Here is a 57,671-nt window from a genome sequence, read left to right as displayed (position 1 = left end):
GGCTCTGGTCGGCAGACAGACTGTCGCGACTGCTCGTGATTGACTGCCAGGATAGAACGATCGACTTCCACGAATCATCCATCCCTTCCAACGCCTTCTGCTGCTGCAGCGCAGTGATCGCAGTGATTGACGCATCAATCTCCTTCGTGAGGCTCTCCTGCTTCTCTCGCAAGCTCTCATTGCCCGCCAGCAACTGCTGAGACACCCCTTGAAGCTTCTGGACATCCAGAATCAGCGGCACAGTCTCCTTCAGATACTCGGTTCCAACATGCTCTCGTTCAGAAACCTGAATCCGGTTATTGACATCCATCAGCCAGATGGTAAACAGGAATACAAGCGGAATACAAAACAGCACGCTCACCAGAATAAACTTCTGGGCATAACGAAGGCGGGAAATCACTGCTGTGAATGGGGCTAATAGTTTGGTACCCATGCCTATACATCATCCTATCTGCATTTCAGAATTGAACAGCTTCTCTATGCCGGCCCTGCCTATAACCTCGCCCTCCCTCCGGCCGTTTCTCATCTGTTTTTTTATACTATAACTATCGGTATATCACCCTATATTTTTTAGGGCAAATACTCGGCTTCCCCCGTAAATTCAAGGAAAAGGCGTACTCCGGGAATGTTAACCGGAATACGCCTTTTTCTTATTTTCCAATAATCGATTAAATTTCCTTGAATGTGTCGATGGACTCCAGATAGGTTGCACGTTTCTCATCCATGCGGTTTTGCAGCGTCCAGAACAAGACCTGATTGAAGCTATTGCTTGTTTCAACGAGAGTGATCACATAGGCAATTTTGATCTTCTCAATCTCGCCCTGCAATTCGAACTGTATCCCCTGTCGGCCATTCACAGTAACCTCCTTCGGCTCCCCGAATGTCCCGTTCTGAATCGTCCCCTTCATATTCTCTGTCACTCGCTCATAGTATTCCTTCAACGTGAAATCTCCGGAGAAGGTATCCTTCGGCTCCGACACTACCATCGCATAGTCCTCGCTCTCCAGCTTCCCCGCCTGGATGGTGGCAACCGGACTTAGCTGTAGCTCCGCCCACTCCTTAGGTACCGAAAGGCTCAGGCTCCCCTCCTCATTAACGAGGGTGTGCCAGTCTCCCTGTGCAGGCTGCTCTGTCTTCGCTTCTTCTTCCGCAGGCTTCTCTTCCTTCTCCTCCTGCTTTGGGGACGCTGTATTCGATTCGGTATTCTGTTGCTCAGCCTGACCGGTCTTTGACCCGTTATTTGCCGCAGCGCCCTGGGTGTCCTCTGCCTTGCCGCTGCAGCCCGCAATCAACAGCATCGCCGCTATAATCACTGCCAATGTTCTCAATAGGTTTGGTTTGGTTTTGTTCACAGTCTTAGTCCTCTCTATCTCTAGCGTAATGTAATATAGCGGAGTGCCAAGGTTTCCACGCCCGCTCCTCCTACTTTTAACCGAAATCAAGCAAATTTCAACACTTTTTATTGAAAACGGTATTCAGGCACTACGCCCTTCCTTTAAATTTGATTACATGGCCCTACACTTATCCGTAAACACCTGTATTTCAAGCAGCCTGCCACACCACTGAGCTTGAGGCCCTATATCAGTTCATCCCCAGAGCGCAGTTCCATAAAAAAACAAACACGCCCTATGCTGCATATCATGGTCTCCAAACCATATCTACAGCACATCGCGTGTTTACGTTTCGTTATCCTGCTCGCCAAGCTCTCATCGGCTGCCGTACTCATGCCTCATGCTTGTAGCTTACATCCAGCAACAACCCTCATCAACGGGCTTTGCCCTGAAATAGCAGCAGTCAGCGCATATGAGCTTCCTGAGAGTCATGCTGCCGGCTCAGTAGAATCCGAGCCGCTGATCCGACTTGAGCCAGGCTCCCTTGCGGCCCTTGTCCAGCTCTTCCTTCATCTCATGCACGAGCTGATCCACCTGAACCGGCTCACCCTCATGCCATTCCAGCGCCGCTGATACATACAGCTCGCTAAGCTGGGCCAGGCTGAAGTCGCGAGTCAACTGCGCCGCCTCGGCAAGCCCCTCCTCGCCTGCGAATTGTCCGAAGCCGCGCTGACGCAGATACTGCTCCCGCAGCTCCTGATCCGGCAGCCCGATCTCATACGCGCGATCGAAGCGGCCAGCACGGTTCATTAACCCCGGATCGATCTTCTCCGGGTAGTTGGTCGTGCCGATCAGGAAGATGCCCTCCTTCGAGGTGGCTCCATCCAGTGTGTTGAGGAAGTAGGAGCGCACCTCCTGCGGCATCGAGTCGATGTCCTCAATGACCAGCACCATCGGCGCCAGCCGCACCGCCGACTTGAACACTTCCTCCACGGACTCGCTGCTCGTATGCTCCGTAATCTGCCAATAAGCGACCGGTCCCGGCACGCTGCCTGCGATCGATTTGACGAGCGTCGTCTTGCCATTGCCCGGCTGCCCATAGAGCAGAATGCCCCGCTTGTACGGAATATCATACGTGCGGTAGAAGCTGCGATCCGCCGCAAAAAACTGATCCAGCGAACGGAAGATTTCCTTCTTCAGCTCACTCTTCAGGACGACCTCGTCCCGCCCGACTCCCCGCGTAATCGGCTCAAGATCGGTCGAGATGCCATGCCGAGTGTCCGTGAACACCGTGACCTGGCGCATATTCTGCTCCCGCTGCCGTACCCGCACGTTGGCGAGGAAGTCCCGCAGCTTGTCGTCCGACACGGCGAACACATAGTCATCGCTGCCAATGCCATGCTCGCGGAAGACAGGGACGCGCGCCAGCGCTACCCCCCACTTCGGATAGACGAATACATTATTGTGGACAGCACGGTGGACGCTGTACTGCGGCTCAGTGCGATCGTCCTCGTACTCGAAGGTTTTTTCCTCCAGCATATCGAAGATGCGGGCCACATGCTCCACGCCGCTGTCTTGCCTGCGCACATCCTCCTCCAGCAGCTTCCAGTATTCCATATTGGGATCGCCGCTCGAATACAGCTCATATCGCACACCGCAATGCCGCAGCAGCGTCTGCGAGATCCCCTCAATCACCCGCGCCACCAGCTCATACCTGTCGATCCGATGAGCCTCTTGCTGCTCATAGCGGTAGATAACCGGCGCCGCTCCCGGCCGGTTCCCTCCCTCTACAGCCTCAGCATGCTTTCGCTCGCGCCGAGACTCTCCTAAGCGCTCCGGCTCCTGCACGGCAGTATGCTGTTCATGCCCAGTGCGAGTTCTCCCCTCCTGCTCCAGCCCCTCGCCTTGCTCCGTCCCTACTGCTGCTGTCCTGACGATCTTCTGCTGAGCCTGCTCCATCGCTATCTTCACTTCGTTAACTGCCTTGTTCTCCAAAATATTATCTGGCTCCTTTCACTGCGGCAAGCGGCTTGCACTGGGCAACCACATCCGCCAGCCCTGCTCCCGTAACACTCTCAATAATATCATCCACGTTCTTATAGGCTTGCGGCGACTCATCGATAATCGAGGCCAGTGACCGCTGATTCACGACAATTTCGTCCGCGCTGCCTACCTTCAGAGCCCGTTCAAACTCCTGTACGCTCACCAGTTGCTTCGTCGCCGAGCGCGACCGGATGCGGCCTGCTCCATGGCAGATTGAGTAATAATTGTCCTCGCCCTGGGGGCGCCCGACCATCAGATAGGAGGACGTGCCCATCGAGCCGGGAATCAGCGCCGGATGACCGGTCGCCATATAGGGCTTCGGATTATCCGGGTGGCCGGGTGGTAGCGCCCTGGTCGCTCCCTTGCGATGGACAAACACTCTTCCGCCTCGGGTGCGCTCTTCCCATGCATAGTTATGCATCAGATCATACAGCGTCCGCATCTCACAGCCTGTGCCCAGCACACTGCGGAACGCTTCACGCACCGCATAGCCGATCAGGTGGCGATTGACGACCGCATAATTCAGCGCCGAGTACATCAGATTCACATATCGCTCTCCGTCAGGATGGTCAAGCGGCGCGAACACCAGCTTCGGGTCAGCCGTCCCCAGCCCGAGCCGTCCCATCGTCCGTCTCATCGGCTCGGTGCACTGCTGGTTGACCGCCGCTCCCCAGGCGCGCGAGCCCGAATGAATCATGACGGCGATCTGACCATCATACAGTCCCCACGCCTCAGCTATCGACCGCTGCGGCTCAGCAATCTCAATTGCCTGAATTTCTACGAAATGATTGCCCCCGCCCAACGTTCCCAACTGACGGTGAGCGCGGTGGATCGCCTGCTCAGGCATCGTACTCAATACCGATTCATCGAAGGCAAACCGGCTGGATTCCACATGAGTGAGCGAGGTCGACCTTTTCGGCGTGTAGCTGTCCGGGATGTATTTGCCTGGCAGGCCATGCAGCCCCTTCGTTACCACATGCTCCAGGCGAATATCCGAGAAATGCCCGCGCGGATGCGACTCCATCGGCAGCAGCTTCTCGATCGCCCGCACCAGCTTGCGCCGCACGTTGACGTCCTGCAGGTCGCGGCTATGCAGATTCGTCAGTTGAACACGCATGCCGCATCCGATGTCGCTGCCGACGATCGATGGCGACACATAGCCATCCTCGCAGCTCCATACCGCTGTCGTGCCGATGCAGGTTCCTACGCCTACATGGACATCCGGTGTATAGCTCATAAATTGAATGTTCGGAATTTGCAGATTGTTATTGGCCATCTCGAAAATCTTATAATCTAAGGATTGAAACAGCTTCGCGCCTGCATAGACCTGCAAGTCACCAGCCGGAAGCTTCACCTCATGAATGTAATTCATAGACATCAATATATCGTTCCTTCCTCGTTAAGCAAGCCAGACGTCTATATACGTCTGAGCTGGCTATTACCTTATTTCGCATAGATAGGACTAAAATCAAAAAAAGCCATAGACTCATCGTCCATGGCATGACCTCCCGCGGTCTTTCGTAAACCGCGGCGTTGCGTAATACACAACTATATCAGCCTCGACTCATAGAGTCTCAGCCTCGATTGATCATGTCGCCCGCTCGGGGCCGATGATTGCTAGGATACAGTATGAAGTTAGATTCAGCGTCATATAACGTGCCAGCATATCGTTCAGCCCCCTCTCATTCATGTTACCCCCATATTAAGGGGAAGCAAGAAAATTTGTCAAGCATTTTCTGGTGATGATAGGGAATGAATGCTAACATATTCCGTCTATTCAGCCGATAAAAGAAGTAAAGATTGACTATGGAAGGAGGAATTATCTATGAAAATCCAACCCATCTCACCGGTCAGCCCTAGTGCACCGTCCGGCGGGCAATCCGGTCAGCATTCTGCGCTGGAGCGACAGATACTGGAGCTGCAAAAGCAGATTGCCAATGTCAAGGAGAGCAAGAAGGAGGCTAAGGCCAAGGCAGAGAAGATCAAGGAGCTGGAGGCTCAAATCTCCGAGCTGCAGACACAGTTGAGCCAGCAGGCCATGAAGGAGCGCCAGAAGGAGCTGGAGGAAGCGCAGCGCAAGATGGCAGAGAAGCTGGAGCGTGAAGCGCGAGAACATGCCGAGCCAGAGCAGGTGCAATTTTCGATGCAAGCGAAAAATTTGATGAAAGCCACCCAATCGTTGAGCGAGGCCGAGACATTGCGCGGCGTTCAATCCCGATTGCCGACACAAGAGGAGCGCGATGCCTTCGCCCCTAAAGTTGCCGCCAAGGCGTATGAGGCTCAGAAGGAGCTCGCCAAGGCCACCGAGGAGCAGAACCGGCATGCGGCTGAAGGGCATAAGCGGGCCGCGGCAGCAGCCGAATCAGAAGACGATGCCGCTAGCACAGGAGCCAGCCGTGGAGACAGCTTGGTCAGCCTCTCTCACGGGGATGCCAGCGCTCCAGTCAATGCCGTAGAGTCCGAGATGACGACCACGCCAGAGGGCAGCATGCTCACGCATGGCGTTCCTGTGCCAGGCGAAGGCTCAGAACTGACCCCTGCCTCACTCCAACAACAGGAGGCCGATGGGCAGACCAAGCCTCCACTGCCCAACAGCTCTCCTTCCATCGACATCAAGGCCTGATCAGGATCGCCAGAGAGTCCCGGCCGGCCTGATCAGGCCGGCTCCCCGGCTGTCTTCTATGCCATGGCCATCATCCCTCCTGCCCCTGCTGATCTGGACAGAGCCGAATCCTCGTTACTTTGTCTCCCCCTCATCCGTTACTGCTACTGCTCGCTGTTGCAGTCCTGCAAGCCTATAGAGGAATTTGAAGTAGAATGTCGAACTATGTACGCATGAATTCACAACGATTACTCTCCCACTATAAAACCTGGATGTTCCTTGCGCTGTTTATCATCGTTTTGTTTGGCCTGCGCGTTGTATGGTATATGGACAATGCGGTAGGAGACCAGCCTATAGCCGAGAATGGCGTTCTGGATGTGCGCCACTGGAAATTCGATAATCAAAATACAATCTACCTCAATGGTCAATGGGAATTCTATCCTAGCCAGTTGCTCGACCGGGACAGCATCCGTGCGGGACAAGGGGGCGAGCCGGTACTGATCAGCGTACCGGGAACCTGGAAGGAAGCGTTGCCTGCTGGCTCAACGGATCATTACGGCTATGGCACCTACAGACTGCGGATATTGCTGGGCGAGCCGATTCATCCAGCCTACCGCATCTGGGTACAACGGATCGAAGCGGCTTCAGTGCTCGAGATCAACGGAGTGACCATGTCACCGATTGGCCGCATCACTGCGGACGAGCAGAGCTATATGCCGGATAACCGCTCCTATACGGATCGCTTTGATTCTGAGGGTGCAGAAGAGGTGGAGCTGATTATTCGCGTAGCCAACTTCGATTCCCCTACCAAGGGCGGTATTATTGAATCGATTCGCTTTGGCACCGAGGCGGCCGTCGATTTTGAACGCATGTACTCGATCGGTTTTCAGATGATTGCCTATGTCATTTTGATGCTCCACGCCCTGTATGCCGGCATTTTATATTTGCTTAATTCGCGAAATAAAGTGTTTCTGGTCTTTTTTCTGCTGCTGTTTTTCGCGGGGCTAACCATCGTATCCGATGATGATTCCTTGCTGCGCCTCTGGCTGTCGCTCAACTATACATGGAGCCTCAAGTTCCGCTTTTTAGCGTACTTGTGGGTAGCTTTCTTCATGGTGCTGTTGACCCGGAGCTTCTCCGCGACGAGAACCACCGGCATCGGCTTTCGGATGTACGCCGCTGCGCTCTGTCTCTATACGTTGTTCCTGTTGGCTAGCCCGATTAATGCTGTGATGTACGCCAATGATACCTTCCGACCTCTGCTGCTGCTGTACCTGCTGCCTACGCTGTGGGTTCTCTATCGCATCGCTTCCATGCTGCGGAGCAATCGGGAGGATGTCATCTTCCTGCTGATCGCCTCAACCAGCATCGTGTCGAGCATTTCTTGGGGGGTTATTACCGGCATCCTTAAACTCTATCCCACCTACTATCCGCTCGACATCATTGGAGCGCTCATCGGTTTCTCCTCCTACTGGTTCAAACGCTACTTCCGCAACACAGAGGAGAACGCCAAGCTCACCGAGCAACTGCAGCAGGCAGATAAGCTGAAGGATCAATTCCTCGCCAACACATCGCATGAATTGCGCACGCCGCTGCATGGGATGCTCAGCATCGCGCAGACGATCGCCGCCAACGAGCAGCAGACCTTGAGCAAGAAGAGCGCTCAGGACCTTGATCTGCTGCTGACCATTGGCCGCAGAATGTCGCATCTGGTGAATGATCTGCTTGACATGGTACTCTTGAAGGATCAACAGATCGTATTGCAACGCGAGCCGCTGCAACTGCAATCCATCGCCTCCGGCGTCGTCGATATGCTGCAGTTCATGGTACGCAGCAAGTCAGTGCGGCTGCAGTTGAACCTATCCGACAAGATGCCGCCTGTCTATGCGGATGAGAAGCGGCTGATGCAAATCTTAATTAATCTGGTACATAATGCGATCAAATTCACGGAGCAAGGCACCATCACCATCGCGGCGGAGATTCAGATGGGGCAGGCGATCATCACTGTCACCGATACAGGGACGGGGATGGATGAGGAAACACAACGCAGAATATTTACTCCGTATGAGCAAGGGGATGAGCATCTGGGCAATAGCAGCGGCATCGGGCTGGGTCTAAGCATATGCAAGCAGTTAGTGGAGCTGCATGGCGGGAGCATCGGCGTCATCTCCAAGCCTGGAGAAGGCTCCTCCTTCTCGTTCCAGTTGCCGCTCTACGATCCCTCCCGTTCGGATGCGCCCAATAGGACAGATACGGTTGCTGCAATTGCCAAGTCGTCTGCGCAGAGCCTCACGAATTCACGGGATACGGGGAGTCACTCGGAGGTATGGCAGCCGATGGCCCATTCCAAGCCGATGATTGCCGCGGGCAACGTGCATATTCTGGCTGTGGACGATGATGCGGTTAACCTGCAGGTACTCGCCAGCATTCTATCTGGCCCCCAGTATTCTATCCATACCGTGCTCTCGGGCAAGGAAGCGCTGGAGCTGCTGCATACAAGACGCTGGGACTTGCTGATCTCCGATGTGATGATGCCGTATATGTCGGGTTATGAGCTGACTAGACAGGTACGGGAGCACTATACGTTATCCGAGTTGCCCGTGCTGCTGCTGACCGCTCGCAGCGCTCCCGAAGACATCTATACCGGTTTCCTTGCCGGGGCCAATGATTACGTCGCCAAGCCTGTCGATGCACTGGAGCTGAAATACCGGGTCTGGGCGCTGACCTCGCTGAAGCAGTCGGTCAGCGACAGTCTCCGTATGGAGGCTGCTTACCTGCAGGCTCAGATACAGCCGCATTTTTTGTTTAATACGTTGAACGCACTCCTCGCTCTAAGCGACCTGGACCCAGAGAGGATGCGATCCCTGGGCGAAGCACTGATTGCCTATCTGCGCATTAGCTTTGATTTTCTGAACTCCGAGCAGCTCGTGCCGCTCTCGCATGAGCTGGAGCTGGTGGAAGCGTACCTGTATATCGAGCAAGAGCGGTTCGAGGATCGGCTCAGCGTCATCTGGCAGGTGGAGCCGGACCTTGAGCTGATGCTTCCGCCGCTCTGCATTCAGCCATTGGTGGAGAATGCCGTCAAGCACGGTCTGCTGCAGCAGGCTCGCGGCGGTACCGTGGTGATCAAGATGACGAGGACGGAGGAAGGAGTACGCGTTGAGGTGCGGGATAACGGCAAGGGCATGGAGCCGGAGTATGCGTTGCATCTGCTGGACCCATCCCAGCGGGGAGCAGGCGGGATTGGCCTGCTCAATACGAACCGAAGGCTGACTCAGCTATACGGCCGGGGGTTGGCCATTCAGAGCAAGCCTGGGGAAGGAACCTCCGTAACGTTCGTCATTCCTCGCACGGAAGCTCCAGCCTAGCGATCAGCCCGCCTCCGCTGCGGGGCAACAGCTCCAGCCTTCCCTGATGCGCCCAGGCGATGCGGGCAACCATCGGAAGTCCCAGTCCATGCCCGCCCGCGGCCAGACGACGGCGCGCCGAGGAGTAGGGCAGGTCGAGCAGCTTGGGCAGCTCCTCCTCCGGGACCCCCCGGCCGCTATCCTCCACAATCAGCTCACAGCGGCCAGGAAGGTCCTGCTTCTTGCAGACAGTAAGAAACAGCTCGCAGCCCTGCGGGTTGTGGCGGATGCTGTTATTCAGCAGATTGGAGATCGCCCGCAGCAGCAGCCGTTCATCTCCCTGGACACGGACACGCTCGTCCATCTCCCGAAGTGAAAGTGAAAAGCGGGCGTCCAGCCCATGATTCAGCAGGTCGGATGCCGCCAGACGTGCCAGGGCAGACAGTCGCAGCGTCTTGATATGGAGCGGCTGCATCTCATACTCCAGCATCGAGACGAGATTGAGGTCACTGACCAGATGACGAAGCTTCTCGCCTTGCTGGCGAATAATCCCGGCCTGCTGACGCTGCTCAGCAGGCACTTCGTCATGCTCCTCCAGCTCGCTTGCATAGCCGAGCACCATCGACAGCGGTGTGCGAATGTCATGCGAGATGCCTGCGATCCAGTTGGACCTTGCTTCATCCCGCTGCTTCAGCGCCAGGCTGCTGGCCTGCAGCTTCTCTGATACGCTGTTGATGCTCTGCGCCAGGTCGCCAAGCACGCCCTTAGGCTCCACATGTACAGGCTCCTCCCTCGATAACGCAAGGATGCCGCGAGCGAGCGGGCGAATCGCCTTGAGCATGCGCATGCCGATCAGCAGCGCCAGCAGCAACCCGATCAGCACATTGCTAAGTAGCAGCAGCAACGCCCGCTGCGGCAGCGTGCTGACCCATTCCACAGGCAGAGCAAGCTGGTACTTTGCCACGCTCGTCTTAGGATAACCGACTATGGTCAGCAGCTCGCCACGCTGCCAGCTAGACACAGGGTAATCCAGCAGATAATGGCGGGAGAAACGGACAGCATCCAGCACACCGTAGCTGCGCGGAATGTCATCCGGCAGTTCATAGTTCGCCACAACCTGCCCGTCGCTGCCCAGCAGCATCATCCACGCCCCATGCTCCTCCAGCAGCCGCTTCCCCTTCGCTCCTAGCCAGTAGAGGGAAGCCGTCGCTGCCTTTTCCCCGGCTTGGCTGCCCTCCTGTTTCTCTCCTATCGCCGTCAAATCCTCTGTTATAGAGCCGCATTTCATGTTCTCGTCTGCCTCATTGCAAATATCCGCTGCCACACGGCGCACCACTTCGTCCTGCGACGGCCTTTGATTCATATTCTTAAAGATCAACCCTGCCAGCAGAGCGATATTCACCACCAGCAGCAGAGCGAACATGAGCAGCGTCATGCTCATAAAGCGCCTCAAGATACGGACAACACCCTCCATTACGATGTCTCCTTCACAATCAGCTTGTAGCCCAGGCCGCGCACGGTCAGCAGATGCTGCGGGCTGGACGCGTCCCGCTCGATCTTCTCGCGAATGCGACGAATATGCACCATCAGTGTATTCTCATAGCTATATGCATCATCGCCCCATACAGCCTGGCACAGCGCATCGGTGGTCACAATCCTGCCCCGATTCTCATAGAGCTTCAACAGCAGGCCCCGCTCCTTGGGTGTGAGCGAGAGCTCGCTTCCTTCCCGCTGGATGGTTGCCTGCTCCAGATCGACGCTGCATGCCCCCAATATAAAACTCGGCAGGCTCTCCGCAACGACTGGAGCATAGACCCGCTTCATGATCGCCATTACACGCAGGAGCAATTCCCTGGGCAAGAAGGGCTTGACCATGTAATCATCCGCCCCCAGGCCAAGCCCCAGAAGGCGATCCTCATCCTCTCCCCTGGCTGACAGGTACAGCACCGGCACGCTGGAGAAGCGGCGAATTGCCGCCAACAGCTCGAAGCCGTCCATGTCTGGAAGCATCACATCCAGAATAACCAGCTCCGGCTTGTCCGTCCGTATGCAAGCCAGAGCCGACGCCCCATCCTGAGCCATATAGATGCGATAGAATCCTTCCTTGCGCAACAAGGCATCCAGCATCTGGCGAAGAGGCGGCTCATCATCGACAACGAGTATTTTTTTGTCCTTTAACATGTCCATATCCATCACCTGTCCCCTATTATACATGAGCAATGCCCACTCCAACTCGCACAGTGGCAGCCAAGCGCCAATTTAAGGTTGGTGTAAGCTAGGCTTCAGCCTCCAGCAAGCTTGAGTCTCTATACTGCATTCATGCAGCTCTCGAAATCGATCCCAGGGCGCTGCCCTTCCGCCTGCCAAGCGGGAGCTGCGAATGAAAGGAGTGAGCTTTCGTGGGGAATGACACCATCGTATCCACCGCCCGGTTGACCAAAGCAGCGACAGGCGGCTATCGGGTGCGCGACCTGAATCTGCGGGTTGGAGAAGGAGAAATCTACGGGTTTCTGGGACCCAATGGAGCTGGCAAATCGACCACGCTCAAAATGCTGCTCGGCCTCGCCAAGCCCACCAGCGGCCAGATTACAATCTTTGGCCAGGAGCTGGCGAAGCATCGCCAACCGATTCTGAGCCGCATTGGTTCTCTGATCGAGTCGCCCTCCTACTACGGACATTTGACCGGACTGGAAAATATGCGGGTGATGCAGCGGCTGCGCGGGGTAGCTGCCAAGCAGATCAGCGAAGCGCTGCGCACCGTTCGCCTGGAGCAGCATCAGCACAAGCGGGTTGACCATTATTCGCTCGGCATGAAGCAGCGGCTCGGTATCGCCATGGCACTGCTTGCCGCGCCGAAGCTGCTTATCCTCGATGAACCGACGAACGGGCTCGACCCCGCAGGAATCGGAGAGATTCGGGAGCTGATCAAGTCGCTCCCTGGTCGCTATGGCATGACCGTGCTCCTATCGAGCCATCTGCTATCGGAGATCGAACAGATCGCTACCTCTGTCGGCATTATTCACCATGGGGAGCTGTTATTTCAGGGCAGCATGGAGGAGCTGCGCGCGATGGGCCAGCCACAGCTCTCGATCAAGACAGAGCATCTGAATGCTGCCTACCGATTGCTCCAATCCAAGGGGATATTCCCGGAGATACGGAACGGACGCTTGTACATCAAGCTGCTCGCCGACGATCTGGCTGCCGGGCTGAACCGGATGCTGGTAGAGAACGGCTTCCCTGTCATCCGCCTTGAGGAGCATGGGCGTAGCCTGGAGGAGCTGTTCCTTGAGCTGACCGGAGGGGAGCGCTCATTATGATGAAGCTGTTGGGGCTCGAGGCCTATAAGCTTCGCCGCAAGCGAATCCTGCTGATGCTGCTCCTGTTCATGGGGGCAGAGCTGGCCTGGATGTTTCTCTCCATGAGCATCTACATGGCGCGCCATGGCGACAGCGCACCCTGGGACAATCTACTCGTCCTGGCCGCCTCCCTGAACGGGCTGTTCCTGCCTATTCTGTGCGCTGTCGTCGTCTCTCGTCTGTGCGATATGGAGCATAAGGGGAATACATGGAGCCTTCTCGCTGCGGCCTCCGTCAAGAGCAGCTCCCTCTATCTGGCCAAATTCATCTGCGCCAATCTTCTCCTGCTGGTCTATACGGTGCTGCAGGCGGCAGCACTTGCTGTCTTCGGCATCGTGAGCCGGCTAGATGGACCGCCGCCCGTCGCGCTGCTGACCGCTCTGGCCGGGGGCACGGCTCTCACCCAGCTTGCAGTCACAGCGGCCCAGCTATGGCTCTCCACCCGGCTTCCCAATCAGTCGTTCGCCTTATGCTTAGGCATGCTGGGCGGCTTTGCCGGCATGACAGCCGGCTTCTTCCCGGCAGCCATTCGCCGCATTCTACCTTGGGCCTACTATACCGAGCTGTCGCCAATCAAGACGGTGTATGACAGCGGCAGCGTTATCTATGAGCTGCAGACTGCCGGGGTCGCGTTGCCCGCAGTTGTACTGCTGATGGCGATCATTATCTATCTAGCCGGGAGCCGCCACGCTTCCCGCCAGGAATATTAAGGAGGGAATCCACTTGCTCCTATCATGTATTGCCGCCGAATGGCTGAAGCTGCGCCGCTCCGGGCTATGGCTGGTGCTGGCAGCCTTGCCGCTGTTCAGCCTGCTGATTGGCTGCGCCAATTATTATTTTAACCGCACGGTGCTCACTAATGGCTGGTACAGCCTCTGGACGCAGGTCAGCCTGTTCTATGGTGAATTTTTCCTGCCGCTGCTTATTGCTATCTGCTGCGCCTATCTGTGCAGGCTGGAGCATATGAATCGCAACTGGAATAGGATGCTGACCGTACCCGTGTCGATTACTGTTCTGTTCATGGCCAAGCTGGTTGTCATCAGCCTGCTGGCTGCTGCCGTACAAGCGCTCATGGCACTGCTCTATCTCGCAGCGGGCCTGGCCTTCGGCCTTAGCTTGCCCCCGCCGCCGGAGCTCTTCGGCTGGATCATGCGCGGATGGATGGCGTCGGTCGTCATCGGAGCTGCCCAATTGATGCTCTCTCTGCGTATTCGCAGCTTTGCTGTGCCGGTGGGCATCGCGCTATGCGCTGTTTTAGCTGGGCTAGGCTTCTACATCGCCAAGGTGGGTCTGCTCTTTCCCTATTCGCTCCTGACGATCGGGATGGGTGTCTTGAATCAGCAAAGCTTGAGCATGGCAGAGCTGAGCGGCTTCACCGTGATGGCCAGCCTGTTCACTCTGTTGTTCTCCTTCCTGGCCATACGGCGGTTGAAACAAACGGACGCGATCTAACACTAATCGACAGCCGGCATGGCTCTTGGGTTCATAGTCAAAGGTCGATCTATCCATCTTATTGTCGAAGAGGTGAATGGAAGCTGGGACATATGCGACTTTAGTTCCATTTGTTGTTTACGTATATGTATATATATGGTATCTTTATCGTGTGTTTGCGTCCCGATCTATACTATACATTAAAGCCGACATTTGGAAGGATGATCACCATGAATCATGCTGGAACGCTGTTCCGTCGCAATCGCTTGCTTGTCATTATAATCTGGGGGATGCTGCTGCTCGGTATCGGCGTAGGCTTTATGACCGGCGCTGAAACCGATGCCATTATTATTCTTGCCCTCGTCGGCTTATTTTGCTGTGCCGGCCCGACCTTTATGATGTACCGCCGTTCTCTGGAAGGGTATGTCATGTATTTTATACCGATTGTCATTACCGTCCTGACGGTGCTATTGATCGTCACGGCGCCGATCATTACGACCTACTTTCTCGTATTTGTCAATCTGGCCATTATGACGCTCTATCATCATTATAGGGCACAATTGTTCGCGACCTTGATTGGTACTGCATTGACGTTGTATTTATTTGTAAGTCCCTATAACGAGGCGGTTTTTGGCAACAACAGTCCGATTACCATTATGCTGTACTTGATGATGATCGCAGCGCCGCTGCTCACCGCCTCCAGATTCAGCCAGCATCTGCAGATGGAGGCTGCCCAGGAGCAGGCCAAGGCGATCAGCGAGAATAGCCGCGCCCAGGACATCATCAGCCGGATTACACAATCGCTCCGTTCACTGAATGATTTCAGCAGCCGCCTCAAGGCCAATGTGACCTCTACCAGCGCTATATCTCAAGAGGTTACTGCTGCTTTCGAGGAGATCTCGACAAGCATCGAGACCCAGACGGACAGCATCTCGGATATTGGCGGGTCGATTCAGGTCGTCGAGCACGCCGTCCATCATCTGGCTACCCGCTCGACAGAGATGAGAGACTTAGCTGACAACGCTGTTCTTCTGACGGGTAGCGGCAATCGCGAGGTGGAGGAACTCACCGCCAAGATGAATTCCGCTCAGCGCATGATTGAGCAATCTGCAGAGCTGATGAAGCAACTGAACGAGGAGAATCAGCACATACGCGACATTGTGATTGCCATTCAGGAAATTACAGCACAGACACAGTTGCTTGCGCTGAATGCTGCGATCGAAGCGGCTCGCGCAGGCGAGCAGGGGGCCGGGTTCGCTGTCGTATCGGGCGAAATCCGCAAGCTGGCAGATTCCTCTCAGAAGTCAACCGAGCAAATTACCCGTATATTGGAGAGCATCCGCATGAAGACCGATCTGGCTGCCGAGCAGGTCATCCAGGGGCGAGGAACGATTCTGGAGAGCCGCGATGCGGCGCAGAAGGTGACGGTTGCTATGCAGACCTTATCCGGCAATGCCAGCCAGATGGACGCGCAGTCTATTCAAGTCGAGACCGCGGCCAATGATCTTCAGCACCAATATGTGCGAATTTCTGAGGAGATGCAGTCGCTTTCCTTACGAACAGAACAAAACATGGCAGCCGTCGAGGAGATGGTCGCCAGCATGACGACCCAGGATGAGCGGATCAATGAGATTAAGGACAGCTTCCTGGAGCTGGACAAGCTGGCAACAGACCTGAATCTCATGACAGAGAAATAGAGAGTGCTAGGGTGTGTCTTACACTCGCTCAGGGGCATCTTTCACCACCTTTTCGCCCCCTGCTGCACAGAAGCCCAAGCGAGCAAGCCCGCCATTCATCGCGAATAGGCGGGCTTGCTGTAAGTCCGAACGCCATCACGCAGCGAGGCACCGCGCGCTGGAGCTTGCGCGGTGCTCCGCTGCGTGATGGAGCTATGGGTATGCCGATGCTTAGAAGCCGGGATAAAATGGCGAGGGTGCGTGGTGAGAATAACCTGCCGTCGACTCTCCTGTTGGAGACGGGCCTGAGCCATAGACATAGGGCGAACCGGCCTGCAATGGCTGTCCGTTCCCATAGCCGGCGCCCGGTATTGCCCCCTGGCCTGGTCGTTGCACCGGATACGGGTAACCATGCGGGATATAACCAGCCTGCGCCATCGTCTGCTGCGGTTGCATGCCTGGAGGGTATACGCCTCCTGCATAGCCCGCCTGGGCATAGTCCCATCCGTAAGGCTCTCGCGGCATATTCGGCTCCTTGTTGGCCGCCTTATTCGCTGTATTCTCCTCCTTGGCCATTAGCTGGCAGCCTGGAGGCGGCCCCAGCAGCAGCGCTTCCTTGATCGGCGCCACCGCCTTCGCATAATCCTCCGCGTCGATGCAATAGGCGCGCTGTGCGACCTCCTTGGGCATAAAGCTCAGGAAATCCGCACCCAGCACCACATCGGGCGTCGGCACATCGAAGATGGTCAGCATATGCGCATCATCCGTATCCGCAATAATCCAGTGAAACCAGCCCTTAGGCAGCAGCGATACTTGACCTGGCTTGAGCTTATAGACCATCAGCTTGCGCGTGAAGGGATTAAATACCGCACTGGTTGCCTCGCCGCTAATCATGTAGACCATCTCATTCGCATTGGGATGCCAATGCGGGACGATCATAATGCCCTTGGACATATGCACATTGAAAAAACCATTGAAGATCGCTGGCAGTTGCGCCGCAAACAGTTGGGTCACCACATTGTTAGGATCTCTCTTGTAGGCAACCTTCTTGGTTGAATCTCCTGCGAGCACCACATTCGGGTCCATCAATACGTCATTGCTCATTGCACTTCTCCTCCTTACAGCCGGGTCATTAGTCTATCCACTGTATGCAAGAAGTGGGCAAATGACACTATTCCCGAGTAAAGTCCCATTCCATGGCGAAGCACAACATGATCCGATGCGGCCACAGCCTTGCCAGCGCACCGGGCACATGCAAACAGGACGCCTGATATGGCGTCCTGTTTGCCTCTCTATTCATGTAAGCGAGCCTAGGCCTCAACGAGTATCTTAACCTGATTCTTCTCCTTCAGCAGCGCCTCGAAGCCCTGCTCCACAACATCCTCCAGCCTGATCCGCTTCGTCACCAGCTTGTCTGCGGCAAATACACCCTTCTCCATCAGGCTGATCACCGACGGGAATACGTTGCGGTAGCCGATAATGCCGTTAATGGTGCGTTCCTTGGTTACGATCAGGTTCGGCTTGATCGATGCTTCCTTCTCAAAGATGCTGACAATCATCATCTCGCCGCCTACCTTGGTCGAGTCGATCGCCTGCTGCAGCACCTGAGGCACACCTGTCACCTCGTAGGAAACGTCAGTGCCGCCATCCGTTCTGGCCATCAGTTCCTTCACCACATCGACCTGCGAGGGATCAAGAATGATCGCTCCCAGCTCCTCCGCCTTCTGCTTGCGCTCCGGCGACAGCTCGACGGCATAGATGTCCGCAGCCCCCGCTGCCTTGAGCGCCTCGATAACGAGCAGTCCGATCGGGCCGGCGCCGAACACGGCCGCCTTGTCGCCCACCTTGAAGCTGCTCTGGCGAACCGCATACAACGCCACAGCAGACGGTTCCACAAGCGCGCCCTGCTCATAGGACATCGTCGCTGGAATTTTATGAACCATGTGTTCAGCCACGACTGTATATTCGGAGAAGCCGCCGCCACCGCCAGCCAGACCATAGAAGCCCATCGTGCTGCACAGGTTGTATTTGCCGGAACGACACGCAGCACATGCTCCGCAATTGAAGATCGGCTCGACCACCGCTTTGTCGCCCACCTTGAAGCGGGTTACACCCTCCCCAATCTCCACAACCTCTCCGGAAAATTCATGCCCCATGACAATCGGCGCCTGCTCGCCCGTAATGGGGTGCGGCGCTGCGCCAGGGATAAAGATGGGCCCTGCTGTATATTCATGAAGGTCGCTGCCACAGATGCCGCACCACTTGACTTTTAGCTTCACTGTGCCCGGTTTAACCGCTGGCTCCTCGATGTCATCCAGTCTCAAGTCCTTCACACCATGCCATCTCAACGCTTTCAACGTATTCATCTCCCTAATTGTGCCTACCAAGCATATTGTGATAAAATGCAGAAAATTGCCAAGCCCAAGCGGCTGCCGCCGTCTTGAGGCGGGGCAACCGGATTTCGCATGATTTTCATCGATTAACAGGAAACGTTTCCGAATAAAAGTATGACACATTATCGACTTATTTGTCAAATTGTCATAATTTTCTGTTCATATCGGAAACATTTCCGTTCTGCAGAGAGGATGTCACAGAACATGACGGAGCACAAGAAAATAACCATTGAAGATGTGGCCAGACATGCGGGCGTCGGGATTGCCACTGTATCCCGCGCCATGAATAACTCACCTGGCATCAGTGAACGCACCAAGCAAAAAATTATGGGTGTAATTGAGGAGCTAGGCTTTGTTCCTAACTCCTCTGCTCAAAGTCTCAAGGTAAGACAGACACGCCAGATCGCGCTGGCCGTGCCGGATATTCGCAATGCCTTCATCCCCGAGATTGCCTGGTCCGTGGAGCAGGTCGCCCGCCAGCATGGCTATCAGGTCGTTCAGATTAACACCTCTGCCCAAGCAAAGCTGGAGCTAGACAGCATCCGCCACTTGAAGAAGCTGCATGTCGATGGCCTGATCATTTTACCCTTAGCCTATCCCAAGGCTCTCCATGACGTGATCGCCAAAAGCAGCCTTCCCATCTCCATCATTAATTATGGCAAGAGGCTTGATGATGGCATTCAAGCCGATCTGGTTAGCCTCGCTACCCAAGAAGGCATGCTCGTGATGGAGCATCTGATCCGCATCGGCCGGACGCGCATCGCTTATGCAGGCGCTGCCAAGGATGTGATCGAGGAGCGCTACTTCGCCTACGAACGGTCGGTTGATCATGTGGACCCTGCGCTCGTCTTCTTCGGCGAGGACTTCTCGATTCAGACCGGCAAGCAGGCCGCCAACTACTTCTGCGGCCTGGAGCATATGCCGGACGCCATCTACGCGGGCAATGATATGATCGCGATCGGCTTAGTGAATCAGTTGACCGCCCTTGGCATCCGCATTCCTGAACAAATCGCCGTAGTCGGAATTGATGACATCTTGTGGTGCACCATTACCGCACCTAAGATCAGTTCGGTCAGCATCATGGGTACCGAGGTAGCTCGCGCAGCGACCGAGCTGCTGCTCAAGCGGATCAAGGAACGCACGAGGGGCTCATACGAGCGTGTCAAATTCCAGCCGCGGCTGATCGTGCGCGAATCCAGCGTTGTGATGGAACGTTAGTCATGCAATAGAACGGTGAATGGTACATTGAACCGCTAGAGTTGCTGATCCGGTACGGGAGTCAGGGTCTCGGCATCCTCTGCTCCGCCTCGAGCTAAAGACACGATCCAGCACACGGCTATAATCGCACCACTCGACGGTAATGCATATGATCGAGCTTGTCCTCCCATGTCAGCTCCTCCGCATACGGATCGCGGTAGTAGACTGCAACCGGCAGATAGCCAAGCGCGACTCCAAGCCCGCCGCAGATGCTGCTGCCGCCATCTCCCCCCTTGCAGATGACCACGCCGTCGGCAGTCGCGGTCAGCTCGGTCTGGTATGGATCGCCCAGAAAATACAGCCCGAATGCGTTCGGCTGCTCCAGATCATACGGGCGGTCTTCCCCTTGCGGACGCTCCTGCAGATCGGAGAGGTCTGAGGAGCCTGAGCCACCCCCCTGTTCCAGGCTCCGACTGTCTTCACTGGACTTCCCCTCATCCACCTGCCGATCCAGCTCGCCAAAATGCCGCACCTTCATCGAATAATCGAAGCTATCTCCCCAGGGGAACAGCGTTCGGCAGCCACCCCCATATACATATTCCCACTCCTCCTCCGTCAGTATGCCGAAGCCCTCCTCCAGTTCACTGGCCGCCCACTCCTCATAGCTGTCGCTGCTGTCGAACAACTCTACTCGTATACTCTCTCCCGCCCGGAGCAGGCGAAATGACTGGTACTGCTCATAAGTGCTATACGTTGTCTGCTTGAAGCTCTCCAGCTCCTCGAGCACATCGTCATCCTCCTCCGGGTCCAGCTCCTCCAGTGTAACCTCGTACCAGCCCGCTGGCCTGGTGCGGCGTTCGATGAGCAGCGGACGAATCTCCACCTCCCGAACAGGCGACATCTGCTCACGCAGCAGCTTCGCCAGCTCCTCCGGCACCCTACCAGCCTCCTCCATTCCCTCCTGCATATCCATAAGCGTTGCATCATCTGGCCCTGCGCTCCAGTCCGCCCACCCGAGTGTTACCTGGTCGCCAGGAATGAAGACGAACTCGCAGCCCTTATATTCAAATATTCCCGTCTCCACGATGCGCCCATAACGCTCGAACCGTTCCATCCGCAGGAAGGCGAACCCTGCAGGCAGCCTGTCTTGCAGCGCTCGCAGTGCTTGTTCCTTATCCGTCCATCCTAACCGTTCCCACTCCTGTCGCCCCCACTGCTTCATCCGTCTCTACCCCTCTCCAGTTTGCACCAGTGTGTTTGCTTCTTCGCCCGTAATCTGCTTCCCAACCCTCCACTGTCTGGCGCCTTTCATCCAGTGTAGCTCCCGGATGCTAACGGCTCAATGAGGCGTGAGTCCTTATGTGCAGATAGGAAAAGGCGGCTAGCCATGAACTGGACAGCCGCGGATTAGCAGATGGGGAAGGTGGATGCTTACTTATCTACAGGAATTGATATTTTCTTATTGTACGCTTTAATATACTGGTAACCGTCCACCAGCAGGAATTCCGGCTTGTCCGTCGTGTCAAATGAATAGGTCTGCTCCCACATTATATTCCCGTTCTTCAGGTCCCATGGGCGTTCTTTGGAAATTGAAGATACAGGTACGATATTGCCGCCTGCCTGTACGGATAAATGATCCGTGTCCAGGAAAGTAAACTTTTTTCTGGCAATGACGACATCATAGCCTGTTTCACTTTTTGTAACGCTCCGAATCCATAACTTCTCATCACCGACTTTAATGGATCGATCGGAAGGTGACGCAAGCGAGATCGGCTCGTTGATTTTGTGGTATCCTTCAGAGTTTTTAAACACAAGCTCAATGGACTGAATAGGGTTCGTTGGGAACGGCTCATATTTAATGACAAAGCCGGTGCCACTCCACACAGAACTTGTCATTGCCACCTCTACCCCGTTCACATAAAGCATGGTTTTACCAGGGAATCTCGGCGTCTCCTCAAGTTCATAACGCCCCTTCACCACGGTTGAGGTCGGCGAAGCCGTCATGGAGTCAAAGTGAATCCTTCCTTTATCGACCGTGATGAATTGTGAAATGTCTTGCTTCACGATGCTCTTCATTGCGATGCTCGCATCAAAATGAAAGGAGATTGAACAGGCTATCTTCTCTCCATGATCTGGATAATCCACGAAAGAAAGGGTCAAGGTGCGAGAGAAAGGACTAACCGATTCAAATTCAGCAACTCCCACATACTGATCCTTTTTATTGCTGTCCTCGCGGTACCCTCCAAGCCATTTGGAATCGGTCAAGATTCCCTTCACTCGTTCAAAATGATAACTTCTATACTCAGTGACCGCAGGTCGATTATCAATCGTGTAATAGATGCGAAACACATTATCATCTGCTATTACACCATTAATGGTAAATACGGCTCCATCCTGAAGCGTTATACTTTTGTTGATCTTTTGTCCAAGCCCCTGCTCCATGACTTCAGAGAAGCTAAGAGAGTTTATACTGAGTTTGTTCAAGTAATAAGCAAAGGCAGGATACTCATACACGCCGATCATTAGAATGAGTGCTGCAGCCGTCGATAATATCCATGCCGCCGCCTTATTCGTTCTTTTGTTCAAGGGAGCACGCTGCAGCGCATCCCGAAGTCTGCCTTCAAGCTCTAACGGAGCCTGTATTCGGTTTGACACTTGTTTATACTCCTCCAGTTTCTCCTCGATCGTTTTCATAACGATCACCTCCGATCATGGTCTTCAGTTTTTGTATGCCCTGAGAAATTCTTGATTTAATCGTTCCGAGCGGCGCACCGGTCATCTCCGCAATCGTCTGATAGGCAAGATCGTGAACATATCGAAGCTCGATTGCTTCCCTCTGCTGTGCGTTCAGATGGGATAGCAGCACCTGCATGTTGATCTCAGATTCTGTATCACGATAGGGATTATCATCTGTACATGCAGAGGGTTCCCGCTCGTCCTCCAGTGGAAGAAATCGCTTCTTTTTGCGGAGCATGGCCTTACAGCGATTGACGAGAATGGTTTTGCTCCAACTGTAAAATGCTTCGCCCTTCTGCAATTGATGAATCTTTTCGTACAGCGTGACAATCATGTCTTCCATCGCATCCATGGCATCATGCTCGTTCCCCATGTAGGCGTAGGCCAGGCGATAATAAGCGTCTTGATCGGTCATGATGAGTTGCAATAATGCTTCCTTGTTGCCTTTTTTGGCTTGCTTGACCAACTGGCTTACGTTCATGTTCTCTCCCCTTTTCATAGATAAGAGATCGCAGAGACTATAATAGTTCATTTTGTACAAAAAAAGTTTGTTGAACCAACTCCAATTTATCTGTTGCCAAAATCAATCGCCTTTGCTATGATGAAAAAAATGAAATGTAAGCGCATTAATTTACGGTAAAATTACAACGTTGTAATTTTAAGTCCCCGTGCTTGAGTAATCTACATCCTTCTTCCCAATCTTTTTATATTGCGGTTATGATCAAGTCTTACCCTTCTATATTGATCAACGGAACACTGTTCTTCACCCAAAATTTCAAACGTTGTAAATTATATTTCATAAGGAGTCGATATGAAGTGAAGCATCGATTGTCAACACTCTCCAGACTGATTCGACGGGATAAATATTTGCTGCTCATGTTCGCCCCGATTTTTGTGTACTACGTCGTATTTCTGTATGTCCCCATGCCGGGCATGCTGCTTGCCTTCCGCGATTTCATGCCGGGCCAGGGTGTGTTCAGCGGTGAATGGGTAGGGCTGCAATGGTTTGATCAGTTTGTGAACTCAATCTATTTCTGGCGGCTGCTGCGCAATACGTTCCTGCTCGCGTTCCTCCCGCTGCTGTTCGGCTTCTCTATTCCGATCCTGTTCGCGATCTGCATCGTCGAGATCAAGAACAGCGTGTTCAAGCGCTTTGCCCAGACCGTCACCTATCTGCCGCACTTCATCTCGACCGTCGTCGTGGCAGGCATGATCGTGAACTTCCTCTCTCCGACAGACGGCATCGTCAATACGCTGCTGGCGAAGCTGGGCATGAATCCTGTCAACTTCATGATGGAGCCGGGCTGGTTTCGCACGATCTTCACCAGCTCCGACATCTGGCAAAGCTTCGGCTTCAACTCCATCATCTACATCGCCGCTATTATGGCGATCGACACCGAGATGTACGATTCGGGCAAGATTGACGGCGTGAACAAGTTTCAGGAGCTATGGCATCTGACGCTGCCAAGCATCAAGCCGACGATCGTCATCCTGCTGCTGCTCTCGCTAGGCGGCATTATGAATGTCGGCTTCGAGAAGGTCTACCTGCTCTACAATCCGGCAACCTACGACACGGCCGATGTGCTCTCGACCTATGTGTACCGGATGGGGATTATCGGGCAGAACTACGGCTTTGCTACCGCCGTCGGACTATTCAACTCCGTGGTCACCTTTATCCTTGTACTCACAGCGAATACATTAACGCGGCGGCTTACGAAGATGTCCTTGTGGTAAGCGCCCCCATCCCATTTTGCTCTATCATCCAGCCAAAGGAGAGCTGCTCGTTATGAAGACTTCCACAAGCGATCGTTCCTTTTACTTGCTTGTTCACCTGTTCACCCTGATCGCTGTACTGGTCACCCTCTACCCCTTCCTGTACGTCGTCAGTGTGTCGTTCAGCTCGGTGGACGCCATCGAGAAGCAGAGAGTATTTTTCTATCCGGTCGAATTCACATTATCAGGGTACAAGATGGTGCTGCAATACCGCGAGCTATGGGTGTCCTTCTACAATACAGCCTGGTACACCATCGTCGGCACACTGCTTAATATTGTAGCAACCTGCATGGCGGCCTTCCCGCTCTCGCGTGCACAATTTTTTCTGCGGAGGAAGCTGAACTTCTTCATTGCCTTCACCATGTACTTCTCCGGCGGCCTCATCCCGGCTTACATGCTCATTACCTCGCTCGGGCTGTACAACAGCCGCTGGGTCATGGTGCTGCCGATCCTGGTCATTACCTTTAACGTCATGATCTGCCGCTCGGCCTTTGAGAGCATTCCGAATGAAATCTTCGAGAGCGCGAGCATCGATGGCGCCAACGAGCTGACGATGCTGTATCGTCTTGCCGTCCCGATTATTAAGCCGACACTAGCTGTTCTGACGCTCTACTATGCCGTCTACCACTGGAACAATTTCTTTACCGCCCTGCTCTATCTGGGCAAGCAGGATCTGCAGCCGCTCCAGATGTTTCTGCGACGAGTGCTCATTATGGCCTCGCCGGAGGTCATGCAGAAGATGGGCGGCGCCATGACCAGCAATGCGCTAGCCGTATCCTCGTTGCAGGTTCGGTATGTATCGATCGTCGTCAGTATCCTGCCGATCATCACCATTTACCCTTTTATCCAACGGTACTTCGTCAAGGGCATTACCCTCGGAGCCGTGAAAGGATAGATTGCACGACCAACTGTTCATAACTAAGGGAGGAACAAACTGATGAAGATTACAGGGGCAAGCAAGATCGCATTGACCGCATGGCTCGCCGTGAGCCTGGCCGGGTGCTCCGGCGGAGCAGGAACGACAGCAGGCAACGGCAACAGTGCCGCGCCGGAAGGCGAATCGCAATCGACCTACACCTATACAGGCTCGGGGCCGGTTACCGATCAGAAGGACGCGAGGCTGTCCATCCTGGCGACCAACGCCTGGACAACTAACGTCGATCTGTCCACCGCTGCCATCGTCAAGCAGGTCGAGAGCAATGCCGGCGTGAGTGTGGATTGGGACTTGATCCCGCCGCAGAACTATGCCGATGCAGTCAGCCCGCGGCTCGCTGCCGGGATGGATCTGCCGGACATCGTGTACTTGCCGGATCAGGATCAACTGATGAAATATATTAAAAGCGGCTTGTTCCTGTCTCTCGACGAGTTGTATGATAAGTATGGAGTCAATCTGAAGAAAATCTATGAGAAATCTCCAGCGATCAAGGCAAGTCTGACGACACCGGACGGCAAAATGTATTACGTGCCGCAGCAGACGCTTACCCGCAACTATATGCCATTATTTATGATCAATCAGCGCTGGCTCAGCAAGCTGAAGCTGCAGGAGCCGACCACTCTGGACGAATTCACCGAGATGCTGCGCAAATTCAAGTCAGAGGACCCGAACGGCAATGGCAAGGCCGACGAAATCCCGCTGTCCATGGAAGCCAAGTTCGTCCCGATGGCGTTCGGCCCGGCATTTGGTCTGGATCTGTCCAATAACTTCTATGCCGATGATCAGGGCAAGGTGCATTTCAGCTATTATGAGCCAGCATACAAGGACTATCTCACTTACTTGAACGGGCTGTACAAGGAAGGGCTGCTGACTGTTGACTACGCGAGCACCACGGCAGACCAGGTGACCTCTCGCATCTCGCAGGATGTAACCGGAGCCACCTTTAATTTTAGCTGGTACCAATCGATGGTCTACAGCCCGCTGTTCGCCGACTATGATCCGAGCGAGCCGATCTTCAAGGGCATTCCGCCGCTCAAGGGGCCTTACGGTGACGCATTCTACATTGGCCGGACACCGGTCAGCGGCATCTTCGGCATCTCCAAGAATAGCAAAAATCCGGAGCTCGCCTTCAAGTTTCTCGATTACGGGGTAAGCGAGGAGGCGCAGACCTTGTACACCTGGGGTATTAAGGACGACACCTACACCGAGCAGAACGGCGTGAAGACATTTACAGAGAACGGCAAGAACAATGAATATATTCAGAAGCTGGGCATTGGCCCGGTCAATCTGCCGAACATTCAATCGACAGATGCGGCCGATGCTACTGTAGCGCCTTGGCACGCCAAGCTGGACAAGGAATTCGAGCAATACGTGCGCGAGCCATTCCCGTTCGTATACGCGCTGTCGGATGAGGCATCCATCGAGAGCACCACGATGCCAGACGTAACCACGTATGTGCAAGAGATGAACTTCAAGTTCATTAGCGGCGAGGCGCCGCTCGACAAGTTCGACAGCTATATTCAGACGCTGAAGAGCATGAACATCGAACAGGTCATCGCCGGAAGACAAGCGCAGTATGACCGGTACATGGCCGCACAAAAATAAGCTTGCTGTGAGGGGTTAATGACGCTTGATAACCATTAAAGACATTGCCAAATTGGCCGGGGTCAGCTACAGCACCGTATCCAAGGCGCTGAACGGCGACCCCCGCATCAAACACGAGACGAGGCAGAAGGTGCTGCAGATTGCAGAGAAGCATCAGTACCGCAAAAACATTCTGGCCAGCCAGCTCTCGACAGGCCGCAGCAATATTATCGGGTTCGTGCTGGATGAGCTGAGCAATCCACTGTTCGCCACCATCTCGGGTAACTTGCACGCAGAATTGAAAAAGCGCGGCTACCAGATGATACTCGTTGTCGCAGATGATGGTCTGGACGTCTTCAGCCAGTTGCGTGTGGATGGGTGCATTCTGTGGGATTACGCGCTCGATAACCGTGAGGCATTCTGGAAGCGATATTCCACCCTGAGTATGCCCTGCTTCGTGCTCGGTACAGATGAGACGCCTAACTCGCCCTATATTAAGATCGACCGCAAGGAAGGCATCTATATGGCCGTAAAGCATCTTCAGGAGCAGGGTCATCAGCGAATCGGCTTCATCGGCAACTCGCAGCTTGTGAAGCTGGAGGGCTACCGCGAGGCGCTACAGCGGACAGGGCTGGCGTTCAATCCGGCTCACGTGCTGCCCGCGCACTCCTCCTGGGAGGATGGCTACTTCGCCATCCGCAATTACAGCTTTGATGCCGATTCGCCGACCGCATTCATCGGCTTGAACAACCTCGTCACCCGCGGAGCGCTGCGAGCCTTGCTTGAGGCCGGACAGCTTGTGCCGCAGGATATCTCGCTGATCGGCTACGATGATCTCCCGGACATGCAATATGCGGAGGTAGCGCTGACGACCATCGGCCCTCCGCTAGACGAATTGGCTGCTCAGGCAGCCGAGCTGATTGTGGCGCTCATTCGGGATGAGGAAGTCGACTATCCGGTTGTCATCCAGCCCAAGCTGTACCACCGCAGCTCTGTCGGATTATGCCGCGGGTGAGCTGGCTGGGTAATGCTTGATGGCGATGAACAGCACTCCTATACAGGTGCGTTCAGCCTGCAAAGTATTGAATAGAAACAGTTAGCAGCAGTTAGCAGCAGCTAGCACATCCAGTAGAATCAAGCAGCATCCGTGCTGCCAGGAGCAATCGACCACAGGGATATGTTTTCTATAGAGATTGGAGCGAACTTAACGATGAGCAAGCAAGCAGAGAGGACATGCCGGTTGACTGTGGCATGGGACGGAAGCGGGGATTACCGGACGATTCAGGCCGCACTGGATGCGATTCCTGCGGATACGGATCAGCGGTTCACGATCGCAATTCGAGCTGGCGTGTATGAGGAGAAGCTGACGATTGACAAGCAAGGGGTGCGGCTCGTAGGCGAAGGCGCGGACAAGACCGTCATTACGTATCACGACCATGCCTTGAAAACCTTCCCTAATGGCGAGCTATATCATACCTTCCATTCCTACACCGCCATCATTGTGGCAGACGATGTGACGGCAGAGGATCTCTCCTTCGTCAATACAGCGGGCCCTGGAGCACAGGTTGGACAGGCGCTCGCCATGTATGCGGACGGAGACCGCACTGTCTTTCGGCGTTGCCGCTTCGTCGGCCATCAGGATACGATCTTCACCGGCCCCCTCCCCGAGCGCCCCATCGACCGCAGCTACTTCGGCGGCCCGCGCGACGGTCTGGAGCGCCGCAAGCTGCGCCAGTATTACGAGGATTGCTATATTGAGGGAGACGTTGATTTTATATTCGGCTCGGCGACGGCTGTCTTTCACCGTTGCGAGATCTACTCCAAGAATAGGCTGTCCGGTGACGAGGCGGCCGCCGGAGCGGTTAACGGCTGGATGACCGCAGCCTCCACTCCCCCGGATGTGCGGTTCGGCTATGTGTTCATCCAATGCAGGCTGACCGGCGATGCTCCGCCCGGGTCAGTATATCTTGGCAGACCTTGGCGCAATGATGCGAAGGTATGCTTCCTTCATTGCTGGATGGATGCCCATGTGCACGCTGAGGGCTGGCACAACTGGGACAAGAAGGAGGCGGAGGCAACCGCCGTATTTGCCGAATACAATAGCTCCGGCCCCGGACAACCGCAAGGCGAGCGCCGTGTGGCTTGGGCCAGAGCGCTGAGTGCCAAGGAGGCTGCTGAGTACGAGCCGAATCGTGTGCTGTCGGGCAGTGATGGCTGGGCGCCGCATGTCCCTGTCCCTGGAAGCAACCATATATGACCCCCTGACCTTAACGACGAATAGGGCAGCCAAGCGGCTGCCCTATTCTGTCCTTCAATCGCCGTGCTCCCCATCTCCCTGACGCTCTCCAATCCGTCACCCCAGCGGACACATGACTGGATAAGATGATACCACTCGTCGGCTGTTCGTTGCTGCGGGTGACTCTCCATAAGGCGGCTTCACTCCATATGCTCCATATGCTCCATATGCCTACGCTACACTGCCAGCTATATAGGCTGTCTGGAATCCGCCGCTAGCACGCGATACTGCTTCGCCTCGCCAGATGAGCCGCAGCCGCCGATCTCCACCGTCTTCCAGGTCTGGACAATAGCGTTATACTGCTGCAGCTTCTGCTCCCCGGCCGGGGCATATTCAATCCGCACTCGTACCTCGTCCGCTTCGCCCATCTCCTGACTCGCCTGCTTCACATAGCGATCCCATTCCCAGCCGAAGGAGGCGAGCAGCTCGCGCTCCGCCACCTGCTCCACGCCCTGTATCATGCTCCAGCCGCGGTAATGACGGTACAGCTCGGCAGCCGGCTTATGACGCTGCACCAGAATATCCAGTTGCTCCTGCTGCATATTGGCCCAGTATCGGCCCGCCGGGAACTCGATGAGCGTCGGGGCATAGCGATGCCCTCCGAAGTGGGTCGTGCACCAGACCCGCACATCGTCCCGCTGTCCATACTGCTGCTGTACATATTCATAGGCAGGATAGCCGAAGCGCCCGCAGCAGGCATCATGCTCGCCATGCGCGCAGACGAACAGCTCGCGGCGTCCCGCTACCGGCACTTCCAGCCATTGGGAATACGCGTCCAGCCTTCCAGGATTCACCTCAGAGCCGATAAGGGCGTCCGCCAGGCTCTCAACCTGGTTATATGGCACCACATAGCTTGCCAGCTCGAAGCCAGAGCACGGGTAACCCGGATGCTGCATGTAGAACAGACGCACCATCCCTTCCGGGGAGCGCTTCTGCGGGCAATACATCGCCAGCGGCTTCGCCACCCTCCCCTCCTTGGCATGATGCTTGATGATCTGCATCAGCCCCTCAGGATACCGGGCATTCAGCTCTGCCGCAGCAGGCCACGGCATCGGCAGCTCGATGAACAGATAGCGCTTGTGCATTGTACCCGAACCGATCGGGTCCTCTCCTTGAGCCTGAGAGATAAGCGAGCAGAGCTGCGCGTTGTCTTCCATGTCATTCATACTCTTCTTCCTCCATTGATGTATGTCGGTCATCGTTCCAGCCTGCTTGCGTTCACACTGTCCTTCTCCAGCTATTATAGCACGTGAACGCACCCATCCGCCCCCCTGTTTCCGCCACTTTGCCAGACTGTCGAGGCAATTGGAACAGTTGAGCCTGGCTGCACACCCCTCTATCCTGCCTCCGCTTCAGGATGTCAGCACATGGCTGGAACGCTGGCACACATAAAACAGGCAGCGAGCCTGTTGCTCGCTGCCTGATCCATCGCAGCCGCACCGATGTCATCAGTGCTGCCGATGACCTGCGGTCTATTTCGCCGTATATCCTCCATCCACCGGAATGCCGGCGCCCGTAATGGCGCTGGACTCGTCCGAGGCGAGGAACAACGCCGCATGGGCGATCTCGACTGGCATGATTGTGCGCCCGATCGGATGAATGTCATCGATCGACTTGAGCACCTCCTCCCGCCCGCCGAACAGCTCGGCATGGCGGTCGTTGAAGGCGGTGTCCACCCAGCCCGGACAGATGCAATTGACCCGAATGCGGTCGACGGCGCAATCGAGCGCCATCGCCTTGGTCAGCATCAGAATCGCCCCCTTCGAGGACACATAAGCGGCCAGGCGCGGCTCGGCGACGTAGCTATTGGCCGAGCCCATATTGATGATGGCGCCCCCGCCCTTTTCTCTCATCCCCGGAATGACCGCCCGTGAGAGCAGAAACATCGACTTCACATTGACTGCATATGTGCGATCCCATATGTCCTCAGTCAGTTCGAGGATGGAGCCAGGGATGTTGATTGCAGCATTGTTGACCAGAATATCGGGCGCTCCGAACTGAGCGGCAGCGAACTGCGCAAGCCGCTGCACCGAGGCGCTATCCGATACATCGGTCTGGCAGAATAGCGCTCGGCCGCCGGCTAACGCTAGCTGCTCGGCCGCTGCTTCCCCGTGAGAATCAATATCGGCCAGCACAACAGCGGCTCCTTCCTCTGTAAACCGTTTGGCGATCTGATAGCCGATGCCGCCTGCGGCGCCGGTTACAATTGCAATTTTGCCTGCTAATCTCATTGTAATGCCTCCTTCTAGATTTCTCCGAGTGCCGGCGGCACTTCCTTGTAGCCCTTCGAGCGAATCGCACCCAATACGACGCCGATGGCCATCCAGGCAAAGCCGATCAGATACGTCGTCGAATCAAAGCCGCTCCAGATGAAGGCAATAACGCCAAAGCCGATCAGCGGGCAGAGCAGATAGCGAATGAAGCCTTTCAGATCGCGGTGCTTTTTGCGCCAGAAGAAGTGGGTGACCACGGACAGGTTGAGCAGCATATAGGTGGTCATCGCGCCGAAATTAACCAGCTTGGCAAGCAGATCCAGCGACATGAACAAGGCGACAAGCACCGATGCAGAGCCGACGAAGATCGTTGCGTTGGCTGGGGTTTTATATTTCGGATGCACCTTGGAGAGCAGGCTGGAGCCGGGCAGCAGCTTGTCGCGGCTCATGGAGAAGATGACGCGGGAGATGGCTGATTGCACGGTCAGTGCATTGGCGATGCCGACCGCAAGAACACCTACGATAATGAATGCATAGTACAAGGCATCCCCTCCGACCTCGCGCATAATGTCGAAATAGCCCATGCCCGGATCAAGATCCGCATACTCTGGATGGACAAGCGAAGCCATATAGGACTGGCTGAGGAAGAGAAGGCCGATCAGACAGAGACTTGCAACGACAGAAGGGCCAACCGTGCGGGTCGGATTTTTAGTTTCCTCGGACAAGGTGCTAATGCTGTCAAAGCCGATGAAGCCCAGTACAGCGATCGATGCCGCTGTCGCGATAAATTGCAGATCAATCTTGCCTGGCTGATAGAACGGATCGAGCGACAGACCGCCCATACCGTGGCCGTCGATCAGCACATACTTGATGCCGCAGATGAGGAAGATGGCGATGAGCGCGAGCTGGCAGAACAGAAACAGGTAGCTCGCTCCCCGAGTCATCGAGATGCCGCGGGCATTGACGAAGGTGATGATGAAGGCGAAGATGACGATTATCAATGTAGCCGGGACGCCGGGCAGCACAGCGGACAACCATAGATTGGAGAAGGCAATAAGCATCCCGGGGATGATTAAATAATCCAAAATGATTACCCATCCGGTCAAAAAGCCGACATGCGGGTTCAGCCCCCGCTGCACGTAGGAGTAGGCGGAGCCTGCAATCGGGAACTCGCGGCTCATCGCGCTATAGCTGAGCGCAGTGAACACCATCGCGATGACGCCAACCAGATAGACGAGCGGCGCCATGCCGAAGCTCTCGATGGACGCAATGGCATAGACCTGCGTGGGCGCAATCGGCAGCATCGTAATCAGCCCGAATGTGACCAGATCCTTAAAGGTCAGCGTGCGCTTGAGCTCCTGGGCATAGCCGGTGCTTTTTTCCTGTGAAGCTTCAACATGCTCTGTGGCAGCGACCGTCTCCGCGGACAGTGCAGGGGATGGGACAGCATTGGACATGTTCAATTCCTCGCCTTCATTGTGTAGGGTAGTAATGCCTGTATGTCTGGCAAACCCGTCATGGCTGTTCAGGCATGGCGCCTGCGGCTCAATGCATGGTGCTCCTTCTGCAGGAACGTCGAGCGAACGCTGCGTAACTGTGTGATGCGTTCCTCAGCCAGCCGATCGGCCGCCGCATAGGTCGGAAGGTTCTCCAGTGCCGATATATCGAAGATGCGGGCAATGCTCTGATAGATTTCGCCGATCTTCTTGTAAGCCCGCTCCCGATTGTAGCCGTTCAACTCATCAGCGATATTAATGACGCCGCCCGCATTAATGACATAATCGGGTGCATAGGCAATACCCATTCGGTGCAGTTGCTCGCCATGCCGCGGCTCCTGCAGTTGATTGTTTGCAGAGCCTGCGATGACACTCGCCTTGAGCCGGGAAAGGGTCTCATCATTCAGTGTCGCGCCAAGCGCACAAGGCGCATAGATGTCGCAGTCGACATCATAGATGCTCTCTGGCTCTACCGCCTCCGCGCCGAACTGCTCCATCGCATTCATCACAGCCTCACGGTGAATATCGGTAACGATAAGGCGTGCTCCCTCCTCATGCAGATGACGGCATAATCCCATTGCAACATTGCCGACGCCCTGTACAGCCACCGTCCTGCCGGATAGCTCGTCTGTGCCGAACGCCTCCTTCGCTGCCGCCTTCATGCCCATGTACACTCCGTATGCCGTCGCAGGGGACGGGTTGCCTGAGGAACCGAAGCCGGGGGAAATGCCTGTTACATACTCCGTCTCCTGATGGATCGTATCCATATCGGCAACGGTCGTTCCGACATCCTCGGCCGTAATGTAACGACCGTTCAGTCCTTGTACAAATCGGCCAAAAGCGCGAAACATCGCCTCGCTCTTGTCGGTATGAGGGTTGCCAAGAATAACCGTCTTGCCTCCGCCCAGATTCAGCCCGGACACCGCATTTTTGTAAGTCATCCCTTTTGCCAGGCGCAGCACATCCTCCAGTGCCGCCTCCTCCGATGCATAGGTCCACATCCGCGTCCCGCCAAGAGCAGGCCCAAGCGTTGTATCATGAATCGCGATTATCGCTTTTAAGCCTGAGGACTTGTCCTGGCAGAAATGCACCTCCTCGTAATCATCCTTCTGCATGATGTCCAACAAGCTCATGTCGGGCTCCTCCATTCATCATATTTTCTCCACCGCAGCCATACGAGCAGCGACAAGCCCGCCAGCGCCGCCAGGAACAGCTCGACCGCATGGAGCAGCGTCAGTTGCTGCGCCGCATAGCCCAGCCCCAGCACCGGCAGAGCTACCCCCAGATACGTGCCTACATAGAAAAAGGAAACCATATCCCCTCGCGCTTCCCCTGGCGCCAGTGCGTTTACCGAGGCGAGGCTGCCCGCATACAACGGGCCGTGTCCCAGCCCGACCAGCAGCGCCGAGCAGACCAGCAGCAGCGGGGAAGAGAGCAGCATGCTCGTCCACAAGACGCCAAATCCGGCGAGCAAAAAGGCAAAGCCCACTGTTGCCATCCGCCATAGCGGCAAGCGCCCGAGCAGCGCTTGGCTGACTGCGGATACGCCCAGCACGATCGCAGCCGTGATTCCTGCCAGCACATAGCTAGCGCGACCAACCCATTCATTCATGTAAGATGGAATCAGCGACATGAACAGACTGGCCGCCGCCCAAGCGATAAAGGAAGACGCCGAGGCCGTATAGAACGGCCCTCGAATGGCGCGAGGCACTCGTGGCCAGTGCAGCACGCCCGCGGAACGCGGAGCGGTGGCGGCTCGCAGGGTGGCTGGAGCCGCCTCAACGATGTAGCCGAGTTCGGGCGGCGTTAAGCCGGGGCCAGCCGCAGACGGCGGCTGCCCTGCGACGCCAGCATCGTCAGCATCGTCGGCTCCCGCCTCTGCCGCTCCCGCTGCTTCCGCCGAATCCGCGTTCGCGCCAACCGCCATAGCCTCGGCACAAGCCGTCTGGGCGGACACAGCCACGCCGTCTCGGCCCTTGCCGCTGGCCGGGGCGCGCAAGCGCAGCAGCCACAGCCCGACCACCGCCGGCAGCATGAGCACGGCGTGCAGCGCGTAGGGCAGTTGCAGCGGATACGGCGCCCACTCGGCCAGCATGCCGGACAGCAGCGGCGACAGCGCATTGCCGCAGGTAACCGCGATCGCCGCCAGCAGCGCGGCACGATGCCGGTCCGCTGATGGATGCAGCAGCGTCAACGCCGCCACGGCCACACCGTTGAACATGCCGACCGCCAGCCCCTGCAGCGCTCGTGCCGCGAGCAGTGCATATACGCCGCCCGCTGTCGCCAGGCAGATCGAGGCGGTCAACGAGACCGCCGCGCCACCGGCCAATATGGCACGCGGTCCACTCCGATCGGATAACTGTCCGAAGCATACGATTGCAGGGATAACGACGAAGGCATAGGCTGCGAACAGCAGCGCAACCATAGCCGGGGAGAGCGCCCATTGCTCTCTGTATATGGCATAGAGCGGTGTCGCCAGATTCAAGCCCAGTATGGTGGCGAACAATCCGTAGGCCACCAGCCAGTACCCCGTTGCCGCCCTGTCGGCAGCCGCGCGAACCTCCAGCACATCCTGCAGCCCGCCCATGGTGCTGACCAGCACGCCCAACCGTTCCTCATCCACCGAGGTGATGATTCGCATGCGCGACACCCCGGGACGGCGCTCAGGACGCACCCGCAGGCTGTTGATATTACAGCCATGCCCGGCCAACAGCTCCGAGATGCGAGCTAATACCCCGGGTCTGTCTTGAACCCGAATTGTTATTGTATGCACCGCCATCTCCCCCTCCTTGTATCATGCCCTCCTGCCGCATACGACCCGGAATCAGCCTGCCTCGACTTGCAGCACATCCACCAGCTTGAGCAGCCGCTGCTCCAGTTGTCTCCACTCCGCCTCGTCAGCATGTGCACGCAATGTCATGCTCCACAGTCCCTGCTCCTCATCCGGGCAAAGCACCAGCTCATCCAGCGCTATACTTCGCCGCGCGAGCAGCCCTGTAACGCGCAGCAACGCATCGCCCTGCCGCAGCAGCCGGATCGTCATAGTCCGCTGCTCTTTTTTCACCATGCTGTCCTCGCCTCCAGCCATTCTGCTGCCGCAGTGCCGGAGCACCGTCACCCCGTCGTCAGCGCAACATATTTGATCGCCATAAATTCCTCTAGTCCCTGTCGGCCGCCCTCACGCCCGACACCGCTCTCCTTCACCCCGCCGAACGGAGCCTGCGTATAGGCGAGCGATGTGCCGTTCACGCCGATATTGCCGCTATGAAGCTCCCGGATCAGCCGGTGGATGCGCGCAAAGTTCTGGGTGAAGACATACGCGGCGAGCCCATAGCGTGTATCATTAGCCGCCGCGACCACCTCCTCCTCGCTATCAAAGACGATGAGCGGCGCGACCGGACCGAAAATTTCCTCATGCGCAATATCCATCTCCCGTGTTACACCGCCCAGCAGCGTCGGCGCATAGAAGCTGCCCCGTGCGTACTCGCCGTCCGTGAGACGCGCTCCGCCTGCCAGCGCCACCGCCCCGCTGCTGAGCGCCTCGCCGACTAGCCGCTCAACCTTGCGAAGCGCGCGCTCGTTAATAAGCGGTCCGACATCGACTCCCGGCTCCAGCCCAGCTCCCGTTCGCAGCTCCTGAACGCGTACCCGCAGCCTGTCTGCCAGCTCGTCGTACACCTCGCGGTGAACATAGATAAGATTGATGCCGTTGCACACCTGCCCGCAATTCTCGAACTTGTTGCCGACAATCAACTGTGCGGCCTGCTCCAGATCAGCATCCTGGAAGACAATCACCGGCGAATTGCCACCAAGCTCCAACGATACCTTTTTGACTGTCGCCGCGGCCTGCTCCATCAGCTTTTTGCCTACGGCAGTCGAGCCGGTAAATGATACCTTGCGAATGCGCGGGTCAGCCATCAGTAGCCGTCCGAGCCGCGCAGGATCGCCTGTGACCAGATTGGCCACACCGCCAGGCAGCCCTGTCTGATGCAGATGCTCGAAGACGGCGATCGCCACCATCGCGGTCGTCTCCGCCGGCTTGAGCACCAGTGTACAGCCCGCCGCCAGCGCCGGGGCTACCTTGCGAGCCACCGTTGCCGCCGGAAAATTCATCGGCGTAATTAACGCCACCACGCCGATCGGCTCCTTGTAGACCAGCAACTGCTGCCCGGGATTGGATGCGGGGATAATCTCGCCATAGGCTCTCTTGGCCTCCTCCGCATACCAACGGATAATATCGGCTGTGCCCTCGATCTCACCGAGCGCCTCCGCCAGCGGCTTGCCCTGCTCGACAGACAGCAGCCGGGCCAATCGCTCCCGGTCAGACAGCAGCCTCGCGGCCCAGTCCTCCAGATAGCCCGCTCTGGCGCGTGCTGTCTGCGCGGCCCATCCGGGCTGCGCAGTTACAGCCGCATCGATCGCCCCCAGCACCTGATCCTCCGCCAGATCGGGAATGTGCCCGATACATTCGCCCGTAGCCGGATTGAGTACCTCGATTGTCGCTTGCGAGACGGCGCGCGCGCCGCCGATCCAGTTATAATTCCAATTCTCCATACTCACCTTACTCCTGCCTCCCTCTCTGCTGACAGGTCTTTCCCCATAGAGAAAGCCCTAGATGAACTCGAAATATTTGCGCCGCTCCCAATCCGTAACCGTGCGGAAATATTCCGCCAGCTCCTGATGCACGGCCTGCAGGTAGTGGGTCACCACCTCTGCGCCGAGCAGTTCGCGCACGATCTCGCTTCGCTCCAGCAGTCTGCATGCATCATACAGATTGGTCGGGAGCTGCGGCAGCTCCATTGCCCCGGCATTGCCCCTGACCGGCTGCGGCGGCTCGATCTTATGCTCTATGCCGTACAGGCCGGAAGCAAGCATAGCCGTCAACACCAGGTAATGATTGGCGTCTGCGCCAGGCACCCGATTCTCGAAGCGGCATGACTTGCCCTTGCCGTCAAAGCGGAAGGAGGTGCTGCGGTTATCAATCCCCCAACTCACCGTGTTGGGCGCGCCGGAGCCGAAGTCGCTCAGCCGCTTGTATGAATTGACATATGGAGCGTAGAAGATCATCATCTCCGGAGCGAGCGCCATCATTCCCCCGAGAAAGTGGCGCCCCGTCTCGGACAAGCCATGCTCCGCCATCGGATCAAAGAGCACGTTGTTCCCCTGCTTGTCCCATAGACTGATATGCGTATGTCCGCTGCTTCCAGAGTCGTTCGTATCCTGCTTCGCCATGAAGGTCGCCATGAGTTGATTAAGCGCCGCCATCTCCTTAATGCCGTTCTTGTAGATCGCCGTCCGATCCGCCATCTCCAGCGCCTCGGCATAGCGGACATTCAGCTCGATCTGGCCGTTGCCCCATTCTCCCTTGACCGCTTCGATCGGCACGCCGGCCGCCTCCAGATTCGTCATCAACTGATCCAGAAACCAATGATCGACGGTGAGGCGAAAAATCGAGTAATCGACCGGGTACGGGAATAGCGGGGTCAGATTCATATAGTTTTTCTCCCGTACCGACTCCGCCGTTTCCTTGAACAGATAGAATTCGATCTCCGAGGCCGCGAATGCCGCAAGGCCCATCGCATCGGCCTTGGCAATCTGAGCCTTGAGCATATTGCGAGGCGCCAGCGGAATATCCGCCCCTTGCTTATCATGCAGATCAGCGAGCACGAGCGCCGTCTTCGGCGACCACGGATACGGACGCAGCGTCGACAGATCCGGCACTGCCTTCATATCATGCACTCCGGTCTCCCAGTTGCAGTAGTCGAATGCGCCGAAGATCAGACTGACATCCCAGGCCAGATTCAAGGCGCACATATGAATGCCTTCCTGAGCCTCCTCTACGAAATACGCTGCCGGCACCCGCTTGCCGAACAGCTTGCCCTGCATATCCACTCCCGCCACAATGACCGAAGTGATCTCTCCCGCACTCGCCAACTGGTGAAGCTCTTCTATACTCAATCTGGCCATTCCAGTCTCTCCTTTTCATTCGGGAAAATGTTGGTCTCTGCTGTCTCTGGAGCTTAGCTTATGCTCCGCAAGGACAACGGACGGGCAGCGTCCCGCCCATGCCTCACGGCGCGCGCTTGCCCTCATCTGCTCCTAGGCGATCGTCCACCCGCCATCAACAAAGACGGTTGTGCCTGTAATATATTCCGACTCAGGCTGCGCCAAAAACAGTACAGCATTGGCTATATCGTCAGGAACGGCTACCCGGCCGACTGGAACGCGATCCAGCACCCACTGCTTCACCTCGGGATTTTGCAAGCCTTTCTCAGTAAAGGGAGTGGCCACTACGCCTGGCGCAACACTGTTGACCGTGATTCCGTAAGGAGCCAGCTCTAGCGCTACCGCCTTCGTCAGCAGATTTAGCCCCCCCTTGGATGAATTGTAGTGCGGCTGACAATGCCCGCTGCTGGAAACAATCCGGTGCGCCTCCACGGAGGTAATATTAATAATCCGGCCCGCCGTTTTCGACTCGATCATCACCTTGGCTGCCGCCTGTGAGCAGAGGAATGGCGCCTTCAGGTTCACATTATGCACCTTATCCCACTCCTCCTCAGACAGCTCCAGGAATGGGGTGAAGGCCACGATGCCCGCATTGTTGACCAGCACATCCAGCCCGCCGAAGGTCTCAAGCGCCGCCGCCACCATCTGCTCCACATCCTGCTTGCTTGTCACATCGGCCTTGAACGCCAGCCCGCGGGAAGGGTCAGCAGCGAGTGCTACAGTCTCCTCCGCTCCTGCCAGATTGAGGTCAGCGACTACAACCTTCGCCCCCTCCTCCAAAAATCGCAGCGCAATCGAGCGGCCGTTGCCTGAGCCTGCTCCTGTCACGATAACAACCTTATTCTCATATCTCATGCTTCATCATCCTTTGCTTGTAATATAAATGCATGCAAGATTCGCGTGTACTCGGCTAATGATGCAATGTCCACATATTCGCCCGGCCCATGGTGGTTCGCACCGCTCGGCCCGAATTCAACTGCCGGAATGCCGCGCTCGGCATAGAAGCGGGTATCCGCGGAGCCATCCTGGCCGAAGAAGCGGGTGCCTGCGCATAGACCCAGTCTGGCGACCAGCTTATCATCCGCCTTCGTATCAACCGGAGGGCCATGGAAATGAACGCGCACCTGCGCCTCGCCCACTGCCTGACGGATCGCCGCCACGAGCGACTCCGGGCACTGTCCCGGCAGATAGCGGATATCGATGCCGAGCGTGCAGCAGTCCGGCACTTGATTAAATACTTGACCCGCCTGAATTTTGGCCAGGTTCAACGATGGCTGATGAAAAAACGGCGTGCTCTCCTGGAAATAGTGAAGTGATGCAATCGCCCTGAACCGCTCCATCGCCTCCATGATAGCGTTCGTCCCGAGCCATGGACGGCTTCCATGCGCGGCCACGCCCGGAACCTCGACAACAAGCTGCAGAATGCCCTTGGCCTGTACGGCAATATTCAGATTGGTCGGCTCTCCGCAGATCGCGATATTCCCGACAAACCCCAGCCTGACCAAATGAGCCGTTCCAAGCTCGCCCCCGCTCTCCTCATCCGGCACCAGCGCCAGCATGACCTTGCACGGCGGCGGCGACTTCACCAGCTCAGTCATAAGCACCATCATGCTGGCGACTGCGCCAAGCATATCATAGCTGCCGCGGCCATACAGCTTTCCGTCCGCCACATGAGGCTCATAATCCTCCAGTGCTCCAGGCACCACATCCAGATGACCGTTCAATACGATGACCGGATCGCCCTCCCCTACGGAAGCGACTACACTGAGCAAGCCTTCATGTTCAATCAGCTCGCAGTCTACGCCGCGGTCAGCCAGCCATTGCCGGCAATATTGAGCACAGCGGTTAATACGCTCAGCTTCGATGCAGCCGAAGCGGATCAGCTCGCTAGCCAGCTCCACAATGCACTGTGTATCCACGTTTCTAACCAATGATGGTTTCAGCTCTCAAGTCACCCCTTCTGCAGCATCTGTCTTCACTCTTATAACTAAGCAAGATCCGTGCCAACATCGCCTCCTTACCTGCCAAAAAATTTATTTGCGACCCGCCTCCCCTTAAAATCAGCACCCAGCACGTACCGACCTTCCCCAAGCATCACAAATTAACAACAGACACTCCCTTACCAAAGAGCTGTTCTTCCACCATTTCACTTTGTTGTTCAGCCAGATAAACCCATTAACCCCAATTAACCCATTTATCCCAATAATCCCTTTCTATCAACTGGATGCACTTCCTTCTAATGCTTCAATAGAAAAAACCTAGCTGTCTGCTAGGTTTTCTCCATCTATTGCGTCATTCATATATTCATACGATTGCATCATTCATATATTCATAGCCGGCAGCCGTCAGCGAGCAGCCGGCGCGCCCCCGCCTTACGATGATCAGCCCCTTGCGTCGCAGCTCCTCCATCGCGAGCCTGACCTCGCTTTCTGTCACCAGCACCCCACGCTCTCGAGCAGCATTCACCATATTGCGTCTGCCCATTGGCGCGCTGCAGCGCCTGGCCTCCAATATCAGCTCCAGCAGCAGCCGATCAAGCTCCACCCCGGCGCAGGCCGCGGGCAATGAATGTGCAGGCGAGAGATATGCCGGCGGCTCCGGTGGCGGCGGGCGATGATAGCGGGCGTGCTCCTCTGCTGCCTCTTCATCCCCCATAAAGGGCAGCTCATCAGCGGTCAGGTCGCCTTCGCTCATGATCGCAACGTACTCCATCGTATTTTCGAGTTCGCGGATATTGCCTGGCCAGCGATAGCTTACCAGCGCCTCCTGAACCTCTGCGCAGAGCGACTGCGCATAACCCCGTCGCTTGAGAAAATAGCTCGCCAGCAGCAAAATATCCTCGCGCCGCTCCCGCAGCGGCAGCAGCTTCAACTGCAGCACCTTCAAGCGGTAATATAGATCCTCGCGGAAGGTGCCTGCCTTGACCATCGCTGCAAGATCGCGATTGGTCGCAGCGATGACGCGAACATCAATCGGCAGTACCTTCGTCCCCCCAATCTTCAATATTTCCTTTTGCTGCAGCACACGCAGCAAGCGGATTTGCATGTTGGGAGAAATATCCCCGATCTCGTCCAGAAAGATAGTGCCCCGGTGCGCCTGTTCAAACAACCCAGGCTTCCCTCCCTTTCTCGCGCCCGTAAACGCTCCGTCCTCATAGCCGAACAACTCGGACTCTAGCAGATTCTCAGGAAGTGCGCCGCAATTGATCGGAACAAACGGAAAGCGGGCGCGGCCGGAGGCTTGATGAATGGAATGAGCGAACAGTTCCTTACCGGTGCCGTTCTCGCCAAGAAGAAGGATGCTGAAGTCATTATTGGCCATCTTCGCGGCCCGTTCGATCAACCGCCGCATTTTGTCCGAGCAGGTAATAATGTCGTGGAAGGAGAAGCGTGAGGCGTGGCCATTATTGCGAAGTTGGGTGCGGAGCTTCAACTCCAACTCCTCCACCTTTTCCGCTATTTTCAGAATCAGCACCCGCTCTGCAGCACTCCCCTGCCCCCGGATCGACATGCGACTGACCATAACCGTCTGCTTGTTGACGGTAGCCAGTTGATCCTTCGTCTCCTCCTCCAGCAGGCGCAGATCGAGATGATGCTTGCGGAAGACCTCGGCCACCAGCCGACCGGACAGCTCCCATATGCCCACGCCAAGCAATTGCTCCGCCGTATGGTTGACGAAGCGTATGACGCCTTTCTCATCATATGTGATGACACCGTCTTGTACTCTATTCAGCGTCTCCTCGAAGAGATTTTTGGCATCGATCAGATGGTGCATCGTCAGTTGCAGCCCCTGATTGGCGGTCACGATCGTCTTGGCATACGTATCCAGCAGGCCGCGCGTCTCGCTGTTCAGCAGATCGAAGCGGGTCAATATCTCCACCATCGTGGTAATATCCACCATTCGGGCGCCGATGTCGATCGCCTCCTCCATCCCCTCGGGAACGAGCCAGCCCTCGCCAGGCGTAATCGCCCGGCTGACGCTGCGGGCATCCTGCATCCCCGGATAGTATGGAATCAGATCCACATGGCGCAAGCCCAGCTCATAGAGCAACGAGATCGTCTCCACCACCGAATCCCGTTCATCATTTACAATCAAATATTGGGCGCCTGCGGGCAGCTCGCGAATGCGATCCCAGCCCTCCCTCGACAACGTTCGCTTGATGAACAGCACATCCACCTGCTTATGAAACTGGAACGGAGAGTGGCGGACAAATAGAACATGGGAGCTGACCAGCACCAGGTCCATCTCTTGTTCCCCCGTCCAACTGTCAACTGAGAAGGGATGAAAAACCATGTACCGTCCCAGTACGGCTGTCAATTGAGAACACAGCATGGAGCTGGTCGAAGCATATCCCGCCAATACCGCGATATTGTATCGTTTCATCGACTCCCCCTATCTGCCTGAGCGCCGCCCAGCCGGGGCGATGCCCAACTGCTCTCGGTATTTGGCGACGGTTCTGCGGGCCACGGCATACCCTTCGGCGCTGAGCAGCTCGGCCAGTCGCTGATCGGAATACGGCTTGTGCCCGTTCTCGCCGCTAATCAGCCCTTTCAGCCGGCACCTGATGCTTTCCGCCGATACAGCTTCCTGACCGGACACTCCTGGAAGCGCTGTAGAAAACATCGACTTGAGCTCGCATACGCCCAGCGGCGTCTGCATATATTTGCCGGATACCGCCCGGCTGACCGTTGATTCATGAACACCCAGCCGCTCAGCAATATCCCTTAATTGCATCGGTCTCAATCGCGCCCAGCCCTTGCGCAGAAATTCCGGCTGCCGCTCGACCATCGCAGCAGCCACCGAGAGCAGCGTGGCTCGCCGCTGCTCCACGCATCGAAGCAATTGCCTCGCCGAATGCAGATGCTCCTCAAGATACAGCAGCTCCGAGGCCGGTCGACGCTGGTTGCTTGCCAGCCGCTCATAATAGGCGTTGATCGTCAGCTTCAGCGCGACAGCGTCATTCGTCTCTGCCTGCCACTGCCCCCCCTCCCCGGCCGGACGCAGGATCACATCCGGGATTGCATAGGGGATGGACCCGCCGCCATATCCTGCGCCTGGACGCGGCTGCAGGCTGCGGATGAGGCGAAGCGCAGCGCGCAGCTCCTCCGTCGACGTCTGATATGCAACTGCGAGCGAGCGCACACTGCCGGAGGCGAGCCGCTCTACACCGTCTTGGACAAGCCGTTCAGCGAGCGAGCAGCGTTCCTGGCGGCGGGCAAGCTGGCGCAGCAGGCAATCGGCCAGATCCAGCGAGGCGACCCCTGCCGGCTCCAGGCTGCGCAGCAGCTCCAGGCCCGACATCACCTCATCTAGCGGCGCCTGCAGCAGCGCGGCTGCCTCCGCCGGGGCAATCCGCAAATATCCGTGGGAATCAAGATTGCCTGCCAGAAATGCGGCGATTCGTCTGCGCAGCGGCGGAATATCCTGCATGCAGTATAACTGCTCCAGCAGCGCAGCCTCCAGTGTAACGGTGCGGGCCGGAAGCTGCGACCAGAGATCGCCGCCGCTGCTCCCCTGAGTCGCCCGCTCGGAACGCCAGTCGTTAGCCCCCGCCTCAGCGGCACTACGCCCCTCGCATTCCTTCTCCAGCACCGGGTTACGCTCTAATTCACGTTCCAGGTAAGCATTCAGCTCCACAATGGGAAGCTGCAGTATAACAAGGCTTTGCCGCATCTCCTGCGTCATTGCCAGCCTGACTGTCTGGGTTTGCAGCATGCTGTATTCGACGGCCATGTTGTCCCTCCCCGATTTCCCAATGATATTTATCGTGTTATCTTTTATAACAAAAATATAACATCATTATGGTGAGTGTCAACTGTTATTCGCGTTCCATCCGCCGTCTTGCACTTTATGAGCAAGTGTACCCGCTGCCGCCATGTCCTTGACGCGCCAACAAAAAAAAAGCCCCGCTCATGGCTGCTGCTATCCGCAGCTCTGCTGAGCAAGGCGATGTCTAGTATTGTTTACGTTCAGCGATTACCTTCGCTAGCAGCTTCACCTGTTCTTGAATCGCAATCGGATCATCAAAGTACAGACTGTTGTAATCCACTGTATAGACGCGATTGTTCTTCACCGCATCCAGGCTGCTCCATACCGCGCTTTGTTCCAGCTCCTGCATTACCGCCGAGGTGCCTTCAGGATCATAGCTCGTCACAATCAGATGATCACCCGCATACTCAGAGATGACCTCGAGTGAAATCTCCTCGTACCATTCCTCTGTATTGCGAAATACCTCCTCCACCTTTGCCGGAGCCTTTACCTGCAATCCTTCATACAAGGCATAACCGCCCATATTGACAAAGCCATACACACGTAAGGTGTTTTTCCAAATATTAAGAATCGTGAATGTTTCACCCGAAGCGATCACATCTGAAATTTGCTGCCTTGCCTCTTCAACTGTCCGGTCAAATTCGCTGATCCACTGCTTGGCCTCTTCCTCCCGGCCCAGTATATCTCCAAAGATCTGCACCGCTTCCTTCGGGCCGCCATTTAGCTCCAATGGTACCGTCGGCGCGATTTTGGCGTAATCATCGTACTTGTTAGCTCCCCACGACAGGATGAGATCTGGCTCAAGCTCCAATATCTTCTCCACAGATTGCCCGATGCTCTCTGTCCCCTCCTGCTCAATAAACGGATGATTGTTCAACACAAATGGGTCGGTGCCAATCGGCTTGATGCCTAGCGCCACCAATTGACCATAATACCAATCCGTCACCACACGCTCCGCCTTCACCGGAATTTTCGAACTGCCGCTCATATGCTCGTATACCCGTGTTGAGGCCGGGCTGATGGCTGCCGACTCGGCTACCCCATCGCGAGCACGGTTCACATTGCTTGTGGATTCGGCTTCGCCTGTCGGAGCCTCCTCTGCCGATCCGGTCGGCTGATTCGATGTGCCGCATGCACTGATGCAAAGTGCGAATAGCAGCAATGCGATCCATATCGTGAGCGGCTTGATCTGTACTTGTGACTGCATGACAGCTTATCCCCCTATGTATAATGATTATCATTACCATTTGAAATGATAACAAGGATAAGCGAGCATGTACATGTCCGTTTCTGCGCGTTTTCTTTGGATGAATGGGCAATCATGCAAAACATTAGTCAATCCCCGATCCCAACAAGCTGGCCAACACATCATCCAACTGTGCATGAAGCACAGCAGAAGCATAGCCATACCATTTGCTCATCTCTACCACATATACATGACCATGCTTTACAGCGGATCGCTCCCGCCATAACGGTTGCTCCTGCAACTGCGCCCAACGCTTGCGAGCGGCGACGCTATTTTCCACAGCTACAAAATAATGATCGGCATCATAACGCCCCCAGTGAGCGTCGGCAAATGAGGTGTAGGACAACTCCGGGTGCTCCAGCCCCTGATGCCGCTGCAGCGCTACTGTCCGGGGGGGAGTCAGTTGCAGCAGATCATACAGAAGATCGGCCCCCATATATCCCTGAATATAGACAAGATTGCGGTCACTCCGAATATTAATAATGGCCACCGTCTCTCCAGGGCACAAACGATGGCGCAGCCGATCCTTCGCCTCCTCTATCCGCGCATCAAATCTGTCCAGCCACTCTCGACCGGACTGTTCATTGCCTGTCAGCTCGGCAATGCTCCAGAATCGCCGCCTCCAGCCGATTCCCTTCCAAGGCATCTGGACAACGAGCCCCAGCTTGCGGATCGCATGGAGCAGATCATCGTCATCCGCCGACCGCTCGGGCAGCAACAGAATATCGGGCCGCGCCTCCTTCAGCACGTCCAGCCTCTCCTCCAGCTCCATCTGCCAGTATAACGGGCGAAAGGCAGGGCATCGCGCCTCGATCTGAAAATACTCTTGCATCCACTGATCGGTAATAGCGGAACAAGGCATGACATTCAGAGCCAGCAAATCAATCGTATAGGCATGATCCAGCGAGGCAATACGCTTGGGCTTGCTTATATACGCTGTGGGCGACATACCTGTCACCTGTTTGAATTTGCGGCTCAAATAAAATTCATCGGCATAACCAACCTGCTGAGCCACCTCATGAAGCGTCAGCCGCTTCGTCAGTATCAACTCCTGGGCTTTCTCGATACGCCATCGATTCAGATATTCAATAAAGGTGCGACCGGTCTGCTGTTTAAAGCGAGCAGTAAACCTGCGAAGGCTCATCTCCGATAATTCAACAGCGACATCGCGATCCATCCTCCGGTTGTAGAACCTGTGCACATGCCATAGCACATTATCGATGCCATGGCGCCTCGAGGCAAAGCTGATGGCTGTCGGCTGCTCCAGCAGCCACCACGCATTCGCCAGCAGTTGCAAGAAACGGGATTGAATCGACAGCCTCTGCGACACACTGTTGTACAGCTTCCCTTCAAACCTGTGATACAGCTCAGCAGCCTCTCCCAGCAGCGAGGTGTCAGCCAACTCGGCCAATGCCGGAGCTCCATGCTCCGCAGCCCCCTCCCCCGTATCCAGCCATTCAAACATCGCCGCACAAAATCGCAGCCCTTGGCTGCCAGGCGCTGTATACTGAGCGGATGCCTGCATGCTGTCGACTGCCTGCCCCCCGTCTCGATTCGGTACCTGCAGTTCAAACAGCGTATGCGGGGGGAGTAGAACGACTGCGGCTCCTTTTAGCTCATAGCTTTGCCCCGCAATGTACAGCCGCGCCCCCTTCGTCTCCAACAAGAGCAAGCTGTGCAATGGCTGATAGAGCTCATAACCGCCATCCGGCCGCAATTCGGGCAAGGCACGCATGCTGCGAAGGATCGGTAGCCCTGTGTAAATCATGAATACTTCCCTCCACCTGCACCATGGTTTTCGTTCATCCTGCGTTCCCCCCTGTAACTTCAACATCACTGAATATGCGAAGCACAGGCCACTAACGTGGCCTGTGCTTCCACTCCCTATCGCTGTCTTCCTCCATAGCGCTGGCTGTTGCAAGAACTGCCGCGAGCTATTCCCCAAATTTCACATGAATCTGCACAATCTCCGAACGGCTCCCAATGCGCAGCGGCGGCCCCCAGAAGCCATAGCCGGAAGAAACAACACTATGGAAATCCCCCTTGCGCACATAACCCCAATCGTTCTCGTAGATGGCGCGGGTGACCAGATGCGCAGGGGCAATCTGTCCGCGATGCGTGTGGCCCGATACCATCAGATCGACGCCGCCCGCAGCAGCAATATCCAGATCATAGGGCTGATGCTCCAGCATGATGACCGGTAAGCTCTGATCCACAGAGGCCATCAGTTCCTCTACCGAGACGCGATCACTCTCCGTCTTATCCTTGCGCCCGACCAGCACCAGCTTGCCATCCACAACGACGCTCTCATCGAGCAGCACCTTCATATTGCTGCGCTCCAGTGCAGCCGCCACCTCAGCAGGCGGCTTGTCGTGGTTGCCCAGCGAGGCATAGACACCGTATGGCGCCTCGATGCCGCGCAGCACCTCGTCAATGCCGCTGCGAAGATACACATCCAGATTATCGTCCACCAGGTCGCCCGGATAGAGCACCAGATCAGGGTTCAGCGCATTGATCTGCTCAACCATCCGCTGCGCATGCGCCTTGCCGGACAGCAAGCCGAAATGCATATCCGACGCCATCACGATATTCAAGCCCTCCAGCCCCTCCACCTTCTTGTCCAGCGTCACCGTATATTCACGGACAACAGGACTATAGGCGTTGTAAGAGCCGTAGGCAATGAGCGCCAGCAACGTCAGCAGTGTCAGCGAGCCGGCCCATTTCTGCACACGGTGGCGCGGCAGCGCCGTCAGACGCAATAGCCAGATGGATAGATGGACAATCGGCAGCATAAGCAGCAGCAGCGCAAAAATACCAAGCCAGTACGAGCCGATCATACTTAGAATAGAGAAGTCTCCAAACAGTCGCCCCAAGATGAATGACGATGCCAAAAAGACCATAATCGCAATGTAGGCGATCTTGAAGCGAGCAGATACGACGGGCCGCATCCAGCTCCAGCCGCTCCAGCCGATATAGAACACCAAGAGACCGTAGATAATCAAAAATAAAATACCAATAAGCACAAACATCGATCGCAAGTCCTCCTGAGGCAGCATTACTCCTATCATACACTATATTAAAGTGCGTTACTACCTTGCTGCCTGGAGGGACGTCTTACCGTCCTAGTGCTTGCTTGATATACGTATTGTCCACCACCTGGGACACATCCAGTTGCTCCTTCAGCTCACCCAGTTGCAACAGAATATCTGCCGTAGCCTGCTGGCTCCGGGTCGCTTCCTCGGAGATCGGGTTATTGGTTGCGACGTTGTTTTCCAGCGAGATGCGGACGGTGTCCTTGTCCAGCTTTTTCAGCTCCGCCAGCAGCGTGATCGCTTCCTCCAGATTGTCATTCTGCCATTGCAGCCCGCGCTCATACGCTTTCAGGTACGCAACAACCAGCTCAGGATATTGCTCGGCGAATTTCGTTCTGACAATATTGTATGCTGGGTTGAACGCACCGATCGTCTTGCCTTCCGCAAGTAGCACCGCTCCCTGAGCCTTGATCTGCGAGCTGCGGAACGGCTCCCAGATGACCCAGGCATCTACCTTGCCACTCTGAAATGCCGGCTGCGCCTCATCCGGCTGAAGATTAATCTGTTCCACATCGGAGGCGCTCAGCCCCTCGCTCTGCAACGCGCGGAGCAGAAGCCCCCATGAGCTGCTGCCTTTAGATACCGCAATCTTCTTGCCCTTCAGCTCCTTAATCGATTGAATCGCACTTCCCTTAGGCACGATAATGCCATCGCCGCCGCCATTGCTGCCTTCGCTGATTGCCTTAAAGCCGACATTAGCTGCTTGTCCGGTAATCGTCCCGATATAGCCTATTCTCACAAAATCCAGCCGGTCAGATGCGATGGCCTCCAAAAATTGGGACGAGCTCTGCAGCGTCTGGTAGCTTACCGTAGCGCCGTATTTGCCGAACTCCTCCTCGAAGTACCCTTTCGTCTTGGCGATCAGCAGCGGCCCCAACTGGCTGGCATCCAAATTGACGGTTACACCTTTATATTTGTCAGCGTCGCCCGCTGACTCTGCCTCCGCCGCTCCACTCTGATTGGCGCCAACTGCTGTTTCTTCACTGTGGTTTTTGCTCGTATTGCCGCTTGGATTGCCGCTTGCATTCCCCTTTGATCCTCCAGCCTGTCCGCCGCAGCCGGATACAACCGCCAGCACGATTGCCAGCGTCAGCAGCAGTGTTCCTCTTACCCATCTTGTCTTCATGTCTGTTCCTCCCTGATGTAGATAAGTATATTTGAAAAGCAGATCCTGCTTGTCAGGTCATATGTGCAAATCGATTGACAGGCCGCTCCAAACCCAGATTCTCGCGCAGCGTCCTTCCTGCATATTCCGTTCTGAACAGCCCCCGCTGCTGCAGCAGCGGTACCACACTGTCAACGAACTGCTCCAGACCCTGTGGCAGCAGCGGCTGCATAATATTGAAGCCGTCGCAGGCGCCATCCCGGAACCAGAGTTCCATCGTATCTGCCACCTGCTCCGCCGTACCGGTCACCGACAGGTGGCCACGCGCAACCGCATAATGCAGCCCCAATTCGCGAATCGTCATGCCTGTCTGCCCCGCCCGTTCCATAATCATGAGCGCACGACTTGTATTGCCCTCCCTCGGCAATGCTGGAAGCGGCTCATCCATCGGAGAGCCAGACAGATCATAATTGAGCAGCTTGGAGAGATAGCGAACTCCGGCCTCAGGCTGGATCATCTCATTGAAGACTCGCTCCTGCTCCTGCGCCTCCTGCTCCGTCTTACCGATAAAGGCAAGCAGTCCCGGCATCACCTTTAGTTCCTCCGGCTGTCTGCCGTAGGTTGAAAGCTGTGACTTGAGTCCACGGTAGAAACGAATCGCCTCCTGCTTGTCATCGCAGGCAGTAAATACGATGTCCGCCGTCTGGGCAGCCAACTGCTGGCCAGCCACGGAGGTTCCGGCCTCGATAATAACGGGGCGGCCTTGCGGCGAACGCGGCAAATTAAGCGGGCCCTGCACCTGGAAATGACTGCCTTGGTGATTAAGCTTGTGAATGCGTGAAGGATCAGCGTATCGCCCCTGCTCCTTGTCCTGCACCACCGCTTCATCCTCCCAACTGTCCCACAAGCCGCAAGCCACCTCCAGAAACTCCCGCGCCCGCTCATAGCGCTTACCATGCTCCAGCAGGCTGTCCGCATTATAATTGCGCGCCTCGCTTTCCTTCGTCGAGGTGACAACATTCCAGGCCGCACGTCCTCCGCTCAAATGGTCGAGCGTTGCAAACCGGCGTGCCAGATTATACGGCTCGTTGAATGTTGTCGAAGCAGTTCCCGCCAGACCGATATGTGTAGTCAGGCCGGCCAACGCTCCCAGCAGCGTAACCGATTCCGGGTAGATAAAGCTGACACTGCTCTGTGTATCCTCAATGCTGGGGAGCGAGCCGCTATCCGCCAGAAACACCATATCAAACTTGCCGCGTTCGGCTGCCAGTGCCGATTGCTTGTACAATTCCAGATCAATCGCAGCCGCCCTTGATTCCGCATGCCTCCATGCTGCGTAATGATGACCGAAATTATAGAGAAAAGCGCCTAGCTTCATCTGTTCATGTTCTCTTCTCACTATGCTCACATCCAATCCTTATCATTGCACTCAGGCACGTCCAGCTCGCTGGCGGTAATCGTAATAGGCTTCGGCCAGCAGCGCGACGCCCTGGCGAATCTGTTGTTCATCACAATAGCTGAAGGACAGTCGCGCATGTCGGCTCCCTTGCGGCTCGACGAAAAATTGCTTGCCAGGCAGAAAGCTGACTCCCCTGGCGGCCGCATCCTGCACGAATTCGCCCGTATCGGTATCCCCGGGGAAGGTAAGCCAGATGAAGAATCCTCCGTCTGGCACCTGAAAGGCAATCTCATCGCCAAAATGCTCCCGCAGCGAGGCCACCATGACATCGCGGCTAGCGCGATAGCGTGCAACCAACTGGTCGATATGCTCGGTGAACGGCAGCTTGTCCAGCAGTTGGGCCACAATCTCTTGCGAGAACACGCTTGCCTTGCTGCCCTGGAAGAAGGAATTCATAGCCCTGATGACCTCTGCGGAGCTGATCGCCCAGCCGAGGCGAATGCCTGGAGCGATAATTTTGGAGAAGGAGCTGAGATAGATGACCCGTTCCGGTGCAAAGCTGTAGATAGACGGCAGCCGCTCTCCCTCAAAGGATAACTCCGTATAGGCATCATCCTCCAAAATAAAGAAGTTATACCGATAGGCCAGCTCGCCTAACCGTTGCCGCCTTTTCAGTGACAGGCTCACACCGCCCGGATTGTGATAATTGGGCATGCAGTACAGCAGCTTGGGCAACGGCCGCCCTGCTTGAGCTGCCTCCTGCAGCGCTGCTTCCACCCGCTCCACCTGCAAGCCGTGCCCGTCAATCGGGAAGGAACGAATCGCCGCTTCCGCTGTGCGGAACGTGCTGACAGCGCCGAAGTAGGTCGGGGCCTCCACCCATACTTCATCCCCTGGTTCAACCAGCGCCCGCACAGCATAATCGATCGCCTGCTGGGAACCATAGGTGACCAGCACCTGGTCTGCTGCTGTCTGTATGGCGCGCAGCCCAGAACGCTCCGCAATCCAGCGCTTTACCCTCTCCGGCCCGCCTGCACCCGCATATTGCAGCGCATCGCGTCCCTCGTGGATGATCGCCTCAACAGCCGCATCACGCAGCGCATCATAGGGGAAGGCATCAGAGGTCGGAGTGCCGTAAGAGAACGGAATCAGATCAGAGCGGCTTGAAGCCTGAGCAGCGCCGACAGGCGGCGTCTTGGGTATCCTGTTCGGATACGGGAAGGGTTGTAATGGTGCAGTCATCTTTTTACCACCTTTATACATTGGAATAGTATGATTTTAATATGCACATTCACTAAACGATCTGTCTCAGAGTCAGCCTCGATAATTATCCCGCCAGTTGAGCAGCTTCCGCTCCAGCACTCTGACCAGCGAATCGGACAGCTTGCCGACCAGTGCAAAGATAAAAATGCCTACGAATACGACCCCGGTGCGCATGAAGGAACGGGCATCCTGAATGAGATAGCCGACCCCTTGATCCGCTCCCATCAGCTCGGCGACGACCAAGCAAAGCCAGGCTGTGCTGAGTGAAAGCCTCAGCCCGAGCAGCACCTGGGGCAGCGCCGCCGGAATGACCAGGCGCGTGATTTGCTTATAGCGGCTGAATTCCAGCACGCGCGCGACATCAAATAGCTTGGAATCGACATTGCGGACGCCCAGAAAGGTATTGACGTAGAGAGGGAAAAACGCGCCCATCGCAATCAGCAGCACCTTGGATAGCTCGCCAAAGCCGAACCAGAGAATGAAGAGTGGCGTAATCGCGAGCAGAGGAACGGTGCGCAGCATCTGCACCGTCGGATCAAGCAGCTCCTCAGCACGGCGGAACAGTCCGACCAGCAGCCCGGCCAGCAGCCCAAGCGCCCCGCCGAGGAGGAAGCCGAGCGCCGCACGCACCACACTGACACGCAGATGATGCAGCAGCTCGCCAGATTGCAGCATGTCATAGAAATCCTTGAAGATCGAGACCGGAGAGGGAAACAACTGTTCCGACGCCCACCCCACTTGGGTAGATAGCTGCCATGCCGCAAGGATCGTCGCTGGCAAGATCAGCCCTTGCAGCACAAGCGCCCGCTTGCTTCTATGATGTCGATTATTCATATCTCCCAGCTCTCCTCCCGTGCATCCTCCTTGTCCGCCAGCGCCCGCAGCACAAGCGTGCGCATCTCCTGGAAGGCCGGGCTGATTCGGCTGCGTGGATACGGCAGATCAACAGACAGGAGATGCTTGATGCGTCCAGGACGGGCATCCATGACGACGATGCGGTTGGACAGAAAGACCGCTTCATCAATATCATGTGTTACAAGCAGCATCGTCGTTCCATTCTCCCGCCAAATATCGAGCAGCGACTCCTGCATGTGGCTGCGCGTGAAGGCGTCCAGCGCTCCGAACGGCTCGTCCAGCAGCAGCACCTGCGGGTTGCGCAGCAGCGTGCGCCCAATGGCAACACGCTGCGCCATCCCCCCGGACAACTGCTTAGGATAGGATGTTTCAAACCCCTCCAGACGGACAAGCCTTACCATCTCATCGACCTTCCGCCGTACCTCTGCCTTGTTTAGCGGCAGATCGGCTGCAATATTCTGCTCAACTGTCAGCCATGGAAACAGGCGGTGTTCCTGAAAGATAAAGCCCTTGTCCTGACTCGGGCCGGCAATCGGCTGTCCGTTAAGCTCCACTACACCTGCATCGCTTGTCTCCAGTCCAGCCACAATCTTGAGCAGCGTGCTCTTGCCGCAGCCGCTTGGGCCAATGACCGTCACGAATTCGCCGGGCTTTACAATCACCGAGATGTCCGAGAGGACAAGCTTAGCCTCGCTGGCGTGTACAAACGACTTATTAACGCCTAGAATATTCAACCCGCCTGCATGGCTCATTTTGCTTCCTCTCCCCTTTTATTGTTTTCCGATAAGATTAGTCGGTTAAGTTGTAATCCTATTAACACATATAAAACTATATGATGTAAAATACTAAATATCTATACTTCCATAAACGAAATTTATGTAAAGGGATGATCCTGCAATGCGCCTGGAGCAACTCCACTATATTATCGAGGTCGCCCATAGCGGCTCGATTACGCTGGCGGCAGACAAGCTGCATATCTCTCAACCGAACATCAGCCATGCCATCGCGAAGCTGGAGGAGGAGCTAGGAACCGCCATCTTCACACGCACCCGGGCAGGCACCGTTCCGACCGAGATCGGCAGAAGCATCATCGAGCAAGCACAGGAAATTGTATCCAGAGTGCAGCACTTGAAGGAGACCACCCGCAACCACGGTTCACTCATACAGGGGACGCTGGCAATTGGAGCTATATCGGGCATCTGCACCAGCTTTTTGCCCAAGACACTCTCCAGCTTCAAGGCGAAGCATCCGAATGTCGATCTGGTGGTGCAAGAGGATCATTCAGGAGAGATTGAGGAGGGGGTTCGCCAAGGCCAGTTGGATCTGGGACTGGTCGGCATTCCGGGTGAGTATGAGTTCAAGCATCTGAGCGCCCAGCAATTTATGGTATGCAAAATTCTTGCCTGTGTCGGCGCCAGCTCCCCACTTGCGGGCAAAGACAAGGTATCGTTTTATGACATCATCAAGCATCCAGTCATCGCTACCTCCGAGCATATGCGCAAGCAATTGAAAAAATATGGAATGCCCAAGGAGCTATTTCTGTCCAACCGTACCGAGGCGGCCAAGCGGGTTGTTGCTGAGGGGATGGCTACCTGCTTCTATCTCGATGTATCGCTCATGATTGATCCCTATGTAACTACGGGGCAGATCATCCCTATCCCGGTTAAGGAAGATCCCGAAGTAACGCTGTACTGGCTTCATGCCAGACAGAAGCCCTCTCCTGCATGCGCGGCATTCATTAGAGAATTGAAGCAGCAGGTTACTCATTTTCAACGCTGGAAATCGGTTTGAGCGACCCGGCACATTCATACTGCTGCTCCCGTGCGCATGACCGGCTGCCATGCCAAAAACCGCCGTTCTTCATGAACGGCGGTTGTATGACGCAGCTATAGCGCTGATCGCATTGAATTCATAACCCGATGCCAGGCCAGGCTAGCGGGGATTGCCTATTTCAGCAGCGCGTTCTGAATATCATCCAGGATGAGATTGATGGCCAGCGGGCCATAATATCCGATCCATTGCGTTGTTCCAACTGAGTAGACATGGTTGGCCTGCACTGCGGTCAATCCCTTCCAGATCGAGGTCGCCTGGAATTCGGCGGTCAACTCGGTATTGGAATCGTCAGCCAGCAGGAAGAGATGGTCGGCATTCATATCCGGCAGCACCTCCAGCGAGATCAGGATGGCGGTATCTTGCGGATTTTTGATCATCTCCGGCTCCTTCAGACCCAGATCCTTGTACAAAATTTCGGCTGTCCGGTGCTGTGAGGTATGCAGACGAATCGCGTTATCCCGTGGACGAAGCAATGCGACCGTCTCATCGCCCAGCTTCGCAGCCAGATCAGACTTCATCTGAGCTACTCTGCTATTGTACTGGTCAATGAATTGCTGTGCTTCCTGTTCCTTATCGAGGATGACACCGAAGGTCTGCAGCATCGTCTGCCAGTTCTCATTGCGCTCGAACATCAGTGTCGGCGCAATCTTATCCAGGTCGTCATAGATTTTCTCCTGGAACTCCGTTGCGATGATCAGATCCGGCGCTGCCTCCAGCACCCCCTCCACATTAGGCTCCTGATTGGAGCCGAGCGGCTTCACATCGACCAGCTTGTCTGCCAGATAAGCCGGAAACGTCTCCTTGTCGCTAGTCGCAATGACACTGCCGATCGGCTGCTTGCCGAGCGCTACCATATGGTCGATATACTGAACATCCAGCACAACAATCTTCTGCGGCGTCTCCTTCAGCTCCAGCTCGCCCTTCATATGCTTGATTGTGCGTGTTTTACCCTGCTCCTCCTGGGTGCCTGCCCCAGCGTCCTTATTCACATTCTGCGCCGTGTTGCTTGCAGGCGTAGTTCCCGCGCCATCATTCGTGCCTGTACCTGCGCCGCCGGAGCACGCTGCCAGCATCAGCGCCAATGTCAGTATCATCGTCATTGCCAATCCTGCTCTAGACCCTCTTGCCATGTGTTGTTCCTCTCCATCTCTGTATTGATAATGATTTTCAAACCCAATTACACTATACCTGCGCTGCCCACTCCCAGCAATGGGCAAACGCGACATCATGGATGGATTTTGGCGACGAATGAGAGGTAGAGACTGCTCCCTGTAGATAGTCGGAGACATCCCACAGAACTTCTTGAACATTCTGCTGAAATAATAGCTATCCGTATACCCTACCGCCTCTGCAATCTGCTTTAACGGCACATCCAGCTCACGCAGCAGCGCCATCGCAGCCGTCATCCGCCGCTCCGTTAAATATTCCATCGGCGATACGCGCAGCCTCGCCTTGAACAGCCGTTGAAGCTGTCTGGCATGGCAGCCGAGCAGCTCAGCGAGCGTGGACAGCGTAATCGGGCTGCCATAGTTATCGTCCATATAGCCCGCTGCCTGCATCACCAGATCAGGCCGGGTCGCCACCTCTCCATGCTCGGCGAGCTGCCGTTGCAGCTCATAGACGAACTGATGAAACAGCGCCTTCACCTGAAGTCGCTCCAACTGTCCTCCCTGCTCCCACTGCCGGGTCATCTGCTCTAGCAGCATATACAATGGAAGCGGCATCGCTGGAGCCAGGCCATACTGGAGCATGAACGGGCCGTCATACTGCAGCGCAGACAGCGCCTGCCTCCGGCTGGGCTGCAGCACAGCCGCCTTATAGAATACCATATAATACTCTACTCGCTCCGCGCCTGCGGCAACAGACAACACCGCCCCCTTGCCCCCATGGCACATATATTGTCCCTTCGCGGCAAATGAGAGCTGATCGAGCCTGATGTCCGCGCTGCCCCGCACCATATAGAAGAACATGCTCGCCGGCAAGCGGTAGGTCTGAAGCTCCTTCCCAGGCTCCAACCATGCATGCCGGACATCGAGCACCTTCAGCGCAGCCTGATTCCATAGAGCCAACTGTTCCTGATTCGTCATCTCGCCGGGCACCTCCTGATCTTCACAGTTCCGTCCGCAATACATCTTTTTCTATTATAGTTGATAACTATTCTCAAATCACTATATTCCTCAAATTTCCCCGGAGCCATTCCCTGCCATCCTTGACGGGCTAAGCCTCGTTTCGCGTAGATGTAGATATAGAACCATACTATGTCAAAAAAAGCTTCCCTTGCGGGAAGCTCCTTACGATCCTATACCTCTATTGAATACCTATAGCGCCTTCACCACAAACGATACGCGCGTGCCTTCGTTCAGCCTGCTCTGGTAATGAAGTCCATTACCGAAATGCCACTTGAGTCGTCGATCCGTATTAATCACACCGATGCCGCTCCCATCGTATTTCAGCAAGCGCTCCAGTTGCTCTGCACTCATGCCGCGCCCCTCGTCCTCAACAACAATTTCGACATAGGCCGGATCTCCCGCGGATGCGATGCGAATCGTCACACAGCCGCCCCGGGCCTGGCTCAGGATGCCATGGCGCACCGCATTTTCTACGAGTGGTTGAATCGATAGCGGCGGCAGCTTCAGCTCCAGCCCCTCCTCAATCTCCCACTTCACTTGAAGCCTGTCCCCGAACCGTTCCTGCT

The 57,671-nt window shown here is 55.9% G+C and carries 46 protein-coding genes (2 of these 46 running past the window's edge); 13 read left to right on the top strand and 33 right to left on the bottom strand.

What is annotated here, in order from left to right; translation table 11 throughout:
- The 4 genes from ACY1JZ_RS13595 to ACY1JZ_RS13580 all read right to left on the bottom strand — a co-directional run.
- Positions 1 to 433, bottom strand: the start of a protein-coding gene (locus ACY1JZ_RS13595; protein ID WP_462629626.1) for a methyl-accepting chemotaxis protein. 1,688 nt of this gene lie to the left of the window's left edge; only the first 433 of its 2,121 coding nucleotides appear in the window; its start codon is at positions 431 to 433; its stop codon lies beyond the left edge, outside the window.
- A 235-nt stretch (positions 434 to 668) separates the two neighbouring features.
- On the bottom strand, positions 669 to 1,352 hold the full coding sequence (locus ACY1JZ_RS13590; protein WP_462629625.1) for a hypothetical protein: 684 nt from the start codon (positions 1,350 to 1,352) through the stop codon (positions 669 to 671).
- Positions 1,353 to 1,832: 480 nt separating this feature from the next.
- Positions 1,833 to 3,326, bottom strand: coding sequence for an ATP-binding protein (locus ACY1JZ_RS13585; RefSeq protein ID WP_462629623.1), 1,494 nt, complete (start codon positions 3,324 to 3,326; stop codon positions 1,833 to 1,835).
- Between the two features lie 4 nt (positions 3,327 to 3,330).
- Complete coding sequence (locus ACY1JZ_RS13580) at positions 3,331 to 4,752, bottom strand: RtcB family protein (RefSeq protein WP_462629691.1); 1,422 nt, start codon at positions 4,750 to 4,752, stop codon at positions 3,331 to 3,333.
- Between the two features lie 447 nt (positions 4,753 to 5,199).
- On the opposite strand from ACY1JZ_RS13580, the gene ACY1JZ_RS13575 reads away from it, so the two are divergent.
- On the top strand, positions 5,200 to 5,997 hold the full coding sequence (locus ACY1JZ_RS13575) for a FlxA-like family protein (RefSeq protein ID WP_462629621.1): 798 nt from the start codon (positions 5,200 to 5,202) through the stop codon (positions 5,995 to 5,997).
- Positions 5,998 to 6,191: 194 nt separating this feature from the next.
- Positions 6,192 to 9,344, top strand: a complete 3,153-nt coding sequence (locus ACY1JZ_RS13570; protein WP_462629620.1) for a hybrid sensor histidine kinase/response regulator — start codon at positions 6,192 to 6,194, stop codon at positions 9,342 to 9,344.
- On the opposite strand, the gene ACY1JZ_RS13565 is transcribed toward ACY1JZ_RS13570, so the two are convergent.
- The gene (locus ACY1JZ_RS13565; RefSeq protein ID WP_462629619.1) at positions 9,316 to 10,797 is read right to left on the bottom strand and encodes a sensor histidine kinase; all 1,482 of its coding nucleotides are present in this window, start codon (positions 10,795 to 10,797) and stop codon (positions 9,316 to 9,318) included. The two genes, ACY1JZ_RS13570 and ACY1JZ_RS13565, sit on opposite strands and share 29 nt — an antisense overlap.
- Positions 10,797 to 11,510, bottom strand: coding sequence for a response regulator transcription factor (locus ACY1JZ_RS13560; RefSeq protein WP_462629690.1), 714 nt, complete (start codon positions 11,508 to 11,510; stop codon positions 10,797 to 10,799). The genes ACY1JZ_RS13565 and ACY1JZ_RS13560 overlap by 1 nt, the downstream gene beginning before the upstream one ends.
- 212 nt (positions 11,511 to 11,722) lie before the next feature.
- On the opposite strand from ACY1JZ_RS13560, the gene ACY1JZ_RS13555 reads away from it, so the two are divergent.
- The 4 genes from ACY1JZ_RS13555 to ACY1JZ_RS13540 all read left to right on the top strand — a co-directional run bounded on the left by ACY1JZ_RS13555 (position 11,723) and on the right by ACY1JZ_RS13540 (position 15,807).
- Positions 11,723 to 12,640, top strand: coding sequence for an ABC transporter ATP-binding protein (locus ACY1JZ_RS13555; protein WP_462629618.1), 918 nt, complete (start codon positions 11,723 to 11,725; stop codon positions 12,638 to 12,640).
- Positions 12,637 to 13,389, top strand: a complete 753-nt coding sequence (locus tag ACY1JZ_RS13550) for an ABC transporter permease (protein ID WP_462629617.1) — start codon at positions 12,637 to 12,639, stop codon at positions 13,387 to 13,389. Before ACY1JZ_RS13555 ends, ACY1JZ_RS13550 begins: the two co-directional genes overlap by 4 nt.
- Positions 13,390 to 13,402: 13 nt before the next feature.
- The gene (locus ACY1JZ_RS13545) at positions 13,403 to 14,131 is read left to right on the top strand and encodes an ABC transporter permease (RefSeq protein ID WP_462629616.1); all 729 of its coding nucleotides are present in this window, start codon (positions 13,403 to 13,405) and stop codon (positions 14,129 to 14,131) included.
- A 209-nt stretch (positions 14,132 to 14,340) separates the two neighbouring features.
- A complete protein-coding gene (locus tag ACY1JZ_RS13540; protein WP_462629615.1) occupies positions 14,341 to 15,807 on the top strand; it encodes a methyl-accepting chemotaxis protein in 1,467 nt (488 codons plus the stop codon).
- A 210-nt stretch (positions 15,808 to 16,017) separates the two neighbouring features.
- Here ACY1JZ_RS13540 and ACY1JZ_RS13535 read toward each other — a convergent pair whose 3' ends face one another.
- Entirely contained in the window at positions 16,018 to 16,890 is an 873-nt protein-coding gene (locus ACY1JZ_RS13535; protein ID WP_462629614.1) for a cupin domain-containing protein, read from the bottom strand.
- Between the two features lie 206 nt (positions 16,891 to 17,096).
- Positions 17,097 to 18,143 (bottom strand): 2,3-butanediol dehydrogenase, encoded by a 1,047-nt coding sequence (locus ACY1JZ_RS13530; RefSeq protein ID WP_462629613.1) that lies wholly within the window; start codon positions 18,141 to 18,143, stop codon positions 17,097 to 17,099.
- Positions 18,144 to 18,383: 240 nt separating this feature from the next.
- Between ACY1JZ_RS13530 and ACY1JZ_RS13525 the strand changes: the two genes are divergently transcribed.
- On the top strand, positions 18,384 to 19,397 hold the full coding sequence (locus tag ACY1JZ_RS13525) for a LacI family DNA-binding transcriptional regulator (RefSeq protein ID WP_462629612.1): 1,014 nt from the start codon (positions 18,384 to 18,386) through the stop codon (positions 19,395 to 19,397).
- Positions 19,398 to 19,515: 118 nt separating this feature from the next.
- Here the strand turns inward: ACY1JZ_RS13525 and ACY1JZ_RS13520 are convergent, their stop codons facing one another.
- The 3 genes from ACY1JZ_RS13520 to ACY1JZ_RS13510 all read right to left on the bottom strand — a co-directional run bounded on the left by ACY1JZ_RS13520 (position 19,516) and on the right by ACY1JZ_RS13510 (position 22,593).
- Positions 19,516 to 20,598 carry a hypothetical protein gene (locus tag ACY1JZ_RS13520; protein ID WP_462629611.1) on the bottom strand — a complete coding sequence of 361 codons (1,083 nt, stop codon included), beginning with the start codon at positions 20,596 to 20,598 and terminating at the stop codon, positions 19,516 to 19,518.
- Between the two features lie 209 nt (positions 20,599 to 20,807).
- Entirely contained in the window at positions 20,808 to 22,070 is a 1,263-nt protein-coding gene (locus ACY1JZ_RS13515) for a DUF4179 domain-containing protein (protein WP_462629610.1), read from the bottom strand.
- Positions 22,036 to 22,593, bottom strand: a complete 558-nt coding sequence (locus ACY1JZ_RS13510) for an RNA polymerase sigma factor (RefSeq protein ID WP_462629609.1) — start codon at positions 22,591 to 22,593, stop codon at positions 22,036 to 22,038. Before ACY1JZ_RS13510 ends, ACY1JZ_RS13515 begins: the two co-directional genes overlap by 35 nt.
- 335 nt (positions 22,594 to 22,928) lie before the next feature.
- Here ACY1JZ_RS13510 and ACY1JZ_RS13505 point away from each other — a divergent pair, with 335 nt between their 5' ends.
- The 5 genes from ACY1JZ_RS13505 (at position 22,929) to ACY1JZ_RS13485 (ending at position 28,660) form a co-directional block, all read left to right on the top strand.
- Positions 22,929 to 23,846, top strand: a complete 918-nt coding sequence (locus ACY1JZ_RS13505; protein WP_270165800.1) for an ABC transporter permease — start codon at positions 22,929 to 22,931, stop codon at positions 23,844 to 23,846.
- 52 nt (positions 23,847 to 23,898) lie between these two features.
- A complete protein-coding gene (locus tag ACY1JZ_RS13500; protein WP_270165802.1) occupies positions 23,899 to 24,780 on the top strand; it encodes a carbohydrate ABC transporter permease in 882 nt (293 codons plus the stop codon).
- Positions 24,781 to 24,822: 42 nt separating this feature from the next.
- Positions 24,823 to 26,424, top strand: coding sequence for an extracellular solute-binding protein (locus tag ACY1JZ_RS13495; RefSeq protein ID WP_462629608.1), 1,602 nt, complete (start codon positions 24,823 to 24,825; stop codon positions 26,422 to 26,424).
- Positions 26,425 to 26,449: 25 nt separating this feature from the next.
- On the top strand, positions 26,450 to 27,418 hold the full coding sequence (locus ACY1JZ_RS13490; protein ID WP_462629607.1) for a LacI family DNA-binding transcriptional regulator: 969 nt from the start codon (positions 26,450 to 26,452) through the stop codon (positions 27,416 to 27,418).
- A 195-nt stretch (positions 27,419 to 27,613) separates the two neighbouring features.
- Positions 27,614 to 28,660: a pectinesterase family protein gene (locus tag ACY1JZ_RS13485; protein ID WP_462629606.1), complete on the top strand. Its 1,047-nt coding sequence runs from the start codon at positions 27,614 to 27,616 to the stop codon at positions 28,658 to 28,660.
- 227 nt (positions 28,661 to 28,887) lie between these two features.
- Here the strand turns inward: ACY1JZ_RS13485 and ACY1JZ_RS13480 are convergent, their stop codons facing one another.
- The 20 genes from ACY1JZ_RS13480 to ACY1JZ_RS13385 form a co-directional block, all read right to left on the bottom strand.
- Entirely contained in the window at positions 28,888 to 29,865 is a 978-nt protein-coding gene (locus tag ACY1JZ_RS13480; RefSeq protein WP_462629605.1) for a ferredoxin family protein, read from the bottom strand.
- Between the two features lie 306 nt (positions 29,866 to 30,171).
- Positions 30,172 to 30,930, bottom strand: a complete 759-nt coding sequence (locus tag ACY1JZ_RS13475; RefSeq protein ID WP_462629604.1) for an SDR family NAD(P)-dependent oxidoreductase — start codon at positions 30,928 to 30,930, stop codon at positions 30,172 to 30,174.
- 14 nt (positions 30,931 to 30,944) lie between these two features.
- On the bottom strand, positions 30,945 to 32,369 hold the full coding sequence (locus tag ACY1JZ_RS13470) for an APC family permease (RefSeq protein WP_462629603.1): 1,425 nt from the start codon (positions 32,367 to 32,369) through the stop codon (positions 30,945 to 30,947).
- 68 nt (positions 32,370 to 32,437) lie between these two features.
- Entirely contained in the window at positions 32,438 to 33,541 is a 1,104-nt protein-coding gene (locus ACY1JZ_RS13465) for a Glu/Leu/Phe/Val family dehydrogenase (protein ID WP_462629601.1), read from the bottom strand.
- Positions 33,538 to 35,181 (bottom strand): MFS transporter, encoded by a 1,644-nt coding sequence (locus ACY1JZ_RS13460; protein ID WP_462629599.1) that lies wholly within the window; start codon positions 35,179 to 35,181, stop codon positions 33,538 to 33,540. Before ACY1JZ_RS13460 ends, ACY1JZ_RS13465 begins: the two co-directional genes overlap by 4 nt.
- Before the next feature lie 51 nt (positions 35,182 to 35,232).
- Positions 35,233 to 35,475, bottom strand: coding sequence for an ACT domain-containing protein (locus ACY1JZ_RS13455; RefSeq protein ID WP_462629598.1), 243 nt, complete (start codon positions 35,473 to 35,475; stop codon positions 35,233 to 35,235).
- 47 nt (positions 35,476 to 35,522) lie between these two features.
- Complete coding sequence (locus ACY1JZ_RS13450) at positions 35,523 to 36,962, bottom strand: NAD-dependent succinate-semialdehyde dehydrogenase (RefSeq protein ID WP_462629596.1); 1,440 nt, start codon at positions 36,960 to 36,962, stop codon at positions 35,523 to 35,525.
- 57 nt (positions 36,963 to 37,019) lie between these two features.
- A complete protein-coding gene (locus tag ACY1JZ_RS13445; protein WP_270165819.1) occupies positions 37,020 to 38,375 on the bottom strand; it encodes a glutamine synthetase family protein in 1,356 nt (451 codons plus the stop codon).
- 132 nt (positions 38,376 to 38,507) lie between these two features.
- Positions 38,508 to 39,269: an SDR family NAD(P)-dependent oxidoreductase gene (locus tag ACY1JZ_RS13440; RefSeq protein ID WP_462629595.1), complete on the bottom strand. Its 762-nt coding sequence runs from the start codon at positions 39,267 to 39,269 to the stop codon at positions 38,508 to 38,510.
- On the bottom strand, positions 39,266 to 40,345 hold the full coding sequence (locus tag ACY1JZ_RS13435) for a M20 family metallopeptidase (protein ID WP_462629594.1): 1,080 nt from the start codon (positions 40,343 to 40,345) through the stop codon (positions 39,266 to 39,268). The genes ACY1JZ_RS13440 and ACY1JZ_RS13435 overlap by 4 nt, the downstream gene beginning before the upstream one ends.
- Positions 40,346 to 40,718: 373 nt before the next feature.
- A complete protein-coding gene (locus ACY1JZ_RS13430) occupies positions 40,719 to 42,797 on the bottom strand; it encodes a sigma-54 interaction domain-containing protein (RefSeq protein ID WP_462629593.1) in 2,079 nt (692 codons plus the stop codon).
- A gap of 9 nt (positions 42,798 to 42,806) precedes the next feature.
- On the bottom strand, positions 42,807 to 44,147 hold the full coding sequence (gene rpoN, locus ACY1JZ_RS13425) for an RNA polymerase factor sigma-54 (protein WP_462629592.1): 1,341 nt from the start codon (positions 44,145 to 44,147) through the stop codon (positions 42,807 to 42,809).
- Positions 44,148 to 44,367: 220 nt separating this feature from the next.
- On the bottom strand, positions 44,368 to 45,390 hold the full coding sequence (locus ACY1JZ_RS13420) for an ABC transporter substrate-binding protein (protein ID WP_462629591.1): 1,023 nt from the start codon (positions 45,388 to 45,390) through the stop codon (positions 44,368 to 44,370).
- Positions 45,391 to 45,514: 124 nt separating this feature from the next.
- The gene (locus ACY1JZ_RS13415; protein WP_462629590.1) at positions 45,515 to 47,197 is read right to left on the bottom strand and encodes a helix-turn-helix domain-containing protein; all 1,683 of its coding nucleotides are present in this window, start codon (positions 47,195 to 47,197) and stop codon (positions 45,515 to 45,517) included.
- Between the two features lie 166 nt (positions 47,198 to 47,363).
- Positions 47,364 to 48,458 (bottom strand): metallophosphoesterase, encoded by a 1,095-nt coding sequence (locus tag ACY1JZ_RS13410; RefSeq protein ID WP_462629589.1) that lies wholly within the window; start codon positions 48,456 to 48,458, stop codon positions 47,364 to 47,366.
- An 85-nt stretch (positions 48,459 to 48,543) separates the two neighbouring features.
- A complete protein-coding gene (locus ACY1JZ_RS13405; protein ID WP_462629588.1) occupies positions 48,544 to 49,647 on the bottom strand; it encodes an aliphatic sulfonate ABC transporter substrate-binding protein in 1,104 nt (367 codons plus the stop codon).
- 52 nt (positions 49,648 to 49,699) lie between these two features.
- Positions 49,700 to 51,025 (bottom strand): LLM class flavin-dependent oxidoreductase, encoded by a 1,326-nt coding sequence (locus ACY1JZ_RS13400; RefSeq protein ID WP_462629587.1) that lies wholly within the window; start codon positions 51,023 to 51,025, stop codon positions 49,700 to 49,702.
- Positions 51,026 to 51,055: 30 nt separating this feature from the next.
- Positions 51,056 to 52,267 carry an aminotransferase-like domain-containing protein gene (locus ACY1JZ_RS13395; protein WP_462629586.1) on the bottom strand — a complete coding sequence of 404 codons (1,212 nt, stop codon included), beginning with the start codon at positions 52,265 to 52,267 and terminating at the stop codon, positions 51,056 to 51,058.
- Between the two features lie 72 nt (positions 52,268 to 52,339).
- The gene (locus ACY1JZ_RS13390) at positions 52,340 to 53,122 is read right to left on the bottom strand and encodes an ABC transporter permease (protein WP_462629585.1); all 783 of its coding nucleotides are present in this window, start codon (positions 53,120 to 53,122) and stop codon (positions 52,340 to 52,342) included.
- Positions 53,119 to 53,895 carry an ABC transporter ATP-binding protein gene (locus ACY1JZ_RS13385; RefSeq protein WP_462629584.1) on the bottom strand — a complete coding sequence of 259 codons (777 nt, stop codon included), beginning with the start codon at positions 53,893 to 53,895 and terminating at the stop codon, positions 53,119 to 53,121. The genes ACY1JZ_RS13390 and ACY1JZ_RS13385 overlap by 4 nt, the downstream gene beginning before the upstream one ends.
- Before the next feature lie 145 nt (positions 53,896 to 54,040).
- Between ACY1JZ_RS13385 and ACY1JZ_RS13380 the strand changes: the two genes are divergently transcribed.
- On the top strand, positions 54,041 to 54,934 hold the full coding sequence (locus tag ACY1JZ_RS13380) for a LysR family transcriptional regulator (protein ID WP_462629583.1): 894 nt from the start codon (positions 54,041 to 54,043) through the stop codon (positions 54,932 to 54,934).
- Between the two features lie 155 nt (positions 54,935 to 55,089).
- Here the strand turns inward: ACY1JZ_RS13380 and ACY1JZ_RS13375 are convergent, their stop codons facing one another.
- Both ACY1JZ_RS13375 and ACY1JZ_RS13370 read right to left on the bottom strand, forming a co-directional pair.
- The gene (locus tag ACY1JZ_RS13375) at positions 55,090 to 57,063 is read right to left on the bottom strand and encodes an ABC transporter substrate-binding protein (RefSeq protein WP_462629581.1); all 1,974 of its coding nucleotides are present in this window, start codon (positions 57,061 to 57,063) and stop codon (positions 55,090 to 55,092) included.
- A 231-nt stretch (positions 57,064 to 57,294) separates the two neighbouring features.
- A protein-coding gene (locus tag ACY1JZ_RS13370) for an ATP-binding response regulator (RefSeq protein WP_462629580.1) crosses the window boundary here: on the bottom strand, positions 57,295 to 57,671 show its final stretch. The gene runs 2,794 nt beyond the window's last position; only the last 377 of its 3,171 coding nucleotides appear in the window; its start codon lies off the right edge, out of view; its stop codon occupies positions 57,295 to 57,297.

The organism is Paenibacillus sp. J5 (genome assembly GCF_054955055.1).
The sequence above is the reverse complement of the archived record's forward strand: the minus strand, read 5'-3'. Positions and strand labels throughout refer to the sequence as shown.

Excerpts from the sequence above, each read along its gene's own strand:
- ACY1JZ_RS13385 (WP_462629584.1), bottom strand. The coding sequence starts at position 53,895 with ATGAGCCATGCAGGCGGGTTGAATATTCTAGGCGTTAATAAGTCGTTT.
- ACY1JZ_RS13415 (WP_462629590.1), bottom strand. The coding sequence starts at position 47,197 with ATGATTTACACAGGGCTACCGATCCTTCGCAGCATGCGTGCCTTGCCC.
- ACY1JZ_RS13515 (WP_462629610.1), bottom strand. The coding sequence starts at position 22,070 with ATGAAAACGATCGAGGAGAAACTGGAGGAGTATAAACAAGTGTCAAAC.
- ACY1JZ_RS13395 (WP_462629586.1), bottom strand. The coding sequence starts at position 52,267 with ATGACTGCACCATTACAACCCTTCCCGTATCCGAACAGGATACCCAAG.
- ACY1JZ_RS13405 (WP_462629588.1), bottom strand. The coding sequence starts at position 49,647 with ATGAAGACAAGATGGGTAAGAGGAACACTGCTGCTGACGCTGGCAATC.
- ACY1JZ_RS13445 (WP_270165819.1), bottom strand. The coding sequence starts at position 38,375 with ATGGCCAGATTGAGTATAGAAGAGCTTCACCAGTTGGCGAGTGCGGGA.
- ACY1JZ_RS13510 (WP_462629609.1), bottom strand. The coding sequence starts at position 22,593 with ATGAACGTAAGCCAGTTGGTCAAGCAAGCCAAAAAAGGCAACAAGGAA.
- ACY1JZ_RS13470 (WP_462629603.1), bottom strand. The coding sequence starts at position 32,369 with ATGTCCAATGCTGTCCCATCCCCTGCACTGTCCGCGGAGACGGTCGCT.
- ACY1JZ_RS13455 (WP_462629598.1), bottom strand. The coding sequence starts at position 35,475 with ATGGTGAAAAAAGAGCAGCGGACTATGACGATCCGGCTGCTGCGGCAG.
- ACY1JZ_RS13475 (WP_462629604.1), bottom strand. The coding sequence starts at position 30,930 with ATGAGATTAGCAGGCAAAATTGCAATTGTAACCGGCGCCGCAGGCGGC.
- ACY1JZ_RS13570 (WP_462629620.1), top strand. The coding sequence starts at position 6,192 with ATGTCGAACTATGTACGCATGAATTCACAACGATTACTCTCCCACTAT.
- ACY1JZ_RS13560 (WP_462629690.1), bottom strand. The coding sequence starts at position 11,510 with ATGGACATGTTAAAGGACAAAAAAATACTCGTTGTCGATGATGAGCCG.
- ACY1JZ_RS13420 (WP_462629591.1), bottom strand. The coding sequence starts at position 45,390 with ATGCAGTCACAAGTACAGATCAAGCCGCTCACGATATGGATCGCATTG.
- ACY1JZ_RS13430 (WP_462629593.1), bottom strand. The coding sequence starts at position 42,797 with ATGAAACGATACAATATCGCGGTATTGGCGGGATATGCTTCGACCAGC.
- ACY1JZ_RS13375 (WP_462629581.1), bottom strand. The coding sequence starts at position 57,063 with ATGACGAATCAGGAACAGTTGGCTCTATGGAATCAGGCTGCGCTGAAG.
- ACY1JZ_RS13565 (WP_462629619.1), bottom strand. The coding sequence starts at position 10,797 with ATGGAGGGTGTTGTCCGTATCTTGAGGCGCTTTATGAGCATGACGCTG.
- ACY1JZ_RS13410 (WP_462629589.1), bottom strand. The coding sequence starts at position 48,458 with ATGTTTGTGCTTATTGGTATTTTATTTTTGATTATCTACGGTCTCTTG.
- ACY1JZ_RS13480 (WP_462629605.1), bottom strand. The coding sequence starts at position 29,865 with ATGAATGACATGGAAGACAACGCGCAGCTCTGCTCGCTTATCTCTCAG.
- ACY1JZ_RS13580 (WP_462629691.1), bottom strand. The coding sequence starts at position 4,752 with ATGTCTATGAATTACATTCATGAGGTGAAGCTTCCGGCTGGTGACTTG.
- ACY1JZ_RS13520 (WP_462629611.1), bottom strand. The coding sequence starts at position 20,598 with ATGAAGCAGTGGGGGCGACAGGAGTGGGAACGGTTAGGATGGACGGAT.
- ACY1JZ_RS13525 (WP_462629612.1), top strand. The coding sequence starts at position 18,384 with ATGACGGAGCACAAGAAAATAACCATTGAAGATGTGGCCAGACATGCG.
- ACY1JZ_RS13575 (WP_462629621.1), top strand. The coding sequence starts at position 5,200 with ATGAAAATCCAACCCATCTCACCGGTCAGCCCTAGTGCACCGTCCGGC.
- ACY1JZ_RS13380 (WP_462629583.1), top strand. The coding sequence starts at position 54,041 with ATGCGCCTGGAGCAACTCCACTATATTATCGAGGTCGCCCATAGCGGC.
- ACY1JZ_RS13440 (WP_462629595.1), bottom strand. The coding sequence starts at position 39,269 with ATGAGATATGAGAATAAGGTTGTTATCGTGACAGGAGCAGGCTCAGGC.
- ACY1JZ_RS13390 (WP_462629585.1), bottom strand. The coding sequence starts at position 53,122 with ATGAATAATCGACATCATAGAAGCAAGCGGGCGCTTGTGCTGCAAGGG.
- ACY1JZ_RS13535 (WP_462629614.1), bottom strand. The coding sequence starts at position 16,890 with ATGAGCAATGACGTATTGATGGACCCGAATGTGGTGCTCGCAGGAGAT.
- ACY1JZ_RS13495 (WP_462629608.1), top strand. The coding sequence starts at position 24,823 with ATGAAGATTACAGGGGCAAGCAAGATCGCATTGACCGCATGGCTCGCC.
- ACY1JZ_RS13465 (WP_462629601.1), bottom strand. The coding sequence starts at position 33,541 with ATGAGCTTGTTGGACATCATGCAGAAGGATGATTACGAGGAGGTGCAT.
- ACY1JZ_RS13500 (WP_270165802.1), top strand. The coding sequence starts at position 23,899 with ATGAAGACTTCCACAAGCGATCGTTCCTTTTACTTGCTTGTTCACCTG.
- rpoN (WP_462629592.1), bottom strand. The coding sequence starts at position 44,147 with ATGGCCGTCGAATACAGCATGCTGCAAACCCAGACAGTCAGGCTGGCA.
- ACY1JZ_RS13550 (WP_462629617.1), top strand. The coding sequence starts at position 12,637 with ATGATGAAGCTGTTGGGGCTCGAGGCCTATAAGCTTCGCCGCAAGCGA.
- ACY1JZ_RS13485 (WP_462629606.1), top strand. The coding sequence starts at position 27,614 with ATGAGCAAGCAAGCAGAGAGGACATGCCGGTTGACTGTGGCATGGGAC.
- ACY1JZ_RS13540 (WP_462629615.1), top strand. The coding sequence starts at position 14,341 with ATGAATCATGCTGGAACGCTGTTCCGTCGCAATCGCTTGCTTGTCATT.
- ACY1JZ_RS13450 (WP_462629596.1), bottom strand. The coding sequence starts at position 36,962 with ATGGAGAATTGGAATTATAACTGGATCGGCGGCGCGCGCGCCGTCTCG.